At 63.7% G+C, this 57,671-nt stretch carries 53 protein-coding genes and 3 pseudogenes (2 of these 56 running past the window's edge); 41 read left to right on the top strand and 15 right to left on the bottom strand.

Annotated features, from left to right (window positions below; genetic code table 11):
* The 3 genes from SCLO_RS13700 to istB (SCLO_RS13710) form a co-directional block, all read left to right on the top strand.
* Window positions 1-369, top strand: the final stretch of a protein-coding gene (locus SCLO_RS13700) for a ParB/RepB/Spo0J family partition protein (RefSeq protein ID WP_066521294.1). Its footprint begins 1,530 nt before the window's first position; the window shows 369 of its 1,899 coding nt (coding positions 1,531-1,899); its start codon lies beyond the left edge, outside the window; the stop codon is at window positions 367-369.
* Between the two features lie 112 nt (window positions 370-481).
* Window positions 482-1,996, top strand: a complete 1,515-nt coding sequence (istA, locus tag SCLO_RS13705) for an IS21 family transposase (RefSeq protein WP_096362065.1) — start codon at window positions 482-484, stop codon at window positions 1,994-1,996.
* Window positions 1,983-2,711, top strand: coding sequence for an IS21-like element helper ATPase IstB (gene istB, locus SCLO_RS13710; protein WP_096362194.1), 729 nt, complete (start codon window positions 1,983-1,985; stop codon window positions 2,709-2,711). The genes istA (SCLO_RS13705) and istB (SCLO_RS13710) overlap by 14 nt, the downstream gene beginning before the upstream one ends.
* Before the next feature lie 110 nt (window positions 2,712-2,821).
* On the opposite strand, the gene SCLO_RS13715 is transcribed toward istB (SCLO_RS13710), so the two are convergent.
* Window positions 2,822-4,015 (bottom strand): recombinase family protein, encoded by a 1,194-nt coding sequence (locus tag SCLO_RS13715; protein WP_322788827.1) that lies wholly within the window; start codon window positions 4,013-4,015, stop codon window positions 2,822-2,824.
* A 119-nt stretch (window positions 4,016-4,134) separates the two neighbouring features.
* Between SCLO_RS13715 and SCLO_RS13720 the strand changes: the two genes are divergently transcribed.
* Window positions 4,135-4,752 carry a Fic family protein gene (locus SCLO_RS13720; RefSeq protein ID WP_083949261.1) on the top strand — a complete coding sequence of 206 codons (618 nt, stop codon included), beginning with the start codon at window positions 4,135-4,137 and terminating at the stop codon, window positions 4,750-4,752.
* 17 nt (window positions 4,753-4,769) lie between these two features.
* Here SCLO_RS13720 and SCLO_RS13725 read toward each other — a convergent pair whose 3' ends face one another.
* From SCLO_RS13725 to SCLO_RS13735, 3 genes are all read right to left on the bottom strand, one after another.
* A complete protein-coding gene (locus SCLO_RS13725; protein WP_066522276.1) occupies window positions 4,770-5,258 on the bottom strand; it encodes a type II toxin-antitoxin system MqsA family antitoxin in 489 nt (162 codons plus the stop codon).
* 2 nt (window positions 5,259-5,260) lie between these two features.
* Window positions 5,261-5,575 (bottom strand): type II toxin-antitoxin system MqsR family toxin, encoded by a 315-nt coding sequence (locus SCLO_RS13730; RefSeq protein WP_066522275.1) that lies wholly within the window; start codon window positions 5,573-5,575, stop codon window positions 5,261-5,263.
* Window positions 5,576-5,661: 86 nt separating this feature from the next.
* Window positions 5,662-6,930 (bottom strand): tyrosine-type recombinase/integrase, encoded by a 1,269-nt coding sequence (locus SCLO_RS13735; protein WP_066522272.1) that lies wholly within the window; start codon window positions 6,928-6,930, stop codon window positions 5,662-5,664.
* A gap of 676 nt (window positions 6,931-7,606) precedes the next feature.
* Here SCLO_RS13735 and SCLO_RS13740 point away from each other — a divergent pair.
* The 8 genes from SCLO_RS13740 to SCLO_RS13775 all read left to right on the top strand — a co-directional run bounded on the left by SCLO_RS13740 (window position 7,607) and on the right by SCLO_RS13775 (window position 18,740).
* On the top strand, window positions 7,607-8,557 hold the full coding sequence (locus SCLO_RS13740) for an ArdC family protein (protein WP_066522269.1): 951 nt from the start codon (window positions 7,607-7,609) through the stop codon (window positions 8,555-8,557).
* 163 nt (window positions 8,558-8,720) lie between these two features.
* On the top strand, window positions 8,721-10,859 hold the full coding sequence (locus SCLO_RS13745; RefSeq protein WP_066522329.1) for a ParB/RepB/Spo0J family partition protein: 2,139 nt from the start codon (window positions 8,721-8,723) through the stop codon (window positions 10,857-10,859).
* A gap of 130 nt (window positions 10,860-10,989) precedes the next feature.
* Window positions 10,990-11,406, top strand: a complete 417-nt coding sequence (locus SCLO_RS13750) for a hypothetical protein (RefSeq protein WP_066522328.1) — start codon at window positions 10,990-10,992, stop codon at window positions 11,404-11,406.
* On the top strand, window positions 11,403-11,666 hold the full coding sequence (locus SCLO_RS13755) for a DUF6117 family protein (RefSeq protein WP_066522327.1): 264 nt from the start codon (window positions 11,403-11,405) through the stop codon (window positions 11,664-11,666). Before SCLO_RS13750 ends, SCLO_RS13755 begins: the two co-directional genes overlap by 4 nt.
* Complete coding sequence (locus SCLO_RS13760; RefSeq protein ID WP_066522325.1) at window positions 11,663-11,959, top strand: hypothetical protein; 297 nt, start codon at window positions 11,663-11,665, stop codon at window positions 11,957-11,959. Before SCLO_RS13755 ends, SCLO_RS13760 begins: the two co-directional genes overlap by 4 nt.
* Window positions 11,960-12,120: 161 nt before the next feature.
* Window positions 12,121-16,428, top strand: coding sequence for a strawberry notch family protein (locus SCLO_RS13765; protein ID WP_096362146.1), 4,308 nt, complete (start codon window positions 12,121-12,123; stop codon window positions 16,426-16,428).
* The gene (locus SCLO_RS13770; RefSeq protein WP_066522394.1) at window positions 16,428-17,465 is read left to right on the top strand and encodes a DUF7146 domain-containing protein; all 1,038 of its coding nucleotides are present in this window, start codon (window positions 16,428-16,430) and stop codon (window positions 17,463-17,465) included. The genes SCLO_RS13765 and SCLO_RS13770 overlap by 1 nt, the downstream gene beginning before the upstream one ends.
* A gap of 348 nt (window positions 17,466-17,813) precedes the next feature.
* A complete protein-coding gene (locus SCLO_RS13775) occupies window positions 17,814-18,740 on the top strand; it encodes a DUF2493 domain-containing protein (RefSeq protein WP_096362147.1) in 927 nt (308 codons plus the stop codon).
* A gap of 9 nt (window positions 18,741-18,749) precedes the next feature.
* On the opposite strand, the gene SCLO_RS13780 is transcribed toward SCLO_RS13775, so the two are convergent.
* A complete protein-coding gene (locus SCLO_RS13780; RefSeq protein ID WP_066522464.1) occupies window positions 18,750-19,070 on the bottom strand; it encodes a hypothetical protein in 321 nt (106 codons plus the stop codon).
* 364 nt (window positions 19,071-19,434) lie between these two features.
* Between SCLO_RS13780 and SCLO_RS23410 the strand changes: the two genes are divergently transcribed.
* The 29 genes and pseudogenes from SCLO_RS23410 to SCLO_RS13915 all read left to right on the top strand — a co-directional run bounded on the left by SCLO_RS23410 (window position 19,435) and on the right by SCLO_RS13915 (window position 41,863).
* On the top strand, window positions 19,435-19,602 hold the full coding sequence (locus tag SCLO_RS23410; RefSeq protein WP_169800607.1) for a hypothetical protein: 168 nt from the start codon (window positions 19,435-19,437) through the stop codon (window positions 19,600-19,602).
* A gap of 84 nt (window positions 19,603-19,686) precedes the next feature.
* Window positions 19,687-20,175 carry a hypothetical protein gene (locus SCLO_RS13785; RefSeq protein WP_456154405.1) on the top strand — a complete coding sequence of 163 codons (489 nt, stop codon included), beginning with the start codon at window positions 19,687-19,689 and terminating at the stop codon, window positions 20,173-20,175.
* 574 nt (window positions 20,176-20,749) lie between these two features.
* Window positions 20,750-21,076: a DUF736 domain-containing protein gene (locus SCLO_RS13790; RefSeq protein ID WP_096362148.1), complete on the top strand. Its 327-nt coding sequence runs from the start codon at window positions 20,750-20,752 to the stop codon at window positions 21,074-21,076.
* Between the two features lie 320 nt (window positions 21,077-21,396).
* Complete coding sequence (locus tag SCLO_RS13795) at window positions 21,397-21,663, top strand: helix-turn-helix domain-containing protein (protein ID WP_066520673.1); 267 nt, start codon at window positions 21,397-21,399, stop codon at window positions 21,661-21,663.
* A gap of 92 nt (window positions 21,664-21,755) precedes the next feature.
* Entirely contained in the window at window positions 21,756-22,016 is a 261-nt protein-coding gene (locus SCLO_RS13800; protein ID WP_066520670.1) for a DNA -binding domain-containing protein, read from the top strand.
* Between the two features lie 126 nt (window positions 22,017-22,142).
* Window positions 22,143-22,454 (top strand): transcriptional regulator domain-containing protein, encoded by a 312-nt coding sequence (locus tag SCLO_RS24400; RefSeq protein ID WP_083949178.1) that lies wholly within the window; start codon window positions 22,143-22,145, stop codon window positions 22,452-22,454.
* Window positions 22,363-22,905 (top strand): DUF2285 domain-containing protein, encoded by a 543-nt coding sequence (locus SCLO_RS13805; RefSeq protein ID WP_169800574.1) that lies wholly within the window; start codon window positions 22,363-22,365, stop codon window positions 22,903-22,905. Before SCLO_RS24400 ends, SCLO_RS13805 begins: the two co-directional genes overlap by 92 nt.
* A 134-nt stretch (window positions 22,906-23,039) precedes the next feature.
* Window positions 23,040-23,321, top strand: coding sequence for a helix-turn-helix transcriptional regulator (locus tag SCLO_RS13810; RefSeq protein WP_066520661.1), 282 nt, complete (start codon window positions 23,040-23,042; stop codon window positions 23,319-23,321).
* 17 nt (window positions 23,322-23,338) lie between these two features.
* Window positions 23,339-24,154: pseudogene (locus SCLO_RS13815) on the top strand (replication initiator protein A); the annotation flags it as partial.
* A gap of 338 nt (window positions 24,155-24,492) precedes the next feature.
* A complete protein-coding gene (gene parA / locus SCLO_RS13820; protein WP_066520657.1) occupies window positions 24,493-25,146 on the top strand; it encodes a ParA family partition ATPase in 654 nt (217 codons plus the stop codon).
* Window positions 25,143-25,394, top strand: coding sequence for a hypothetical protein (locus SCLO_RS13825; RefSeq protein ID WP_066520654.1), 252 nt, complete (start codon window positions 25,143-25,145; stop codon window positions 25,392-25,394). The genes parA and SCLO_RS13825 overlap by 4 nt, the downstream gene beginning before the upstream one ends.
* Entirely contained in the window at window positions 25,391-25,912 is a 522-nt protein-coding gene (locus SCLO_RS13830; protein WP_066520653.1) for a DUF2840 domain-containing protein, read from the top strand. Before SCLO_RS13825 ends, SCLO_RS13830 begins: the two co-directional genes overlap by 4 nt.
* On the top strand, window positions 25,909-26,454 hold the full coding sequence (locus SCLO_RS13835) for a S26 family signal peptidase (protein WP_066520648.1): 546 nt from the start codon (window positions 25,909-25,911) through the stop codon (window positions 26,452-26,454). Before SCLO_RS13830 ends, SCLO_RS13835 begins: the two co-directional genes overlap by 4 nt.
* A gap of 68 nt (window positions 26,455-26,522) precedes the next feature.
* Window positions 26,523-26,858 carry a DUF736 domain-containing protein gene (locus SCLO_RS13840; protein WP_066520646.1) on the top strand — a complete coding sequence of 112 codons (336 nt, stop codon included), beginning with the start codon at window positions 26,523-26,525 and terminating at the stop codon, window positions 26,856-26,858.
* Window positions 26,859-26,927: 69 nt separating this feature from the next.
* Window positions 26,928-27,638, top strand: coding sequence for a lytic transglycosylase domain-containing protein (locus SCLO_RS13845; protein ID WP_066520643.1), 711 nt, complete (start codon window positions 26,928-26,930; stop codon window positions 27,636-27,638).
* A gap of 246 nt (window positions 27,639-27,884) precedes the next feature.
* The gene (locus SCLO_RS13850; protein ID WP_066520641.1) at window positions 27,885-29,624 is read left to right on the top strand and encodes a relaxase/mobilization nuclease domain-containing protein; all 1,740 of its coding nucleotides are present in this window, start codon (window positions 27,885-27,887) and stop codon (window positions 29,622-29,624) included.
* A gap of 26 nt (window positions 29,625-29,650) precedes the next feature.
* A complete protein-coding gene (locus tag SCLO_RS13855) occupies window positions 29,651-31,636 on the top strand; it encodes a conjugal transfer protein TraG (RefSeq protein WP_066520638.1) in 1,986 nt (661 codons plus the stop codon).
* 4 nt (window positions 31,637-31,640) lie between these two features.
* Complete coding sequence (locus SCLO_RS13860; protein ID WP_066520636.1) at window positions 31,641-32,090, top strand: CopG family transcriptional regulator; 450 nt, start codon at window positions 31,641-31,643, stop codon at window positions 32,088-32,090.
* A 167-nt stretch (window positions 32,091-32,257) separates the two neighbouring features.
* Window positions 32,258-33,241, top strand: a complete 984-nt coding sequence (trbB, locus tag SCLO_RS13865; protein WP_066520633.1) for a P-type conjugative transfer ATPase TrbB — start codon at window positions 32,258-32,260, stop codon at window positions 33,239-33,241.
* Window positions 33,238-33,570, top strand: a complete 333-nt coding sequence (locus SCLO_RS13870; RefSeq protein ID WP_066520632.1) for a TrbC/VirB2 family protein — start codon at window positions 33,238-33,240, stop codon at window positions 33,568-33,570. Before trbB ends, SCLO_RS13870 begins: the two co-directional genes overlap by 4 nt.
* Window positions 33,570-33,851 carry a VirB3 family type IV secretion system protein gene (locus SCLO_RS13875; protein ID WP_066520631.1) on the top strand — a complete coding sequence of 94 codons (282 nt, stop codon included), beginning with the start codon at window positions 33,570-33,572 and terminating at the stop codon, window positions 33,849-33,851. The genes SCLO_RS13870 and SCLO_RS13875 overlap by 1 nt, the downstream gene beginning before the upstream one ends.
* A 14-nt stretch (window positions 33,852-33,865) precedes the next feature.
* The gene (trbE, locus tag SCLO_RS13880; RefSeq protein ID WP_066520626.1) at window positions 33,866-36,316 is read left to right on the top strand and encodes a conjugal transfer protein TrbE; all 2,451 of its coding nucleotides are present in this window, start codon (window positions 33,866-33,868) and stop codon (window positions 36,314-36,316) included.
* Window positions 36,317-36,320: 4 nt separating this feature from the next.
* Window positions 36,321-37,118 (top strand): P-type conjugative transfer protein TrbJ, encoded by a 798-nt coding sequence (trbJ, locus tag SCLO_RS13885; RefSeq protein ID WP_066520625.1) that lies wholly within the window; start codon window positions 36,321-36,323, stop codon window positions 37,116-37,118.
* A 10-nt stretch (window positions 37,119-37,128) separates the two neighbouring features.
* Entirely contained in the window at window positions 37,129-37,413 is a 285-nt protein-coding gene (gene trbK-alt, locus SCLO_RS13890; protein ID WP_066520624.1) for a putative entry exclusion protein TrbK-alt, read from the top strand.
* A 3-nt stretch (window positions 37,414-37,416) separates the two neighbouring features.
* Window positions 37,417-38,775 carry a P-type conjugative transfer protein TrbL gene (gene trbL, locus SCLO_RS13895; protein ID WP_066520622.1) on the top strand — a complete coding sequence of 453 codons (1,359 nt, stop codon included), beginning with the start codon at window positions 37,417-37,419 and terminating at the stop codon, window positions 38,773-38,775.
* Window positions 38,772-39,461, top strand: a complete 690-nt coding sequence (gene trbF, locus SCLO_RS13900) for a conjugal transfer protein TrbF (RefSeq protein ID WP_066520620.1) — start codon at window positions 38,772-38,774, stop codon at window positions 39,459-39,461. Before trbL ends, trbF begins: the two co-directional genes overlap by 4 nt.
* Window positions 39,458-40,438, top strand: coding sequence for a P-type conjugative transfer protein TrbG (gene trbG / locus SCLO_RS13905; RefSeq protein ID WP_066520617.1), 981 nt, complete (start codon window positions 39,458-39,460; stop codon window positions 40,436-40,438). Before trbF ends, trbG begins: the two co-directional genes overlap by 4 nt.
* On the top strand, window positions 40,435-41,622 hold the full coding sequence (locus SCLO_RS13910) for a TrbI/VirB10 family protein (protein WP_066520611.1): 1,188 nt from the start codon (window positions 40,435-40,437) through the stop codon (window positions 41,620-41,622). The genes trbG and SCLO_RS13910 overlap by 4 nt, the downstream gene beginning before the upstream one ends.
* A gap of 1 nt (window position 41,623) precedes the next feature.
* Window positions 41,624-41,863 carry a DUF2274 domain-containing protein gene (locus SCLO_RS13915; RefSeq protein WP_066520609.1) on the top strand — a complete coding sequence of 80 codons (240 nt, stop codon included), beginning with the start codon at window positions 41,624-41,626 and terminating at the stop codon, window positions 41,861-41,863.
* Here SCLO_RS13915 and SCLO_RS13920 read toward each other — a convergent pair.
* From SCLO_RS13920 to SCLO_RS13965, 10 genes and pseudogenes are all read right to left on the bottom strand, one after another.
* Window positions 41,858-42,751, bottom strand: coding sequence for a LysR family transcriptional regulator (locus SCLO_RS13920; protein ID WP_066520606.1), 894 nt, complete (start codon window positions 42,749-42,751; stop codon window positions 41,858-41,860). The two genes, SCLO_RS13915 and SCLO_RS13920, sit on opposite strands and share 6 nt — an antisense overlap.
* 144 nt (window positions 42,752-42,895) lie before the next feature.
* A complete protein-coding gene (locus SCLO_RS13925; RefSeq protein ID WP_066520604.1) occupies window positions 42,896-46,192 on the bottom strand; it encodes a DUF499 domain-containing protein in 3,297 nt (1,098 codons plus the stop codon).
* Between the two features lie 13 nt (window positions 46,193-46,205).
* Window positions 46,206-49,004, bottom strand: a complete 2,799-nt coding sequence (locus SCLO_RS13930) for a DUF1156 domain-containing protein (RefSeq protein ID WP_066520603.1) — start codon at window positions 49,002-49,004, stop codon at window positions 46,206-46,208.
* Window positions 49,001-49,996, bottom strand: a complete 996-nt coding sequence (locus SCLO_RS13935; protein WP_066520602.1) for a DUF4917 family protein — start codon at window positions 49,994-49,996, stop codon at window positions 49,001-49,003. Before SCLO_RS13935 ends, SCLO_RS13930 begins: the two co-directional genes overlap by 4 nt.
* Window positions 49,993-50,973: an ASCH domain-containing protein gene (locus SCLO_RS13940; protein WP_066520600.1), complete on the bottom strand. Its 981-nt coding sequence runs from the start codon at window positions 50,971-50,973 to the stop codon at window positions 49,993-49,995. The genes SCLO_RS13935 and SCLO_RS13940 overlap by 4 nt, the downstream gene beginning before the upstream one ends.
* Window positions 50,970-52,802, bottom strand: a pseudogene (locus SCLO_RS13945) (protein NO VEIN domain-containing protein); the annotation flags it as partial. The pseudogene SCLO_RS13945 and the gene SCLO_RS13940, both read right to left, overlap by 4 nt.
* A gap of 75 nt (window positions 52,803-52,877) precedes the next feature.
* Window positions 52,878-53,738 carry an IS21-like element helper ATPase IstB gene (istB, locus tag SCLO_RS13950; protein ID WP_066522470.1) on the bottom strand — a complete coding sequence of 287 codons (861 nt, stop codon included), beginning with the start codon at window positions 53,736-53,738 and terminating at the stop codon, window positions 52,878-52,880.
* Window positions 53,735-54,997 carry an IS21 family transposase gene (istA, locus tag SCLO_RS13955; protein ID WP_096362064.1) on the bottom strand — a complete coding sequence of 421 codons (1,263 nt, stop codon included), beginning with the start codon at window positions 54,995-54,997 and terminating at the stop codon, window positions 53,735-53,737. Before istA (SCLO_RS13955) ends, istB (SCLO_RS13950) begins: the two co-directional genes overlap by 4 nt.
* A 136-nt stretch (window positions 54,998-55,133) precedes the next feature.
* A pseudogene (locus SCLO_RS13960) lies at window positions 55,134-56,825 on the bottom strand (SNF2-related protein); the annotation flags it as partial.
* A gap of 22 nt (window positions 56,826-56,847) precedes the next feature.
* Window positions 56,848-57,671: the 3' portion of a WYL domain-containing protein gene (locus tag SCLO_RS13965; RefSeq protein ID WP_066519888.1), read on the bottom strand. Its footprint extends 61 nt past the window's final position; only the last 824 of its 885 coding nucleotides appear in the window; the start codon falls outside the window, past its right edge; its stop codon occupies window positions 56,848-56,850.

A 57,671-nucleotide genomic window follows, 5' to 3' on the forward strand; every position in this document is an offset into this window, starting at 1 on the left:
CCACCTGCAGGTCTGCGCGACAGTGCTCCCGCGCGGGCCATCGCCGAGCGCATGAATCGCTGGGAGGATCGACTGCCGGAGTCCGACAAGGAACTTTGGGACGCGCTTCTGGCCTTCGACGCCGATGAGCAGGCCAGTCTGTTTGCCCATTGCACATCGCTGGCGGTGAACGCGCAGGCCGAGATCGTCCCCAAATACGACAATGGCAGGGTGTCGACGCATAGCGTTGCACGCCGCATCGCTCACAGCCACGTGCTGGCGCATGCCGTTGGTCTTGATGTCGTGGCGGCAGGCTGGAAGCCCACTGTCGATGGCTATTTCCGCAGCGTGACCAAGCCGCGCATCCTTGCCGATGTGACCGAAGCGTGAGGATCAGCGTGCAATAGGCACCCCCTTCGTGGGGTGATCGGCGTGCAAAAAGGACCCCTTCATCCCGGGGATTTAGTCGGCCGACTGGTTTTGATCAGTTGGCGAGAACGGGATGTTGATCGTGGAGACAGTGGTTCGGATTCGGCGTGAGCATGCAGGGGGGAAGGCGATCAAGGCGATCGCGCGCGACCTTCGTTTGTCGCGGAAGGTAGTCCGCAAGGCGATCCGGTCGCCGGAGGCGGCGTTCAACTATCAGCGCAAAGTCCAGCCGCTGCCGCGGATCGGTCCTTATCAGGATCGTCTCGATGCGCTGCTTGAGGAGAACGAGGGGCGCGGCCGCCGCGATCGGCTACGGATGACGCGTATCCATGACCTGCTGGTGCGCGAGGGGTTCGATGGATCCTATGATGCGGTGCGCCGCTATGCGGCGCGCTGGCGTGCTGCGCGGCGGAAGGATGCTGGCGAAGGCGCACCGGCGTTCATCCCGATGACCTTCCAGCCGGGTGAGGCCTACCAGTTCGACTGGAGCCACGAGGATGTGGAGATCGCCGGCAAGCCGATGCGGGTGAAGGTGGCGCATATGCGTCTCTGCGACTCGCGCGCACCCTATGTCCGGGCCTATCCGCGCGAGGGCCAGGAGATGCTGTTCGATGCCCATGCCCGGGCGTTCGCGTTCTTCGGCGGTGTGCCGCGACGCGGTATCTACGATAATATGAAGACGGCGGTGACGGCCGTGTTCACCGGCAAGGAGCGTGTGTTCAACCGCCGCTTCCTGATCATGACCGATCATTACATGGTCGAGCCGACCGCCTGCTCGCCGGCGGCGGGATGGGAGAAGGGCCAGGTCGAGCAGCAGGTCCAGACGATCCGAGGCCGCTTCTTCCAGCCGCGACTCCGGTTCGCCAGCCTGGCCGAGCTCAACGGGTGGCTGGAGGCCGAGTGCCGGCGCTGGGCCGAGCATCATGCCCATCCCGAACGCGGGGATATTACCGTCGCCGAGGCGCTGGATATGGAGCGACCGGCCCTGCAGCCGATCCTGGCACCGTTCGACGGCTTCCATGAGAGCGAGCATGCCGTCACCGGCACCTGCCTCATCAGCTTCGATCGCAACCGCTACTCGGTCATGTCGACGGCCGCACGCCGGACCGTTCAGGTGCGCTCCTATGCCGATCGCATCGTCATACGCTGCGGCGATGCGATCGTCGGGGAGCATGAGCGCCACTTCGGTCGGAACCGCACGATATACGATCCCTGGCATTATCTGCCGGTCCTCGCGCACAAGCCCGGCGCGCTGCGTAACGGCGCACCGTTCCAGGACTGGGATCTGCCGCCCGCCCTGCACCGATTACGGCGAAGGCTCGGCACCGGGGACGAGGCCGATCGCAGGTTCGTGCGGGTCCTCTCGGCGGTGCTCACCGATGGCCTGGAGCCGGTAGAGGCTGCCGTGCGCGAAGCGTTGGCGAACGGAACGGCCAGCGACGAGCTGATCCTCAACATCCTCTCCCGGCGCCGCGAGCCGGCGACACCCCACAGCATCGTCACTTCGGAAGACCGGATGCTGCAGCATCCTCCGCTCGCCGACTGTGCCCGCTATGATCTGCTGCGAGGCTATGATGCAGCGGCATGATATGATCGACACGATGCGCGGCCTCGGACTCAAGGGCATGGCGGCGGCGTTCGACGAGGCGGTCACCACCGGCCTCCAGCGCAAGCGCACCACCATGGAGATACTGACCGACCTGCTCCGTGCTGAGGCGACCCACCGGGATGCAGCCTCCATCCGCTATCGGATGACGGCTGCGAGGCTGCCCGTGGTGAAGGACCTGGAGCGGTTCAGCTTCGAGGGCACACCGATCAATGAGGAGATGATCCGCTCCCTTCACGATGGCTCCTTCCTCCCGCCTCGCCGCAATATCGTGCTGGTCGGCGGCACGGGGACAGGCAAGACCCACCTCGCCATCGCGATCACCGCCAATGTCGTGCGAAGGGGCGCTCGCGCCCGCTACTTCAACACCGTCGATCTGGTGACACGCCTCGAAGAGGAGACCCGGATCGGCAAAGGCGGGACCCTGGCGGCGCAGCTGTCGCGGCTCGATCTGATCGTGCTCGACGAGCTTGGATATCTGCCGTTCGCACGCTCGGGAGGGCAGTTGCTGTTCCACCTCATCAGCAAGCTTTATGAGCGCACCAGCGTCATCATCACCACCAACCTTGCCTTCGGCGAGTGGCCTACCGTCTTCGGGGATCCCAAGATGACTACGGCGCTGCTCGACCGCGTCACCCACCACTGCGATATCATCGAGACGGGCAACGACAGCTGGCGCTTCAAAAACCGCAGCTGACCGCTACCTTCGGCGCCTTCAAAAATCTATCTTGCGCTGCGCGCGCCTCCGGTCGGGCTACGCCCGCCCTCCGCCGCACGCAGCGCAAGGCCATCTTCAACAAACCAACATCATATCCGAAAAAGGGGGTCCCTCTTCGACGCCGATCGGGGGTCCCTTTTGAACGCCGTTTGACAGACGAGACTGTAGGCCCGGAGCAAGCTGCCAAACCGAGAAGAGTAAGCGCTGCTCGACGGCAGCCCTTCACACTCGTCGATGATGATGCCGGATAGAATGCCCTTGGTCTGATAGACCTCCCGAAGCGCCTCGATCATGTCGGCATCTGACAGCCTGAATGAGCGTGCGCCGATGATGGCCTGCGCGGCGTCGAACAGGTCGTGCTCGACAATCGCCTCGAACGCGCCGGGGCTGCGGATCCACATTTCCGGGTCATTGCGAACCCGCTTCTTCTTCAGCTTGAAGGACTGCCGATTCCATACATTGTCGCCGACATACTTCCCGTTGATGAGCATCTGATGGACCGTCCCGCGTGTCCACGCACGCCCCAGATCAGTCAGGATCCCTCGACTGTTAAGGTCATCGGCGATTTCGCGCTCGCTGAGTTCGTCATGGACAAACGCGGCGTACACGCTGCGAACCACCGCGATCTCGTCGTCGGGACCAGGCGTAAGAATTACCCGGTCTGTCTGAATGCTCTTATGCTCGCCGCGGGTCAGCACGCCCTTGGTCGTGCCGCTTTCGTCAATCAACGTTCGCCGCAGGCCAAAGCCAGCTGGCCCTCCCTGTCGGTATCCCTTTTCAATTAGCCGACCCTGGCCCGCAAAAACCTTTGTCGAAAGCTCCCGGCTGTATTCGCCGGCCATCGCGCGCTTCACGCCCTTTACGATGGTCGAGACCGGGCTGCCGTCATTTTCGAACTGCTCCGCGCAGTACAGCACTGCGATCCCGGCGCGCTTGCAGATGTATTCGTAGTAGGCGCTTTCATCAGCGTCCTGGAAACGGCCCCAGCGGCTGATGTCGTACACCAGGATCATCGTGAAGTCGGCGGCACCGGTTTGAACGTCGTCGATCAACCGCTTGAGAGCGTCGCGTCCTTCGATCTTGAGCCCGCTTTTCCCCGCGTCAGCATAGGTTCGCACGATCTCGATTCCACGAGTGGCAGCATAGTGCCGGATCGCATCTGCCTGATTCTCGGTCGAGTATTTCTGATGGTCCGTCGACATGCGGACATATTCAGCCGCGCGCACGAGCCTTGGGCCATGCTCGTTCTTGCTGTCGCTGTCGTCGTAACCCCGGTCCTGCAATTTGCGCCCTTTCGATCACCATGCTGCCGTGGCCAGGGCGACCAACCGCTGCAGCGCGAACTACGGACAACTCCGGCATTCCCGCACCTTGACCAGTATATGTGGGAAAGGAGCGGAAGATGTTGCCGAAAAGGGGCAGGAGGTTGCCGACCTGGAAGGGGGCACTGGCTGGACGCCAAGACTATGCCGAAACCATCGCGGATCTACTGAGGCGTGAACACGGAGGCAGCCATCGCGCCGTGAAACAAATTATGAGCATGACGGACGCAAGCGAGCGCACCGTTAAGCATTGGATGGCTGGACAACATGGACCGGATACTGTTTTCTTCCTTCGCCTATTAACAAACTCCCCTGTGATCAGGGCATTTGTCCTTGGCTTGATCGAAAGCGCACAAACAGCAGAATTAGCGCATCAGCGAGCTGCTCAGCTTCGCACGTTTGGCGCTCCTGTCATGCAGGTACCGCAAACACCCCGGCAGGATTGGCCTGAAAATGGCCGTATAAATGACCCTGAATCTGTCCCAATAAATGACCCAATAAACGAAGCGCTGAACGAGAGGCAGCGCTGGTTTCTTGCCCGAGTCGGCGCTGGCCATTTTTGCCGTGCAGACGACATTTCGGCCGACTGGAAGGTAAGCCTCAAAACTGCACGACGTGACATTGCCGGGCTTTGCTCTTCGGGTCGCGTTCGGTTCGTGGGCGCGCGCCGCAACGGACGCTATCGTATCATCGCCTGAGCTAAACTAACACAGACTCAGGCCGCGACAGCGGGGCTACGAACGCCCTTCGCGGAAGCCCCTTTCTTGCCGACAGGCGTTGAAGGTTGCCGAATGCTATCCCGCGAGGAGAGCCTGCGGAGGTGTCGGAGAGTCTCCAATTCCTCGGGGTGGCGATCAAGGATTTCGATCAATCCGACAGCAGCCTCGCTCGGCGGTGTCGTACCGCTCTCGTATTTCTGAAAAGCGCGACGTCCGCCACCGATAATCCGGCCTGCCTCTTCCTGGGTGAGGCCGAGCTTCTTTCGCACTGCCTTGACGCGCGCGGCATATGCCGCGCGCAGCTCAAGATAGGCCCGATCCAGAGCTTGCAGCTCGGCACCTGAATGAATGGAATCACCATCGTCTTCAGGATACCAGCCCGGCACCTCGACCTCGCGCGACATCGACCCAACACTGACCGTTTGCACACGGGCGTCGCGGCGGAGGACCTGGCCGGTCTCGGGATGAATCCGTGTCTGCGTCACCTTCAAACCTCCTTGAACGACGTCAGCACGACATCGATCAGCGTCTCGCCGGCAAACTTCAGATAGAGATACAGACCGTCGCACGGGATCCGGTAGCTGTCGTGCCAGACCTTCGAGTTCACCGGATTGTGAGCCGTCTCCGACTTCACAAAGTCCCGAGGTTCAAGGGCCTGTACAACCACCACCACATCTCCGAGCGAGTAGCCCAAGGCTTGAGCACTACGCGTTGCCGTCCGCGTGATCTCCAAGCTTGCCACATCACAAAACTTCGCCTGCACGGCGGAGAGATTGTGGTGCGGGACTCTCTTTCTCGCCATTCAATATACACCTTGAAGGTTAATTTTCAACAGTGGGATTGCGGACACAATTCCACTCGGCATAACCCAGGCAGGTAGATCAAAGGTCACGCGGCTTGCTGCATCGTTTGCAGTCGCGCCGCTCCGACCTCCAACAACCGAGCGATCTCATCCGAAGTCCGTTGGACCGCCAGCTTCAGCGCCTCATCGATATGGATGTAATCCTGCGTCACGTTCTGGGAGGCGTGCCCGAGCATGGCGCGGATCGTAAGTTCCGAAAAACCGAGTTCGCCAGCGATGCTCCCGAACGTGTGCCGCAGGGTGTGGGGTGTAACCCCCGAAATCCCCGCGAGTTTGCAAACACGGTCCAGACAGGAGCTTACAGCGGTGTAGGGGCCGGGCCCAGCTTCAGACGGGAAAACGTGAGGGTTTCCGACGATTTCAGCCTGACTCTGGACTACTTTGAGCGCTGCCGGCCCAATTGCACGCACCTGCGCGCCGCCCTTGGTGTCAGGGAAACTGACAAATCCGCCCCTAGCATTGACCCAAGCCCTCTGCATGGCTTGCGCCTCTTCCCGGCGATAACCGGTCAGAAGGAGTGTTTGCAGGACGCCCAGCGCAACAGGATTCTCATGATTTTGCTCGGCATAGGCAAGCGCCTTCCCGAGCATCTCGATCTCGGCAACACTCAATCGTCGGGTTCGCTTCTTGCTGGCCAGTTTCTTGGCGCCTTGAGTGGGGTGGTTGGTCAGCAATCCCTTGTGCTTAGCGTGGCCGATGATTGCCTGAATTGTGCCAAGGCATCGCGAGGCGACACCGGCTCCGCCGGTCGCCTTTCCACCTCGTCCACCAGTGCGGGCTTTGGCCGTTTTCCCATTTTTCACGTCGGATTGCATCTGCTCGACATCGGCGATGCTCAACTGCGTGACCACGCGCTTGCCAAGGAGGGGGATGATGTGCGTCTTGATCCGGCTTTCATCCATATCAAGCGATGACGCCTTTATCGGGCGGTTCAGCCTTCCGAGGATGTTCCCGGCACGCGCCTCGATGAGATACCAATCGCACATCTCAGCGACCGTCATACCTTTGCGTGCCCGGCGATTCTCGTCGGCGGGATCTTCGCCTTGGATAACAGAAGCGAGGTGCAGCTTCGCCTGATCGCGAGCCTGATCAACCGTCAGTATACCATATCGGCCAATATTGATTCGGCGCTGGATGCCCTCTGGATTCCGATATTGCAGGATAAAGGTCTTTGTACCCGAAGGCAGGATGCGTGCGCCGAAGCCCCGGACTTCCGTATCCCAGAGCACGGCTTGCCCCTTGGCGGGAGGGAGCAGCCCATCTACGCTGCGTTTGGTTAGCTTGACCGTGGGCATGAACTTCCCCCGTTTGGTGACAAAATCTCTTGCCGAGCATATTGTCACCAGATTGTCACCAGAGGCAAGCCCATTTTAGGCTACGCGATCGGGCTTAGGAAAAGATGAGTTGCACTATATCACTGGATTTGCGTACTTTATCCAAGTCAGGCGTACTCAGGAAAAGCCAGTCGGTCTTCTTGCCAAGGTTGGGGTCGAGGGTTCGAATCCCTTCGCCCGCTCCAGTTTTCCTAGGGAAATCAGCGAATTAGAGAGCCTCCCTCGGGAGGCTCTTTGCTTACGCGCACATTCGTACCTCATCGTGTAAGCACTATGTAAGCAGCTCAACGCGCAAGTTCGGATAGCGTAGCGACGGTTTGGCGCTTTCAAATGCCTCCACAAGCCCCTCAGTCAGCGCGCGATAGTGCGGATGCCCTCGCCATAGTTTCGATGCGCAACCGGGACGCTGCTTTCTGGCATATGCCAGATCGAAGCTACGGGGCTGGTTGATCACATTATGATTCGAATGTCAGGAGGGGGGAATGCCTTCCCCTGCGGTCGAGCCCAAGGTCTCGCCCGACCTCTTCTGCGGGGAGATCCCCGCAACGCCGCCAATAGAGTGAGAGTGCAGACGGGTTTTCCGTGACGGGTTGAGGGCTGGGAGAGAGGCTCCCGGCGCCCGTCGCGGAGATCCGCGATGTCCAGAAAAACCGCACCCGCTCGCGCCAGTCAGAATCGGGCGAGCCTCTATGATGAAGTCACCGACACGATCATCGCCGAGCTGGAGGCCGGCCGGTTCCCCTGGGTCCAGCCTTGGGGATCAGCCTCGGTGAAGGCCCCTCTCACCATGCCGAAGAACGCCGCGACCGGTCGGCAGTATTCGGGGATCAATGTGCTAATCCTCTGGGGTGCGGTCATCCAGCACGGCTTTCCCAGTCAGAGCTGGCTCACCTTCCGCCAGGCCCTGTCACTGGGCGGCAATGTCCGCCGCGGGGAGCACGGCATCACCGTCGTCTATGCCGACCGTTTCACGCCGGAAGACGAGAAGCGCCGCGCCCGCGAGACCGGCGAGGACGCCGCGGTGATCCCGTTCCTCAAGCGCTTCACGGTGTTCAACGCTGCGCAATGCGACGGCCTGCCTGAAGGTGTCGCCACCGTCGCACCACCGCCTCCTCGCGGCCTCATCGAACCGCAGGTCGAAGCCCTGATCCGGGCGACGGGCATCGATTTCCGCATCGGCGGTGATCGAGCCTTCTACGTCCCGACGTCCGACTATGTGCAGGTGCCGCCGCCGCAGGCCTATTTCGAGCCGATCAACTGGCACAGGACGGCCCTGCACGAGCTGGGGCACGCCACGGGCCACCCCTCACGCCTGAACCGTAATTTCTCGGGTTCATTCGGCTCGAAAAAATACGCCTTCGAGGAACTGATCGCGGAGATTAACGCCGCCTTCTGCTGCGCCTCGCTCGGCATCACGCCCACCGTGCGCCACGCCGATTATCTCGGCTCCTGGCTCGAGGTGCTGCGCGAGGACAACCGCGCCATCGTTCGCGCCGCCTCACAGGCGAGCAAGGCGGCGGACTGGTTGCTCGGATTCCTGCCGGACACCGCTGCCGGCTGCGCCGATGACGAACGGCGGGCGGCGTGACGATCCTGAAAACTGGCCTGAAAACCGGAAAGACGAAGACGCGGCTTTGCGCCTTTCCGCCTGCGTGGCGCTGCCCTCTTAGAGTGAGAGGGCGGCGCTTCGCTTCGTGACGGGTTGGAGGTCGAGAGAGAGTCTCCCGGCCGCCCGTCGCGGAGTAAAGATCATGGCGACCGCCATTCAAAAAATCACCCTGTCGTCGGCCCGCGACATCCCCTTCAACAAGCTCGTGCTGAGCCAGGCCAACGTCCGGCGCATCAAGGCCGGCGTCTCGATCGACGAGATGGCGGAATCGATCGCCCGGTGCGGCCTCATCCAGAGCCTGCATGTCCGGCCCGTCCTCGACGCCGATGGCCATGAGACCGGAATGTTCGAAGTGCCCGCCGGCGGCCGCCGCTATCGCGCGCTCGAGTTGCTGGTGAAGCAGAAGCGCCTGGCCAGGACCGCGCCGGTGCCCTGCGTCGTCGGCGACGCCAACAGCGACATCCTCATCGATGAGGTCTCGCTGGTCGAAAACATGGAGCGCGCGCCGCTGCATCCGCTCGACCAGTTCCGCGCCTTCCAGGCCATGCGCGACAAGGGCATGACCGAGGAAGCCATTGCCGCCGCCTTCTTCGTCGGCGTCACGATCGTGAAACAGCGTCTGCGGCTCGCCGCTGTCGCCCCCGCGCTGCTGGAGATTTACGCCGAAGACGGCATGACGCTCGAACAGCTGATGGCCTTCACCGTCAGCTCCGACCATGACCGCCAGCAACAGGTCTGGGACGCGATCAAGGAAGGCTGGCAGAAGGAGCCCTACCACATCCGCCGGATGCTCACCGAAACCACGGTGCGGGCGTCCGATCGGCGGGCCATCTTCGTGGGCGTCGAAGCCTATGAAGCGGCGGGCGGCCTGATGCTGCGCGATCTGTTCCAGTCCGACGATGGCGGCTGGCTGCAAGATCCGGCCCTGCTCGACCGTCTCGTGGCCGAAAAGCTCAAGCTCGCCGCCGACGAGATTGCCAGCGAGGGCTGGAAGTGGGTCGATGCTGCCCTGAGCTTTCCCTATGGCCACGAGCAGGGCTTGCGCGAACTTGTCGGGACTGCGGTCGATCTGACCGACGAGGAGCGCGCGACCCGCGAGGCGCTGCGCGACGAATATGACCGGCTCGAGGCCGAATATTCCGAAGCCGACGAACTGCCCGACGACATCGACGCGCGTCTCGGCGAGATCGAACAGGCGCTCGAGGCCTTCGAGCAGCGTCCGACGGTCTATGATCCGGCCGACATCGCCATCGCCGGCGTCTTCGTCAGTCTGGACTCCGATGGTTCGCTGTCGGTGGATCGCGGCTATGTCCGTCCCGAGGACGAGCGTCCGGTCGATGCCGAAGGGGACGACACCCCCGAGTTCGACGGCGGCGACGGTCCTGCGGCTACGCCTGCCGTGCAACGCGCCGTCATCACCATCGGCGGCCAGGCTGCGGAGCCCGAAGACGACGAGGAGGACGGCGTAAAGCCGTTGCCCGAACGTCTCGTGATCGAACTGACCGCGCATCGCACCCTGGCGCTGCGCAATACCGTCGCCGAGCATCCCGACGTCGCCATGACCCTCTTGCTGCACAAGCTGGTCAGCGACACCTTCCGGCACACCGCGCCCCCCGGCTGCCTCGAAGCCAGTGTCCGCCACATCTTCTTCTCCGCCCAATCGGAGGAGCTGAAAGACAGCCCGGCGGCGCACGAGATCGCCGACCGGCACGCCAGCTGGGGCGATCACGTTCCGGCCGACGACCAGGCGCTGTGGGACTGGCTCACCCATCTCGATCCCGGCACACGGCTCGATCTGCTCGCCCACTGCGTCAGCTTCGGCATCAACGCGCTGTTCGAGCGGCCGAACCCCTATGGATCGGGGGTCAGCCAGCATGGTCTGGATGTCCGTTTCTCGCAGGCCGACCGGCTCGCGCGCGCGACCGGCCTCGACATGGTGACGGCGGGCTGGCGACCGACCGTCGGCAATTATCTCGGCCGCGTCACCAAGCCCCGCATCCTCGAAGCCGTCCGGGAGGGCGCGGGCGAACGGGCCGCCCAGCTCATCGACCATCTGAAGAAGGGCGACATGGCCAAGGAGGCCGAGCGCCTACTCGCCGACACCGGTTGGCTGCCGGAGCCGCTGCGCCTGACATCCCTTGATGGCGATCAGCCCATCCCGAACGATCAGACCGACGCCGGCGAAGATAGCGCCCTGCCGGATTTCCTCACCGATGACGGCGAGGACGAAGACTCGGTCGATGACGAGGACGAAATCCAGCACGCGGTCGCCGCCGAATAGCGCGAGCAACGCGGGGCGGCTCCGTTCGTCCCGCGCGCGCCATCCCGATCTTCCTTCTGCCCGGTCCCACGGTCGACAGTCTGCATGGCTGTGCCGTGCGGTCCGGGCTTTCTCGTTTCAGGAGCCTGTCATGGCCGATTATTTCACCCATTTCTCGTGCCTGTTCGACGTCGGCACGCCCGACAACGCCGCCCGTGCGCTCGACCTCTACAACACGCTCTCCGAGGATGGCGCATCGGAGGAACCGCCCTCCGATGGCTTCCTCCTTTCGATCCAGCCCGAGCACGGCGGCAGCCAGCTCTGGATGCGCGACGACGTGACCGGCGACCCTGAGCGCCTCATCCGGTTCGTGCAACGCTGCGCCTCCGAGTTCGGGCTCACCGGCAGATGGGGTTTCCAATACGCCAACACCTGCTCAAAGCCCCGGCTCGACGGCTTCGGCGGCGGCGCCCATGTCCTCGACCTCGCCACCGGCGAGACCGTGGACTGGATCTATACCGATGGCTGGCTCGACCAGACCATGTCCGGCGAGGGAGGCCCGCTATGAGCATCCCCGCCCATGCCCGGAGCAATTTCCAGACCCTGCTGCGCGCGGCAGGCGACGGCAATCTCGCGCTCATGGAGTGCCTCGACGCGGTGACGGGTAGTCCACGCTACGTCATCTGCGCGGTGGGACGCGACGAGGGCGATTACGTCTTCACGCCCTTCGGCCATCTCGCCGACGGCAATCCTTACGACGCTTATCTGCCGCCCGACCCCAACGATCCTGACGGCTTCGTGCGGCCGGAAACGGGAGAGGCGCCATGATGGACATCGACGCCATCTTCGCGGCGGATCACGAGCGCCCGCCCGCCGAACGGTCGCTCCCTTGGCCAGAGACCAGGGACGGCCTTACCGTCATCATAGAACCCAAGCCCCATTGGGCCAGCGACATGCGGGCATTCCGAACCAAGACCCGTGAATATTGCGCCTATGCCGATTGGACCGCGAACGGCGCCCGCGCGCGGTTCTTCGGGCACATCGACACCAGCGGCGATGACCTGATCCGCAAGGCGCGCAGGCTCATCGCCAGCGAGATCGCGGACGGACACTGGAACTGATCTCTTGGAAAGCACCCCGCCGCACGGCCGGGGTGCTTTTTTCATGCCGGCCGCGAAGGGCATTTCGAGAGTGAGAGGGCTGCCGGGACGGGTCGAGTCCGGGCGGTCGAGAGAGAGCGCCGTTCGGGCGTCCCTTTCCCGCTCTCCCGAGGTTCCCGACTATGAACATTCTATCGCCCGTGGCCATGCCGGCTGCGCCCATCGTCCGTGCGTCCGCCATCATCGCCGCCGCCCATCAGCTTCTCGCCATGCTCGAACGCGGGCAGCGGATCGACAACGCCGGCCTTCGCACCGCCATGGAGATCGCCTTCGAGGCTTCCGACGCGAGCGGCGTCTGGGACTGGAAGACGGCCTACGAAGCCTGCGAATGCGCGACCGTCCTGTTCCTGCGCAAATACGGACGTGCGCTTTTCTGTAAAGCCGACACTCCGGCTGCACGTCTTTCCGCTTTGTCGAAAGTCTCCGGCCTTCTGCCGACGCACACCCGCCGTTCCGAGGAGAGCCAGGCGCTTCAGCAATTCTCGACGCCGATCCCGCTCGGCCTTGCCGCCATTACCGCAGCCGCGATCACCCCGCGCGACATCGTGCTGGAGCCCTCGGCCGGCACGGGCCTGCTCGCCATCCTCGCCGAGATCAGCGGCGGCTCGCTGCTCCTCAACGAGCTGGCGGAAACCCGCGCCGATCTGCTCGGCCAGCTCTTTCTGGCCCTGGCCGTCACGCGCGTCGACGCCGCCCAGATCGACGATCATCTTCCTGCGAGCGCCGTTCCCTCCGTCATCGTGATGAACCCGCCCTTCTCGGTGATGGCGAACGTCTCCGGCCGCATGGCAGACGCCGCTGCGCGCCATGTCGCCTCGGCCTTGGCGCGGCTCGCCGACGGCGGGCGCCTGGTGACGATCACCGGTGCGAATTTCGGCCCCGAGCAACCGGCTTGGCGCGATGCTTTCGTCCGGCTTCAGGAGCGCGGCCGAGTCGTCTTCACCGCTGCGATCGACGGCTCGATCTATGCCAGGCACGGCACGACCATTGAGACTAGGCTCACGGTCATCGACAAGCTGCCCGCCGAAGATCCGGCCGTGTTTCCGGCATCATCGGGTCTTGCGCCCGATGTCGCCACGCTGCTCGCTTGGATCGAGGCGCAGGTTCCACCGCGCCTGCCGGTCGCTCTTCCCGATAACGCGCGCGCCGTGACGGGCTCCGCGCCTCCCACCGTGCGCGGCTATCTTGCACGAGCCGCAACCGCACGTCCGACCACGTCATCGTCCATCGACCCGGGGGGCATCGGACTCGCCTACGATCCTGTGGACTGGACGCCGCCGGAGAGCGCCAACCTCACGGACGCGATCTATGAAGAATATGGCTTGCAGTCGATCCGTATTCCCGGTTGTCAGGCGCACCCCACCAAGCTCGTGCAATCGGCGGCCATGGCGAGCATCGCGCCGCCCAAGCCCGCCTATCGGCCGATGCTTCCGGCAAATATCACCGATCTTCTGTCGGACGCCCAGCTTGAAACCGTCATCTATGCCGGCGAGGCCCATTCGGATTTCCTTGCCGGTTCGTGGACCGTCGATGCGACTTTCGATCTCGTCCAGGCGGCTCCGGCTGAGGCTGAGAACGCCGTGCGCTTCCGCCGTGGCTTCATGCTCGGCGACGGCACCGGGGCCGGCAAAGGCCGCCAGTCTGCCGGCATCATCCTCGACAACTGGCTGCGCGGACGCCGCAAGGCGGTCTGGATCTCCAAATCCGACAAGCTGATCGAGGATGCGCAGCGCGACTGGTCTGCGCTCGGCATGGAGCGTCTGCTGGTCACGCCGCTGTCGCGTTTTGCACAGGGCAAGCCGATCACCCTGTCGGAAGGCGTCCTATTTGCAACCTACGCCACGCTGCGCTCCGACGACCGTGGTGAAAAGGTTTCGCGCGTCCGGCAGATCGTCGATTGGTTGGGCTGCGATTTCGACGGAGTGATCATTTTCGACGAGAGCCACGCCATGGCCAATGCCGCAGGCGGCAAGGGAGAACGCGGCGACGTCGCCGCTTCGCAGCAGGGACGCGCAGGCCTGCGGCTCCAGCACGCGCTGCCCCATGCCCGCGTCGTCTATGTCTCCGCCACCGGCGCGACCACCGTCCACAATCTCGCCTATGCCCAGCGGCTCGGCCTGTGGGGCGGCGAGGATTTCCCCTTCGCCACCCGCGCCGAATTCGTCGAAGCGATCGAGGATGGCGGCGTTGCGGCCATGGAAGTGCTTGCCCGCGATCTGCGTGCGCTCGGCCTCTATACTGCCCGTTCGCTATCCTATGATGGCGTCGAATATGAACTGGTCGAGCACGCCCTGACCGACGAGCAGCGCCGTATCTACGACGCCTATGCCGGCGCGTTCGCCGTCATCCACAATCATCTCGACGCCGCGATGCAGGCCGCCAACATCACCGGCGACGACGGGACGCTGAACCGGCAGGCCAAGTCCGCCGCCCGCTCGGCGTTCGAGAGCGCGAAGCAGCGTTTCTTCGGCCACCTGCTCACGTCGATGAAAACGCCGACTCTGATCCGTTCCATCGAACGCGATCTCGATGATGGCCACGCCGCCGTCATCCAGATCGTCTCGACCGGCGAAGCGCTGATGGAACGCCGACTGGCGGAAATCCCGACCGAGGAATGGAACGATGTTCGCGTCGACATCACGCCGAGGGAGTATGTTCTGGACTACCTCGCCCATTCCTTCCCGGTGCAGCTCTACGAGCCGTTCACGGATGGCGAGGGCAATCTGTCCTCGCGTCCGGTCTATCGTGACGGCCAGCCCGTCGAGAGCCGTGAAGCCGTCGCGCGGCGCGACGAGCTGATCGAACGGCTCGCGTCCCTGTCGCCCGTTCCCGGCGCGCTCGACCAGATCGTGCAGCGGTTTGGCGCCGACATGGTTGCCGAGGTGACGGGCCGCTCGCGGCGCATCGTCCGCAAGGGCGAGCGTTGCGCCGTGGAGAACCGGGCGCCCTCCGCCAACCTCGCGGAAACGGCGGCCTTCATGGACGACCTGAAGCGCATCCTCGTGTTCAGCGACGCCGGCGGCACCGGCCGCAGCTATCACGCCGAGCTGTCGGCGAAGAACCAGCGCCTGCGTGTCCACTACCTCCTGGAGCCCGGATGGAAGGCCGACGCCGCCATCCAGGGCCTGGGCCGCACCAATCGCACCAATCAGGCGCAGCCGCCGCTGTTCCGCCCGATCGCCACGAACGTGAGGGCCGAAAAGCGCTTCCTGTCCACGATCGCACGGCGGCTCGACACGCTGGGTGCGATCACGCGCGGTCAGCGCCAGACCGGCGGTCAGGGCCTGTTCCGGCCCGAGGATAATCTGGAATCGAGCTACGCCCGCGATGCGCTGCGCCAGCTCTACCTCCTGATCGTCCGCGGCAAGGTCGAGGGGTGCTCGCTGGGGCGTTTCGAGGCCGCGACTGGTCTGAAGCTGATGGACGACAATGGCATCAAGGACGACTTGCCACCGATCACCACATTCCTGAACCGCCTGCTGGCGCTCACCATCGAGCTTCAGGGCATCCTCTTCACCGCCTTCGAGCAACTGCTCGACGCCAAGGTGGCGGGAGCCATCGCCAGCGGCGTCTATGATGTCGGGCTGGAGACACTGACGGCGGAGAGCTTCGTCGTCACCGAACGCACGACCATCTACACGCACCCAGCGACAGCTGCGCAGACGCGGCTGCTTACAATCACGGAACGTCGCCGGAATCGGCCGACCACACTCGATGCGGCGCTCGGCTGGCTCGACGATCCGCAGGCCAGGCTGCTCGTCAACGTGCGCTCGGGCCGCGCCGCTGTTCAGCTATCCGCGCCGTCCATCATGCTCGACGATGGCGAGATCGAGCGCCGCGTCCGGCTGATCCGGCCGATGGAACAGCATCATGCGACCCTCGACATGATGGCGGACAGCCATTGGCAGGAGGCCGAGCGCGACACCTTCGCCGCCGTCTGGCAGCGCGAGGTCGACGAGGTGCCCGCGTTCACCGACGGTACGATCCACATGGTCAGCGGTTTGCTACTGCCCGTGTGGAAGCGCCTGCCCAACGAGTCGACGCGCGTCTATCGGCTTCAGACCGATGATGGCGAACGCATCATCGGACGGCGGGTTTCGCCCGCCTGGGCCGCCAACGCCGCCTCGACCGGAACCACCAATCTCAGCAGCGACGACGCCTATGCGGCGTTGGTGGACGGCCGCACCATCCTCGACCTGGCTGACGGGCTCCAGCTTCGCCGCGCGCGCGTCATGGGCGCGAACCGCATCGAGTTGTCGGGGTTCAGCGACACAATGCGGGATCGCCTGCGCGCCTACGGTCTCTTCAGCGAGATCATTTCGTGGAAGCTGCGCTTCTTCGTGCCGGTCGGCGCCTCCGGTCCCGCCGTCCTCGGCAAGCTGCTCGACACCTACGCCATCGAGCGCATCAGCGAGCGCGAGGCGGCGTGATGGCACGGCAGGACGCTTCCGATCTGGCGCACCGTCTCGGCCGGCAGGCCGAGGCGGTTTGCCGCCACTATCTTTCGAATGGGCAGCGCCAAGGCAACTATTGGCAGGTTGGCGATGTCCGCAACACCAAGGGCCGCTCGATGTTCGTCCGGCTGAAGGACAGCCCCAAGGGCCGCGCGGGCAAATGGACCGACGCCGCCACCGGCGAACATGGCGATCTTCTCGACCTCATCCGTGAATCGCTCGGCCTCACCGACTTTCCCGATGTCACCGATGAGGCCCGCAGCTTTCTCAGCCTGCCGCACCCCGAACCGGAACCCGCGGCGCCAAGGCGCGGCGTTGCCCCGGCTCCTTCGGGATCGGCCGAGGCCGCACGGCGACTGTTCGCGATGTCGCAGCCGATCGCAGGCACTGTCGTGGAGACGTATCTGCGCCGACGCGGCATTACGCTTCTGCACGGAACCGGCAGCCTGCGCTTCCATCCGCGCTGCTATTACAGACCCGACGATGGCCCGACCGAGACCTGGCCCGCCATGGTCGCCGCCGTGACCGACCTCAATGGCAAGATCACCGGCGCACACCGCACCTGGCTCGCGCCCGACGGCTCGGACAAGGCGCCGATCGACACTCCGCGCAAGGCAATGGGCGATCTGCTTGGGGCGGCCGTCCGCCTCGGTGTGCCCGGCAGCGTGATGGCGGCAGGCGAAGGTATCGAGACCATGCTGTCGCTCCGGCAGGTCTTGCCCGAAATGGCCATGGCCCCGGCGCTCTCGGCGGCGCATCTGGCGGCCATCCTGTTCCCATCGACTCTGCGGCGGCTCTATATCGTCCGCGATGACGATCCAGCCGGTGACGGCGCGCGCGACGTGCTGATCGAACGCACGAACGCCGAGGGCATCGAGGCCATTCCATTGTCGCCGGCGCTCGGGGACTTCAACGAGGATCTCCAGCGTCTCGGCATTGATGCGCTCCGCGCTGGTATCCGGGTGCAACTCGCACCGGAGGACGTTGCCCGCTTCATTACCCGGGCAGCGTAGCCGGAAAGGGCTGAAGGGCTGCGCGCAGCGGTCATGTCCGAGTGGATGCGCAGCGACGGAAAGAGGACCGCGCCTCGGCCTTCGAGAGGGCGATCGGCCGTCAGCCGGGCCGGACAAGGCAATGGCTGCGGCCGACGATTTTCCGGCGGCCCAGGCCCACCCCATGCGGCAAGCCGCCTGGGGACCCCGAACCCGCGCCTTTCCATCGCGAAACAAAATCGCCTGCCTTCGCCATCCTACGCTGACGCTTCGGCCCTTCGCTGCGCTCCGGGTGCAGGTCTGTCCCGCCCGACGGCTTCGTCGCCATGAAGGCCGCGACGGTCGCGGTCCAATCCGACGGAGCATTCCATGAGCGAGCACGACGACTACGAACCGCACCACGAATCATCCCCGACCGACCAGCTGATCCAGGACTTGCAACTCCACGGCTATCGTCCTTCCGAAGACGAACTCGACCAACGCCCGCCACCGGAAGACCGCACCATCGAAGGCGCCGTCGCCGACATATTCGACGCCCTCGTCGCCACGATCACGGACACGAGCCTCGATTTCGATCTCCCCGATCTGCTCTGGTCGACCGTCAACATCTTCCACCGCGCGGTGGACCGGATCGAACAGAAGCTCGACGACAACGAGCAAGCGCAAAAGCAGCTTCAGCGCGAACAGGACGGCTCCGAGGTGAAATCCCTCCAGCTCGAGCGCCTCATCGACATCGGCATGAACCTGATCGACCGCCGCGACGGCATGGAAACCTTCCGCGAGGCTGCCGCCGAGCGCTATCGCGTCGCCACCGGCTCACCCTGGTCGCAACGCACCGGATCGCGGGTCAACCATCGCCACCTCACCGCGTCGCTGATCGACAGCCGCGATTTCCTCGCCGCCAGGAGGCGCGCAGATAGCGAGGTGCTCGTGCCAGCCGGGCCGAAGATCGCCTTCTCGGGTGGCGACACCGCCGACCATAAGCATATCTGGGCCAAGCTCGATCAGATCCATGCCAAGCACCCGGACATGGTGCTGTTGCACGGCGGCTCGCCGAAAGGCGCCGAAAAGATCGCTTCGCGCTGGGCCGATAGCCGCAAGGTGCCGCAGGTCGCCTTCAAGCCCGACTGGACCAGGCACGCCAAGGCGGCACCTTTCAAACGCAACGACCAGATGCTCAGCATCGTGCCGATCGGGGTCGTGATCTTCCCAGGTACGGGCATTCAGGATAATCTCGCCGACAAAGCCCGCAAGATGGGCATCCCGGTCTATCGGTTCGGCTCGGGCGGCGCGTAAGCGCCGCCGTCAACCCAAGAGTAGCTGAGGTTGCGTGCCCAGCACGATCCATTCGACGATGTTGCCGGCTCTGATAGTGAAACCACGATTGCGCAGGGCGTCGGCATCGGCATCGCTCAGCCGGCATTGCGTGCCATGGCTCGATGAACCGTCAATATTTACAACGCCGATCTCATCTCCTTTCCGCCCGTATACATGCGCATGGGTCTGCCCAACACCGTGAGTTGGCTGATCGATGCGAATGTTCTTATCGAAACGACCGTTAACCCATTTGCCTTCGTCCAGGCGTTCAAAGCGGTCATTGTCTTCGGACACAAGGATTTCGGTCAAAGTTGGAAGGTTCGCGAACTCACTGAATCTCAAAATTTTCCTCCAATTCGAACATTGAGTACTAACTACGTGACGCACCACTCAGAGAAAACTACCAACTCCAAGTCTGGAGAACCCACCGCAGGATGCTCCAGTTCGGAAGAGGCATACACCCATCCCGTAGGCCGTCTGCCCACCCCCGCTTCAAGACGCTGACCCTTTGGTTCTGCCGATGGCCTGACGCCATCAACCCGTAAAGGGTCGGACTACGCATGCGCGTGCCGCCGCTCCTGCTGCGCCTTGCGCGGTGATTGCGGCCAACGGCCGAACTCTTCGGGCGCCTGTCAGCGGGGGATGGACCTCCGCTCAAACAGGAGCCAGGTCGATGTCCTTCCAAACCGCTCACGCCTTCGCCTTCAGCCTCGCCACCACCCTGATGGCCGCCATTGTCATCTACCGCGCCGGCGACGGCACGCTCTCCGTCACCCCGGCTACCGAATATGACGGCGACGACGACGCCATCATCGGTGAAATCGACCCCTTCGCCTCATGAGGCGAACGGGGTCGCACGAACGGCGGACGCGGTGCGCTTGCGCTCCCCCGGCGACAGAATTTCTGCTAATCTCGCTGTCGCGCCATGGTGGTGGTGGAGGCGCATCCGTCTGACATTTGCGGAGACACCACCATGATCTTCATCGGCATTCTTCTCAGCATCGCCGCCATCGGCTTCCTTTGCTGGCTGCTGTTCACGCTTGCGGTATTCGCACTTCCGTTCTTCGCGGGCGTGACCGCAGGCACATGGGCCTATGGCACTGGCGCCGGATGGCTAGGCGCGATCCTTGTCGGTTTTGTCGCCGCAGGTCTTACCTTCGGCCTCGGCCAATTGCTGCTCGCGACCGTCCGTCCGACCTGGGCGCGGCTGCTCATCGCCGCGGCCTTCGTCGCCCCGGCTGTGGTCGCCGGTTTCCATGCCACTCATGGTATCGTGAAACACACCATGCCGTCGGAGACATGGCAGACCGCATTCTCGATCATCGGAGCCATCGCGGTCGGCATCGTGGCATTCGCCCGTATCACCGGAATGGCGGCGCCCAGCCCTGTGGCGGGGCATGTGTCCCACACCTAACCCCCGACACCCATTTGGAGCGGGATCAGGCGGCGCATGGCATTATCGCGCACGCCATCAGGCTAGCCCGATAGGAAGCGGAATTGCGGGACATCGGCTGTGCCCGCCTGTAGTGCAGCGGTGGAGCGCGCCGTAAGCGGCAGCGACGTCGTGGCCGGAGGAACCTCAGTGTCGAAGCGTTCCGTCAGGGCTAACGGAATGGCAAATGCGTAGCGCAGGCCTGTTCAAGGGATGTTTCCACCTGTGATCATTGATCGGGTCTCTGGGGCCAATGCGAGGGCCGCCACTGTCTCCGCCAACGATCCCGTCCAGCACCCGCTCCAAAACGGCCTCTTCAATGGCCTGATCTGGCCGAAGGTCAGCTTCGCCTCGAGCGCCTAAGCCACAACGGCTGGTCCCGACTTTCTTCCCCTGCCGGCTGCGCCGTCATTCCTCGCGAAACAACAAAATCGCGCCTGCGCCATCCTCCGCTCTCGCTGCGGTCGCAAGCGATGTGTCGGCGCTCGCCTCCGGCCGGTCGATCGCCATCGAGGCCGCAATGGTGCGGGCTCGAAACGGAAAACGGAGACTTACAATGGCGACCATCGGCACCTTCAAGAAGACCGGATCGAACGAATTCACCGGCGAAATCGTCACCCTCAGCGTCCAGGCCAAGGGCGTGCGCATCGTTCCCGACCTGCGCGCCAACGGCGAGAACGCCCCCAGCCACCGGGTCCTGGTCGGCCGCGCCGAGATTGGCGCAGCCTGGTCCAAGCGCTCCAACGAGGGCCGCGACTATCTGGGCCTCAAGCTCGACGATCCGAGCTTCAACGCTCCGATCTATGCCAACCTCTTCGACGACGACGATGGCGAAGGCTTCTCCCTCATCTGGTCCCGCCCCAACGGTCGCCGCAGCGACTGAGGCGGACACAGCAAGGCCCCGGCCGCAAGGCCGGGGCCGCCTTACGGTTCAAAGCGGATCGGCTGCCACTGGTGCGGTCCGCGGATAGGTGCGCCGCAACCGAATGCGAACGGTTCGGCTTTACTGGTGAAATCCGAAAAACCGGGCAGAAGAACCCTCGGCCTCACCAATAACATCAAGACAAATAGGCGAATCGACCGGTCAAGATCATCGCGATGCCGGTCCCGACTCGGGCCTATAAGCTAGCCGGAAGGGGCGAGGGCGACTAAAATAGTCGTAGTTCTGGAACGCGCGTGGGTTGCGATGGGAGGTGATCATGCATGATCACCGCCCGACAATCCCGGGCCGCACGCGCGTTGCTGGGTTGGACGCAGGAGACGCTCGCTGACAAGGCCCGCATATCGCTGACAGCACTCAAGCGCCTTGAATCCGAAAGCGGGCTCGAGGTATACGAGACAACACGCGATCAGGCACGCAGGGCCCTGGAAGCCGCCGGCATCGTTTTCCTGTCGACCGACCGAGGGCAAGGAGTGCTGCTGGTCGACGATCGCGGAAACAAGCCGAACCGATCCACCGTCGCGCACTGACCTCCCGCGTAATTGCCCATTGCATACGCTGCCGATGCGCTCGATCGAACTTGGTTAACGGGCAAGCTTCGTTTACCAATCGCGTTTGTACCATGACCAAAGCATTCGACGATATCGCTCCGTCCGGGCAGGAACTCACCGAGTACGACAGGTCGCATGTCAAACTCTACATGCGCTTGTTGGATGCGGCCGCTGACGGTGCGCATTGGGAAGAAGCCGTCCAGGTCCTGTTCGGCCTCGACCCCGCCAGCGAACCAGAGCGCTGCCAGCGCATCCATGATAGCCATCTCGCCCGCGCCCGCTGGATGACGCACACGGGTTATCAGCATCTCCTTCGGCAGGCCCACGGCTGACATGCTTGCAGCCCGTGTGATGCCCTTTCAACATCACGCGATGCCCCGCTTCAGGGTTCCGGCATCCACCCCATGCCACGAACAATGGGCATTCGACTTACGCGCACCACGCGGGGAGTTGATGCAATGAAGCCTGATACATCGGACTGGCGGAATGAGGGGGGCTACGACTTCCTCGATACTCTTGCGATCGAAGGACTCGCATGGGAATGCCTTCGCAGATCCCGCCTGTATCAGGACCATTACGCACGTCTGGCCGCCGCCAGCACCGAAACCTTGCCGCTGCCTCACGAAGCGCAGCAGCGCTGGGGGTTGCGATTTCGCCGCAAGACCCAGTCTTTCAGCGATGCAGCAGCAAGTGGTGTGGTCGCCATCAAACAATCCGGCCCTCATAGTGCTGACGCAGCGGCCAGACTTCCTGCCCCAGGCCGACAATAGTCTCGCCGATCGCTTCATTGCGGAGCGTGACGGCCCAGAAGGGGCCTACTCCGTTCTCCGCGAGCATGACCTCCAGATCCTTTTTCGCCCCGGCGTATCGCCCACTGATCAACTCGCGGCAGTCATACCAATCGATGACGACATCCTCGACCGCATCGATGCGCTTACCCGGTTGTCGCGAGCCTGGCTCGAACGCCCGCCCCTGCGCGACACACGCCTGACCGTCGACCAGCGCCGCCGTTTTCGTTTGAGGCTCCGCGCAGCCGATGGGCGCATGAACGGCGCCACCTATCGCGAGATCGCCATCGCAATTTACGGGGCGGCGCGCGTCGAAACCGACCCCTGGAAGACATCCCCGTTGCGCGACGCGGTGATCGGGTTCGTCGAGGCAGGCATGGCGCTCATCGGCGGCGGCTATCTGAAACTGCTCCGGCACCGCCGCCGCGCTTAGCCGGGTCGATGACTGGGGTGTGAAATTCAGCCACCCCAACTTCCCCATCCCACCCGCCGATGGTCCTCCGCCACCGTGGTCGCTGTCAGCCGCTGATCGCCAGCGGCCCCCAGCAACCTCACGGAGGCCCGCTCATGCGACCCGATACCGCCGCGCTCCCGCCACGCTACCTGCGGACCAAGGAAGCCGCCGAGTTTCTCAGCCTCTCGGCACGCACGCTCGAAAAGCACCGCACCTATGGCACCGGCCCGGCCTACCGCAAACTCGGCGGGCGGGTCGTCTATTCCGTCGACGACCTCGAAAGCTGGGCGGCGCGCGGCGCCGTCACCTCGACTTCCGATCCGCGCGGATCGGTCCTTCCCGCCAAACGCCACGCGCTGCCGATCGGCCAGATCGCCGGCCGCTACGCACGCTGAGCGCGCCGGTCCCCTGCATGGCGGCGCGTCGTGACCTTTCGGAGCGCGGGCAGCTCGATCTGTTTCGCGCGCTCCCTGGCGACTTCGCGCCGCGAGACGCGCAGGATCTGATGGCCTATCCCTTTTTCTCCCTCTCCAAATCCCGTCGCATCGCTCCGATCGATTTTGCCGCCGGCAACGTCACGATCCGGGTCGAAGCCGTGCCCGATCACGGCATGGCCACGATCTGGGACGCGGACATCCTGATCTGGGCGGCCAGTCAGATCGTCGAAGCGCGCGATGCCGGTCTTCGCACCTCGCGCCTGATGGCAGCGACGCCCTATGAAATCCTCAACTACGTTGGTCGCGGCACGTCCTTGCGCGACTATCAACGCCTCAAGGCGGCGCTGGACCGCCTGCAATCCACCACGGTGTCGACATCCATCCGGCAACCGGTCGAGGGTCGCCGCCATCGCTTCTCCTGGATCAACGAGTGGCAGGAGCGCACCAATCGTCAAGGGCGGCCTGACGGCATCGAACTGATCGTCCCGGACTGGTTCTACAAGGCCGTTCTCGATGACGCTCTCATCCTCACCATCGACCCGGCCTATTTTGATCTCACCGGCGGCCTCGATCGCTGGCTCTACCGCCTCGTGCGCAAACATGGCGGCCGTCAGCGCGCCGGCTGGCGTTTCGACCTGCGCCATCTCCATCTCAAATCCGGCAGCCTGTCGCCGTTCAAGCGCTTCGCCTTCGAGCTACGCGACATCGTGCGGCGCCAGCCGCTGCCCGGCTACCGCCTCTCTCTCGAGGTGGAGATTGGTGGGCGCACGCTGCTCGCCTTCGAGCCGCTCGCAGCCTGTGGAAAAGCTGTGGACGGCCTCGTGCTATCGGGAACCCGGACTATCGTGCCATCAGGAACCCGAGGCTCGTGCCATCGGGAACCCAAGTCAGCCATAAGCTCTGGAAAACACAGGTGGAATCGCACCCTTAACTTAGAGTCTAACCCAGAATCTAACTTTGAAGAGCGCGCGCGCGATGTGGGAAACCTTATCCGCACCGCCGCGAACAACCTCCGCGCCAACGGCAAAACGCCAGCTCGCGGCACCTCCGCCACCCAGCCAGGCCGGCAGGAAGGCGAACCGCTTGCTACCGATCCGCGTCCGTTCGGGAACCGGCCCGGAGGTGCGCGATGATCGTCGCGCTGCTCAATCAGAAAGGCGGTGTCGGCAAGACGACGCTGGCGCTCAACCTCGCTGGCGAACTCGCCGGACGCGGCAAGCGCGTCACCCTGATCGATGCGGACCCGCAAGGCTCCGCGCTCGACTGGTCCGAGCAGCGCAGCCGTTGCGGCCTGCCGCGCCGCTTCGGCGTCGTCGGCCTGGCCCGTGACACGCTCCACCGCGAAGCGCCGGAACTGGCGAAGAGCGTCGATAACATCATCATCGACGGCCCGCCGCGCGTCGCGGGCCTGATGCGCTCGGCGCTCCTCGCCGCCGACCTCGTGCTGATCCCCGTGCAGCCGTCACCGCTCGATGGCTGGGCGTCGGCGGAGATGCTGGTGCTTCTGGGCGAGGCGCGCATCTACCGCCCCGAGCTTGTCGCCCGCTTCGTGCTGAACCGCTGCGACGCGCGCACCATCCTTGCCCGCGAGACGGCCGAGATGCTGGCGGAGCACGACCCGCCGCTCCTCGCCGCCACCATCGGCCAGCGTGTCGCCTTTGCCGCCGCGGCGCAGACGGGCCGTCTGGTCGCCGAACGCGACGATGCGACATTGGCCGCGCGCGAAATCGCGGCGCTCGCCGACGAACTGCTGCGTCTTCCCATCGGCAGGAGCGCTCCATGACCGAGCGATCCACCCGTCGCGGCTTCGCAGCGCGCCCTGCCGATCCCGATCGATGGATCAAGGGTGCCGACACCGCGCCGCACACGATCGATGCAAGCGCGTTCACCGCCCGGCTAACCATCGACGTGACACCCGAGTTGCGCGGCAGGATCAAGATCGCCGCCTTCGGTCGCGGCGTCACCGTCGCCGACATGCTGCGCGCGATGCTCGCGCGCGAGTTCCCGCCAACCGAAGGAGATTCCTCATGACCGGCATCGCGGCTCCCCACGCGAGCGGCGGCGCGATGCCGTCAGCACGTCCTCGCGACGACTTGACCCATGTCGAGCTGACATGGGTCGAGCAAAAGATCGAATACTGGATCAGGTTCGGCCGTGAGGCGCACGAACAGATCATCGACCGCCGGCGGCGTGTCGTCTCGTTCCTGCCCAATACCGTATTCGCCTTCGTCCGATGGACGGCCAACGACTTCGGAACGGTCAGTTCTCACATCGACATCGTGCGCGCGATCGAGCCGGGCGAACCGCACCAGACGCTGCCTTTCGTGCGCCCGGGCGGTGAAATCCTGCTGAAGATCGAAGGCTGGCCGAAGGTCGAAAGCGTCCTCCGGCATATCGATGGCATCGAGGCGATCGGGATCGACGCGGACACGGCTGCGCCGGACCATTGGCGTCATGTCCACAACCGCCTGGCGGCAGGTCATCAACCTCAGACCTACACGCCCGCGCAGCATCGCGCCTTCCTGCTGCGCACCAGGGTCATGCTGTGAAGCGGCCCGGCCTCATCCTCACGATGGCGCTCGCCACGATGGGCGTTGCGTATCCGGCGCTCACGCCGATGCCGATCAAGCTCCTATGGAACGCATCGGCCAGCGCGCCGGTCGGCCTCTACATGATCGACTCCGACGGCCCATTCGAAGTCACCGACCTCGTCGCCGTCGATGCGCCCGAGCCGCTCGCCGCCTTCCTCGCCGAACGCGGCTATCTGCCCAAAGGCGTACCGCTATTGAAGCACATCCTCGGCGCCGCCGGGCAGACGGTTTGCCGCGCGAACCTCACCATCACCGTCGATGGCGTCGAGATGGGTGAAGCGCGGGAACGTGATCGCGCGGGCCGCGACCTGCCCGTCTGGCAGGGCTGCCGCCGCATTCCGACCGGCGAAGTCTTCCTCATGAACTGGCAGGTCCCCGACAGCCTCGATGGCCGCTACTTCGGCCTGACCTCCACCAAGCAGATCATCGGCCGCGCGGCCCCGCTGTGGACCGACGAGGAAGGCAACGACCGCTTCGAATGGGGCGCGCCGACGCGGTGAGCGCGCGACCAGCGGCATTCCCACCGCCGCCGATTTCATCACCGCAGCACAATCGACAGGAGTCTCGCATGACACAGATCGGAGAGTTCACGAAGCTGAAGACTGGCTATGACGGGCGCATTCGCACCCTCAGCCTCGACATCGCGGTCGCCATCGTAGCGGCCGAGCCGAGCGATACCGAGAATGCGCCGGACTATCGCGTTCATGCCGAGGGCGAGGACGGCCCGGAAATCGGTGCTGGCTGGAAACGCTCCAGCGACAAGGCCGGCGCGTTCGTCTCGATCCAGCTCGACGATCCCACACTCCCGCAGCCGATCCGCGCCAACCTCTTCCAGAACGGTGACGACAAAACGTCCTGGTCGCTGCACTGGTCGCGCCCGCGCGATCGCGCCGAGAAGGACTGATCGATGTCTGCTCGCCGATCATCGACGAGCCGGCAGAGTGCGCCCGGGCGGCCTCGATCCGCCCGGCGCATGGCTCTCCTTCTCCTTTCCGGCCTGATCGTCGCCACCAGCGCGGCCGGCACCGCTGTCGCGCAGAGCTCACCCGCCCCGAGCACGACATCAGCCGAACCGCACGCCGCCTTCGTCGCGGAAGCTTCGCGGCGCTTCGGCATTCCCGAACTCTGGATCGGCACCGTCAAACGCGCCGAAAGCGCGGGTGATGTTCGGGCCATATCATCGGCCGGGGCGATGGGACTGATGCAGATCATGCCCGACACCTGGGCGGATTTGCGCACCCGCTATGGCCTCGGTCGTGACCCCTACGATCCGCGCGACAATATCCTCGCAGGCACCGCCTATCTGCGCGAAATGTTCGACCGTTACGGCAATGTCCCGGCGATGCTGGGGGCCTATAATGCCGGTCCTGCCCGCTACGATGCCTATCTGCGAACAGGCCGCGCACTGCCTGCCGAAACGCGCGCCTACATCGCATTCCTCGCTCCGCAACTCGGCGCGGCATCGCCATCCGGCCCACCGTCCGTCACGCCGCCACCCGCGCCAGATTGGCGTGAGGCCCCGCTGTTCGTCGTGCGGTCCATTGACGCGCGTTCCGTCGTTTCACGACCGGGTAACGCACATACGGACGATCGCCGGCCCCCGGTCACGGCGCGCGCATCCGATCCAGCCGAACCGCTGGACACGCCCCTCGTCGTCGCTCGCTCCGACCCGGGAACACCGTGATGAGCCCGTCCGGCAACCGTCGCAGCCTGTCGCACCCTCGCGTAACATGGAGGGCGCAAGGGAGAGAGGCAGGCACAACAACCGAACGATGGCAGGATAAAAGGGCGCACATTGTGCGGCGGTCGGGCGGTTGTTTTTGCAGGAATTTCTGGCGCGCCGCGCACATTGTCATGCTATTGGGCAATGTGCGCCACAGGCCCAGTGCATTGTCTTTACGCACTTTTTTGCACATTGCGGGCTCGCCTCATGGCCGATGACCATGAGTTCCGCGTTCGGCCTGGGCGCATCCGCTCGACCCGCGCCCAGTCGGCCCGGCCCTTCATTGCCCAGGCCCTCGCCGCAGCGAAGAAAGCGGGCGGCGGCATCTCGCGTTCCGGGCGCATCGTCTCCGCCAATCGCTCCCGCTTCGGCCGTGGCCAGCGCGCCAGCATCCAGGCGAACCGCTTCATCACCGCGCGCACGCGCGGCGCGGTCATCAAGGCCCGCGTCGTTCGGCATAGCGCCCGCGCAGCCCCCCTCGGCACCCATCTCGACTATCTCCGCCGCGACGGCGTCACCCGTGACGGAGAAAAGGCGCGGCTGTTCGGATCGGGGAACGAGGATGCTGACGGCCGGGTCTTCGCCGAACGGTGCGAGGAGGACCGCCATCACTTCCGTTTCATCGTCTCGCCCGACGACGCTGCGGAGATGTCGGACCTGAAGTCCTTCGCCCGCGATCTGGTCGGCCAAATGGAGAAGGATCTGGACACGCAGCTCGACTGGGTCGGGGTCGATCACTGGAACACCGCTCATCCGCACGTCCACCTGATCGTGCGCGGCGTCCGCGACGACGGCCAGGATCTCGTGATCTCCCGCGACTACATCAAGGAAGGGATGCGCGACCGGGCGCGCGACCTCATCACGCGGGAACTGGGACCGCGCAGCGATCTCGACATCCGCCGGACCCTCGAAAGCCAGATCGGGGCAGAACGCTGGACGCAGCTCGACCGGCAGCTTGTCCGCGATGCTGGAAAATCGGGCGTCATTGATCTTGCCCCGGACGCCGACCGCCAGCCCGACGAGTTCCATGCACTGAAAGTCGGGCGGCTGCGCAGGCTGGAGGTGCTCGGCGTCGCCGAACAGGTCGGCCCAGGGCAATGGATCATCAAGTCCGAGGCCGAGACGGTGCTGCGCGAACTTGGGCTACGCGGTGACATCATCAAGCGCATGCACCGCGCATTGGTCGAGCACGGCATCGAGCGCGGATCAACGAACTATGTCCTGGCCGGCGAAAGTCTCGACGTGCCGGTCATCGGCCGACTGGTCGCGCGCGGCCTCGACGACGAGCTGAAGGGGACGGCCTACGCCATCGTCGACGGCGTCGACGGCAGGACGCATCACATCAGGCTGCCGCATCTCGACGCCGCCGGTGACAGCCGAGCGGGATCAATCGTCGAACTGCGCGCCTATGAGGATACGCGCGGTGATCGCCGCGTCGCGATCGCCATCCGATCCGACCTCGATCTCAAGCAGCAGGTAAGCGCGATCGGCGCGACGTGGCTCGACCGGCAGGCCATCGCCCGCGAGCCGGTCGCCATGTCGGAGGGGGGATTCGGTGCCGAGGTCCGGGAGGCGATGCAGCGCCGCGCCGACCATCTGGTTGGCGAAGGTCTTGCCGATCGCCAGGGGCAGCGCATCACCTTCGCCCGCAATCTGATCGACACGCTCCGCCGCCGCGAACTGGACGCCGTGGCCGACAAACTCAGCTCCGAAACCGGCCAGCCGTTCAAGCCAGCGGGAAACGGCGAATATGTCGCCGGCGCCTATCGCCAGCGCCTTGCGCTCGCATCCGGCCGCTTCGCCATGATCGATGACGGCCTCGGTTTCCAGCTCGTGCCCTGGTCGCCGTCCCTCGACAAGCATCTCGGCAAACACGTCTCCGGCGTCGCACGCGCCGACGGCGGCGTCGACTGGAGCTTCGGTCGCAAGCGCGGCCTCGGCCTCTAACCACCCAACAAGAAAGGAACGCTGCGATGTCCGCGACCAAAATCCTCTGGGGGCAGATTACCGTCGTCTTTCTGATCATCCTGATCACCACCTGGGCGGCAACCCAATATGTCGCGTGGAGCCTTGGCTTCCAGGCTCAGCTCGGTTCGCCCTGGTTCGTTCTGGCGGGGGTGCCGATCTACTATCCGCCTGCGCTCTTCTGGTGGTGGTACTTCTACGAAGCCTACGCCCCGGACATCTTCGCCGAGGGCGGGATGATCGCGGCATCGGGCGGCTTCATCGCCATAGCCGTCGCGATCGGCATGTCGGTCTGGCGCGCTCGCGAGGCGAAGAACGCCGAGACCTACGGCTCGGCGCGGTGGGCCGAGAAGGGAGAAGTGAAGGCGGCCGGGCTGCTCGGCGCTGACGGGGTGGTGCTGGGCCGCTACGAACGCGCATACCTCCGCCACGATGGGCCGGAGCATGTGCTGTGCTTTGCACCGACACGATCGGGCAAGGGCGTCGGTCTGGTCGTGCCCTCTCTCCTGACCTGGCCAGGCTCGGCCATCGTCCACGACATCAAGGGAGAGAACTGGCAGCTTACCGCAGGCTTTCGCGCCCGGCATGGCCGCGTCCTGCTGTTCGATCCGACCAATCCGAAATCCTCGGCCTACAATCCCTTGCTCGAGGTGCGCCGCGGCGAATGGGAGGTCCGCGACGTCCAGAATATCGCCGACATCCTCGTCGATCCCGAGGGCAGCCTCGAAAAGCGCAATCACTGGGAAAAAACCAGCCACGCTCTGCTGGTCGGCGCGATCCTGCACGTCCTCTACGCCGAGGACGACAAGACGCTCGCCGGCGTCGCGGCCTTCCTCTCCGATCCGAAGCGGCCGATCGAGTCGACCCTCGCGGCGATGATGAAGACCAGCCATCTCGGCGACGCGGGGCCGCACCCTGTCATCGCCAGCGCTGCGCGCGAACTCCTCAACAAGTCGGACAACGAGCGCTCCGGTGTGCTCAGCACCGCCATGTCATTTCTCGGCCTCTACCGCGATCCCGTCGTCGCCGAGGTGACGCGGCGCTGCGACTGGCGGATCACCGATATGGTGGGTGGCAAGCGCCCGGCCACACTCTACCTTGTCGTCCCGCCGTCCGACATCAACCGCACCAAGCCACTGATCCGCTTGATCCTCAACCAGGTCGGGCGGCGCCTGACCGAGGATCTACAGGCCAAGGCCGGGCGTCATCGGCTGCTGCTCATGCTCGACGAATTTCCCGCGCTCGGCCGGCTCGACTTCTTCGAATCCGCCCTGGCCTTCATGGCGGGCTACGGCCTCAAGGGTTTCCTGATCGCCCAGTCGCTGAACCAGATCGAGAAGGCCTACGGGCCGAACAACTCCATCCTCGACAACTGCCATGTGCGCGTTTCCTTCGCCACCAACGACGAACGCACCGCCAAACGCGTTTCCGATGCACTCGGCACCGCCACCGAAATGAAGGCGATGAAGAACTATGCCGGCCACCGGCTCTCGCCCTGGCTCGGCCACCTGATGGTATCGCGCTCGGAAACCGCGCGTCAGCTCCTGACCCCGGGCGAAATCATGCAGCTTCCACCCACCGATGAGATCGTCATGGTCGCCGGCACGCCGCCCATTCGTGCAAAGAAGGCGCGCTACTACGAAGACATCCGCTTCAAGGAGCGCATCCTGCCACCCCCCAAACTGGAACGACCCGCCGAAGGTCGGCCAGACGATTGGAGCAAGCTGCCGACGCCAGCGCGCCCCGAGGCGAGCGATGCTGCGGCCCCACCGATCGGCCCCGATGACGATCCGACCGAGTCCGAGCGGCGTCACCAGCCCGAACTCAACCGGGTGACGCCCATCGAGAAGAAGACGCCGATCGACAATGAGTTCGAGATCGAACTGCCCGACGATACCCAAGACGAAGCAACCCGCAATCAGCGGCTGACCCGCGTCATGCGGGGCGTCGCTCGCCAGGTTTCGCTCGATCCCAACGACGGCATGGAGCTGTAGTGCCATGACCGGACGCAAGAAGAAGGCGCAGATCTCGGTCTATCTCGATCCCGATGTCATGGCGATGCTCTCGGACTTCGCCGCGCGCCGCGAGCAATCGCTCTCCCTGATAGCCGAAGCCGCCATCGCCTCCTTTCTGTCGCCGGACGACGCGCAGCGGCGGGAGGCGGTGGTCGCCAAACGGCTCGACCAGATCGATCGCCGCCTGACGCGCATCGAGCGCGATGTCGGCATCAGTGTCGAAGCCATGGCCGTGTTCGTCCGGTTCTGGCTGACGACGACGCCGGCGCTTCCCGAACCTGCCGCTCAGGCGGCGCGGGCAATGGCCGGAAAGCGCTATGAGGCTTTCATCACCGCGCTCGGACGCCGTTTGGCGCAGGGGCCGAAGTTCAGACAGGAGATCGTCGAAGATGTCGGCGAGGCGCCGGCGGGCGAGGAGAAGGCCGCTTCATAGAAGCTGGTCTCGCCGGATCAAGATCAGCGCGCCGCCGCCGTTCTCCTGTATTTGCACGCTACACCACTACGACGAGCGATACTTGTTGAACTGGCCTGATTCAGGGCTCTTTTAATCGTCCCCGATCCGGGGACCGCCTTTTCGGCCCCGCGAGAAAGTGGGGCGAGATGACCACGATCAACCAGAAACCGGAGGCATTCGCACGCGGGGCGCGTATGCTGCGCACCGCACTCGGGTCGACCATCGCCCATCTGCTCGAAGATCCCGCCGTCGTCGAGATCATGCTGAACCCGGATGGGCGCCTGTGGGTGGACCGGCTGTCCGAGGGGCTCTCCGATACAGGAGAGCGGATGTCGGCCGCCGATGGCGAACGCATCGTGCGTCTGGTCGCCCACCATGTCGGGGTCGAGGTGCATCCGCGCAGTCCGCGTGTCTCCGCCGAGCTGCCGGAAACCGGCGAGCGCTTCGAAGGCTTGCTGCCACCCGTCGTCGCCGCACCCGCCTTCGCGATCCGCAAGCCGGCCGTCGCGGTTTTCACGCTCGAGGCATATGTCGCCGCGGGCATCATGTCCGCCGACCAGGCCGCGATTCTCCGCAGCGCCGTCGCCTCACGCGCCAACATCCTCGTCGCCGGCGGAACGTCGACAGGCAAGACCACGCTCACCAACGCGCTCCTCGCCGAGGTGGCGAAGTCTACGGATCGGGTCGTCATCATCGAGGATACGCGCGAACTTCAATGCGCCGCGCCCAACCTCGTCGCCATGCGGACGAAAGATGGCGTCGCAACACTCTCCGAACTGGTCCGCTCCTCACTGCGCCTGCGCCCCGATCGCATCCCCATCGGCGAGGTGCGCGGCGCCGAGGCGCTCGATCTCCTCAAGGCCTGGGGCACCGGCCACCCTGGCGGCATCGGCACCATCCATGCCGGCACCGGCATCGGGGCGCTGCGCCGCCTCGAACAACTCATCCAGGAAGCCGTCGTCACGGTCCCGCGCGCGCTGATCGCGGAGACCATCGACCTCGTCGCTGTCCTCTCCGGCCGCGGCTCCGCGCGCCGCCTTGCCGAACTTACCCGCGTCGAAGGGCTCGGCCCCGACGGCGACTACAGCATCCGTCCGGCCACCCCCAACCCAACAGGAGACCTGTCATGATCCGCACTCTCTCGCGCGGCTGTCGCACTATGGCCAACGCGGCCGCCGCCGTTTCCCTGAGCCTGATGTTCACCTCGGCCGCGCATGCCTCCGGCTCCTCGATGCCGTGGGAAGCGCCGCTCCAGTCGATCCTGGAATCGATCGAAGGCCCGGTCGCCAAGATCATCGCCGTCATCATCATCATCGTTACCGGGCTGACGCTCGCCTTCGGCGACACGTCCGGCGGCTTCCGCAGGCTCGTCCAGATCGTCTTCGGCCTGTCGATCGCCTTTGCCGCCAGTTCGTTCTTCCTGTCGTTCTTCTCGTTCGGCGGCGGAGCGCTCGTCTGATGACCGCGACGCTCGAACAGCTTGGCGAAGTGCCGGGCTTCACCGTCCCGGTTCACAGGGCGCTGACCGAGCACATCCTGCTCGGCGGCGCACCGCGTGCGCTGGCCATCATGAACGGCACGCTCGCCGGCGCGATCGGCCTTGGCCTGCGCCTCTGGCTGGTCGGTCTGGCGATCTGGGCCATCGGCCATATCGCAGCGGTGTGGGCAGCCAAGCGTGATCCGCTCTTCGTCGAAGTCGGCCGCCGCCATCTGCGCATCCCCGCTCACCTGTCCGTCTGAGGAGGTGCGCTGCTATGATGAACCTTGCCGAATATCGCCGCACGGCAACCCGCCTCGCGGACTTTTTGCCTTGGGTCGCGCTCGTCGCCGAAGGGGTCGTCCTCAACAAGGATGGTTCGTTCCAGCGGACGGCGCGTTTCCGTGGCCCAGATCTCGACTCGGCGGTCGCGGCCGAACTGGTCGCTGTCGCCGGGCGGCTCAACAACGCCTTCCGCCGTCTCGGGTCGGGCTGGGCCATCTTCGTCGAAGCGCAGCGCCACGAGGCGTCGACCTACCCCTCGGACCGGTTTCCCGACGCCGCCTCCGCGCTCCTCGATGCCGAGCGCAAGGCCGATTTCGAGGAGGCCGGCGCGCATTATGTCTCCGGCTATTTCCTTACGCTCACCTATCTGCCGCCGGCCGAGGATGCCGCGCGCACCGAATCCTGGCTCTACGAGGGGCGCGAACGCACCGGCATCGATCCGAACGAAACCCTCAAGGTCTTCGTTGACCGGACCGATCGGGTGCTGGCGCTGTTCGACGGCTTCATGCCCGAATGCGCCTGGCTCGATAGCGGCGAGACGCTGACCTATCTCCACTCGACGGTATCGACCAAACGGCATCGCGTTCGGGTGCCGGAAACCCCGGTCTATCTCGACGCACTCCTGGCCGATCAGCCGCTGACAGGAGGCCTCGAACCCCGCCTCGGCGCCGCTAACTTGCGCATTCTCACCATCGTCGGCTTCCCGACCGCGACCACGCCTGGCATTCTCGATGATCTCAATCGGCTGGCCTTTCCCTATCGCTGGTCGACGCGCGCGATCCTGCTCGACAAGACCGACGCCACCAAGCTGCTGACCAAGATCCGCCGCCAGTGGTTCGCGAAGCGCAAAAGCATCGCCGCAATCCTCAAGGAGGTGATGACCAACGAGGCGTCCGCGCTGGTCGACACCGACGCCGCCAACAAGGCGGCGGACGCGGACCTCGCGCTTCAGGAACTCGGCGCCGACTACGCCGGCCAGACCTATGTAACCGCCACGATCACGGTCTGGGACGATGATCCGCGTATCGCGGACGAGAAACTTCGTCTCGTCGAGAAGGTCGTCCAGGGCCGCGACTTCACCGCGATGACCGAAACCATCAACGCCGTCGATGCCTGGCTGGGTTCATTGCCGGGCCACGTCTATGCCAACGTGCGCCAGCCCCCCATCTCGACGCTGAATCTCGCCCACATGATCCCGCTGTCAGCGGTGTGGGCGGGGCCGGAACGGGACGAGCATTTCGGGTCGCCCCCCTTGCTGTTCGGCAAGACCGAGGGCTCGACCCCGTTCCGGTTGTCCCTGCACGTCGGCGACGTCGGTCATACCCTGGTGGTCGGCCCGACGGGCGCCGGCAAATCTGTTCTGCTCGCCGTTATGGCGTTGCAGTTCCGGCGCTATGAAGGCTCCCAGGTCTTCGCTTTCGATTTCGGCGGTTCGATCCGCGCTGCCGCGCTCGCCATGGGCGGCGACTGGCACGATCTCGGCGGCGACCTGACAGACGGCGCGGCGTCCTCGGTCTCACTGCAACCGCTCGCCCGTGTCCACGATACCTCCGAACGCGCATGGGCGGCCGACTGGATCGCCGCCATCCTGATCCGCGAGGGCATCGCCATCACGCCTGACGTGAAGGAGCATCTCTGGTCGGCACTTTCCTCGCTGGCCTCGGCGCCCGTCGAAGAACGCACCATCACCGGTTTCACGGTCCTGCTCCAATCCAACGACCTGAAGCAGGCGTTGCGGCCCTACTGCGTCGGCGGCCCCTACGGACGGCTGCTCGACGCCGAAACCGAGCATCTCGGATCGGCGTCGGTCCAGGCGTTCGAGATTGAGGGGCTGGTCGGGACCGGCTCGGCGCCAGCCGTGCTCGCCTACCTGTTCCACCGGATCGGTGACCGGCTCGATGGCGCCCCGACCTTGCTCGTCATCGACGAGGGCTGGCTCGCGCTCGACGACGACGCCTTCGCCGGGCAATTGCGCGAATGGCTGAAAACGCTGCGCAAGAAGAACGCCAGCGTCATCTTCGCCACGCAATCGCTGTCCGACATCGACAACAGCAGCATCGCGCCCGCCATCATCGAGAGCTGCCCGACACGGCTGCTGCTGCCAAACGAGCGGGCGATCGAGCCGCAGATTACGGAGATCTATCGCCGGTTTGGGCTCAACGACCGACAGATCGAGATCCTCGCCCGCGCGACACCGAAGCGCGACTACTACTGCCAGAGCCGCAAGGGCAATCGCCTCTTCGAGCTGGGCCTGTCGGAAGTCGGCCTCGCACTCGTCGCGGCATCCGCCAAGACCGACCAATCCGCGATCGCGCGCACCCTCGCTGAACATGGCCGCGAGGGCTTCCTCGCCGCGTGGCTGCGCCAGCGCGGCGCTGAATGGGCCGCGGACCTCATCCCCGACCTGACGAACCTCATCCCCCCGCAGCCCGAGAAGGAGTAATCACATGAAGGCCACCCAAGGTTCACGGCCCAAAGGCTCACGCCAGCGCGCATTGCCGTTCGCGGCATTGCTGTTTGCGATGCCGATCGCCGTCTCGCCGATCCTGACGGCGCCGGCGCATGCGCAGTTCGGCTTTGGCGGCATCGTCTATGATCCGACCAACTATGCGCAAAATGTCCTGACGGCGGCGCGCTCGCTCGAGCAGATCAACAACCAGATCCGCTCGCTACAGAACGAGGCGCAGGGCCTCATCAACCAGGCCAGGAATCTGGCGAACCTGCCCTATTCGGCACTCCAGCAGATTCAGCAGAACGTCCAGCGCACCCAGCAGCTCCTCCAGCAGGCGCAGAACATCGCCTTCGACGTCCAGACCGTCGATCGAATGTTCCAGCAACAATATGGCCGCGTCTCCCTCTCGGCGAGCGACACCAAGCTCGTGACCGATGCCCGCACGCGCTGGCAGAACACCGTGGGCGGTTTGCAGGACGCCATGCGCGTCCAGGCGGGCGTCGTTACCAATATCGACGCCAACCGCGCCGAAATGTCGGCGCTCGTCTCCCAGAGCCAGGGCGCGCAAGGCGCGTTGCAGGCGACCCAGGCCGGCAATCAGCTTCTCGCGTTGCAATCGCAGCAGCTCTCCGACCTGATCGCACTGATCTCGGCAAATGGCCGCGCCGCCGCACTGACGGAAGCGGACCGTGCGACGGCCGCCGACCAGGGCCGGGAACAACGTCGCCGCTTCCTCACACCCGGTTCGGGCTATCAGCCGGGCAACGCACAGATGTTCGGCAACGACAACTGAGGGCTCGGCCATGGATGGCAAGATGTTGGCCCGGCTCGGTGCGGTGGTCTTCGTATCGCTCGCGATCACGGCGACGGCAATCGAGATGACCCGGACGGAAACGCCCCCGGACAGGGAGCCCGCCCGTGCTGCCGAATCCGCGCGCGATCCGCTCCGCGAGGACCAACGCCGGTGCCAGCAGCTTGGCCAGGCCGCGGCCAGTGATGCGCATTGCATGCGTATCTGGGCCGAAAGCCGCGACCGCTTTCTCGGCCGCGCCCCGGCATCCGCCAAACAGCCGTCGGAAGGTCAGTGAGCCATGGGCGGCGCAGGCGTCATCGACAATTTCCTGGGGGTCTTCACCTCCTACATCAATAGCGGGTTCGGGCTGCTCGGCGGCGACGTCGCGTTCATCGCCACGACGCTCATCGTCATCGACGTGACGCTCGCCGCCCTGTTCTGGAGCTGGGGCGCGGATGACGACATCATCGCCCGACTGGTCAAGAAGACGATGTTCGTCGGCGTCTTCGCCTATCTGATCGGCAACTGGAACAACCTCGCCAGGATCGTCTTCGACTCGTTCGCCGGGCTGGGCCTCAAAGCCTCCGGCACGGGCTTTACCGCACAGGATCTGATGCGTCCCGGCAAGGTCGCGCAAACCGGGCTCGACGCTGCGCGTCCCCTGCTCGAATCCATCTCCGATCTGATGGGATGGGTCGCCTTCTTCGAGAACTTCATCCAGATCGCCTGCCTGCTTTTTGCCTGGGCGCTGGTGCTGCTCGCCTTCTTCATCCTGGCCATCCAGCTCTTCGTCACCCTGATCGAATTCAAACTGACGACGCTCGCCGGCTTCGTGCTCATCCCGTTCGGACTGTTCGGAAAGACCGCCTTCATGGCCGAGCGCGTGCTCGGCAATGTCGTCTCTTCGGGCATCAAGGTGCTGGTTCTCGCCGTCATCATCGGCATCGGCTCGACCCTCTTCAGCCAGTTCACCGCAGGGTTCGGCGGCGCGACGCCCACCGTCGACGACGCCATGGCGATCGTGCTTGCGGCCCTTTCGCTGCTCGGACTTGGTATCTTCGGCCCCGGAATCGCAGCCGGTCTCGTCAGCGGCGGGCCTCAGCTCGGCGCGGGCGCGGCCGTCGGCACCGGCCTTGCGGTAGGCGGCGCAGCACTCGCCGCCGGTGGCGCCACTGGCCTTGCCCTGAAGGGCGGAGCGGCTGCGATGTCCGGGGGTGCGGCCGCTGTGCGCGGTGGTGCGGCTGCCGCAGGGGGCGCCGCCTCCGCCTACAGTCTCGGCTCTCTCGGTCAGTCCGGCGTCGCGGGCGTCGCATCCGGTCTCGGCGGTGTCGCCCGCGCGGCGGGAGCGGCCACCGTGTCACCGCTGAAACGCGCGGCTTCGCGCGCTGCCGAGAGCGTCAAATCCAGCTTCTCCGCAGGCGCCAAGGCCGGCTTCGGCGCAACGGGCGGTTCCTCGACCATGGATGCGATTGCCGGTTCGCAGACCGCGGGCCAGTCCGCAACCACGCCCCGCGAAGGGCCGCCCGACTGGGCCAAGCGCATGAAGCGGAGCCAGTCCCTCGGCCACGGGACCACGCTTGCGGCCCACGCCGTCCGTTCCGGCGACAGCCATGGCGGCGGTTCCTCCGTCAACCTTTCCGAAAGTGACCGCTCATGAGCCTCTTCAAGCGACCCGCTGCCCACTATGGGAAATCTCCTGAACCCCAAACGCCCTATCAAAGGGCGGCCCAGGTATGGGACGAGCGTATCGGTTCGGCCCGCGTCCAGGCCAGGAACTGGCGCATCATGGCGTTCGGTTCGCTGTTCCTGTCTGCTGGCTTTGCTGCCGCACTCGTCTGGCAATCGGCGCGCGGGACCGTCGTGCCCTGGGTGGTCCAGGTCGATCGCCTCGGGCAGGCGCAATCGGTGGCGCCGGCGACGGCTGACTATCGGCCGACCGACCCGCAGATCGCCTGGCATCTCGCCCGCTTCATCGAGCAGGTGCGCTCGATTCCGGCCGACCCCATCATCGTGCGCCAGAACTGGCTGCGCGCCTATGAATGGACGACAGACCGTGGCGCGGCGTCTCTCAATGACTATGCCCGGGCCAACGATCCCTTCACCAAGGTCGGCCGCCAGCAGATCGCGGTCGAGGTTTCCAGCGTCCTGCGCGCCTCGCCTGATTCCTTCCGCGTGGCCTGGATCGAAAAGCGTTACGAGAACGGCCAGCTAGCCGGTTCCGAACGCTGGACCGCGATCCTCACCATCGTCATCCAGACGCCTCGCGACGCCGAACGGCTGCGCGCGAACCCGCTCGGGATCTATGTCAACGCCATCTCCTGGTCGCGGGAGATGGCCCAATGAGCATGTCTATCCGCAGGTCCGGCCCGCCGGCTTTCCGCAAAGCCACCTTGGCGATGGTGCTGATTTCCGCAACGACGTTGGCGGGATGCGCGACGTTCAAGCCTCCCACCATCAGTTACGACAACGATGTGCCGCCCTTGCCGGCCGTACCGGCACCCGTCGCGGAACAACCGCCACGTCCACTCCATACGCCGCCCGCCTGGACCGTCGCGCATGGCGGAACCGCCGCGGGCACGCCGATCGGTCGGGTCGGGAACGCCAATGCCGCCGCGCGCGTCGAGCCCCGGCGCGAAGGCTACTACAATTCCATCCAGATCTACCCCTGGAGCGAAGGAGCGCTCTATCAGGTGTATGCGTCGCCCGGACAGGTCACCAACATCGCGCTCGAGCCCGGTGAAAGCCTGACAGGCGCGGGTCCGATCGCCGCCGGTGATACCGCCCGCTGGATCATCGGCGACACCGAGAGCGGGTCCGGGCTCGCACGCCGCGTCCATATTCTCGTCAAACCGACGCGCCCCGACATCACGACGAACTTGGTCATCACGACGGATCGGCGCATCTACATGCTCGAACTGCGGGCGGGCCAGAACCCCTATATGCCGGCGGTCGCCTGGGCCTATCCCGCGCCCCCAGCGTCGCAGCGCGCCAGCATGCCGGCAACGCCGATCATTCCTGCGGCCGCAGCGCGTCACTACCGATACGGCATTGCCGGCGACACACCCCCCTGGCGGCCAATCACGGCCTATGATGATGGCAGGCGTGTCTATGTCGAGTTTCCGCGCGGCATCGCTCAGGGCGAGATGCCGCCGATCTTCGTGCTCGGCTCCGATGGCGAGCCGCAGATCGTCAACAGCCGTGTCCACCAGAACATCCTGATCGTCGACCGCATCTTCGGCGCCGCCGAGCTGCGTCTCGGCAGTGGCGATCGCCAGCAGACGGTCAGGATCGTGCGAACCGATGGGAAGCCCGCATCATGAGCGACACTGACAACGACAGCGCAGAACAGGAACATCCGACGACTCCTGCTGCCGATGCAGCCGCTCCCATGCGGCTGCGCGCCGAACCGCCGCGCGTGACCCGCCTGTCGCGCAAAGTTCTCGCGAGCATCGGCCTCGTCGTCAGCCTCAGCATCGGCGGCGCGCTCGTCTACGCACTCCAGACCCGCGATACCGGCAAAGCCAGCGAAGAACTCTATTCGACCGACAATCGCGCGACGGCCGATGGCCTGGCTGGCTTGCCGCGCGACTATACCGGGCCAGTCCTGGGTCCGGCGCTGCCCGGAGATCTCGGTCGGCCGATCCTCAATGCGCAGAACCGCGGCCAGCCCGTCATGCCGCCCGCCATGGCGACGCCCCAGGCCGATCCCGAGGAGCAGCGTCGTTTGGCCGAACTCGAAGCCGCTCGCACCAGTCGCGTCTTCTTCCAGAGCGGCCCCGGCTCCACGCCGGCAATGCCGGCGAGCATGGGCGTCGGTCCGCTCGCCGGCCTGGCGCAGGGGCAGCAACCGGGCGCACCCAGCGCGCAGGATCGCCAGCTCGCCTTCCTGGGCGCCCCCGTTGACCGACGCACGGCGGCGGCCGATCGCGTCATGGCGCCAGCATCACCCTATATTCTCCAGGCGGGCGCAGTCATTTCGGCCGCGCTCATCACCGGCATCCGCTCCGACCTGCCGGGCCAGATCACCGCGCAGGTGACGGAGAGCATCTATGACAGCCCGACTGGCCGCATCCTCGTCGTTCCCCAGGGCACGCGGATCATCGGCGAGTACAGCAACGATGTCGGCTACGGGCAACGCCGCGTCCTGCTCGTGTGGAGCCGCCTGATTTTCCCGAATGGCCGCTCGATCGTGCTGGAACGCCAGCCTGGCGCCGATCCGATAGGCCATGCGGGTCTGGAGGATGGCGTGGACTATCACTGGTGGGATCTCGCCAAGGCCGCCGGTCTCTCCACGCTGCTATCGGTCGGCGCGGAACTCGCCGTCGATGACGACGACCGGCTTTTGCGCGCCATCCGCAATGGCGGACAGGACACCATCAATGACGCCGGCCAGCAAATCATCCGCCGCCAGCTCCAGGTCGCGCCGACCCTGACCATTCGGCCGGGCTTTCCTGTCCGCGTCGTCGTCACCCGCGATCTCATCCTCGAACCCTACGGAGGCTGACATGACGAAATTGAAGCTCGGTCCAATCATGGCGGAAAAGCCCGTCAAGGCCGCACTGGAGCTGCCGGCCTCGCTTCACCGCGATCTCACCGCCTATGCCGAGGTGCTGGGCCGGCAGACCGGCCAGCCTGTACGCGATCCCGTCCAACTGATCGTGCCGATGCTGGAGCGCTTCATCGCCACCGATCGCGGGTTCGCCAAGGCTCGCCGGGCGAAACCCATGGGCGATGCCGGTTCATAAATCCACGCCCTGACGCCACGCCATCGTCTTCGCCATGCTGACGAAGCGCCTGAGCGCCGGGTTGTCATTCTCTGGCGACCAAACGCCGTTGAAGGGAAGAACCTCGCCAATGATCGGCCGATAGCAGATGCCCGGCACATGGGCTGCTGTTGCAGCCTCGCTCATGACTGTGAGCCCGCTGCCGATCGCGACGAGCGTCAACAAATTGTCGCGCCCGACAAACTGCGCATGAATCTTCGGATGGTGGCCTAGATCGGCGACCCGCTGCACCAGATAGTCATGGATTTCCTGGCCCGGCGGCACATCGCTGACGATGAAGGTCTCGTGCGCGAGATCCTGCCAATTCACTTCCTCCTTCACGGCGAGAGCATGTGTCTCCGGCAGCACCACGAAAACACGCTCCGACCAGAGGTAGGTGGTCTCGCATCGGGGCCACTCCAGCGTCCCTGTGAGAAAGGCGATGTCCAAGCGAAACTGCCGGATCGCGGCGACATGCTCCGCGGGATTGCCGTCGGCAACCTCGACATGGATACTGGGGTGCTCTGCCGCGAAGGTCCGGAGAAGATCCTGGAGGAAACCCGATGCCAGGGACGAGAAGATTCCCACGCGCAATTGACCTTCCGCGCCACGTCCTACCGCGTCCACGATCTCCGCGCCTTCATTGATGTATCGAAGAACCTTTTGCGCTTTCGACAAAAGCCGCTGTCCAGCAACGGTCAGGCATACACCGCCACTGTGACGGTGAAACAGGGCCGAGCCAAGCCCGTCTTCCATGTCGCGAATCCGGCGGCTGATGGTGGACTCCTGTACGCCCAGAGCCGCGCCCGCCTTGCGGAAACTCCCATGCTCGGAAGCCGCCACGAAATAGCGCAGATGTCGAAAGTTCATACTCACACCTGGAAATCGTCCGGGCAGCCCCCTTATCCCGAATGCTTGACTGAGACGCTGGGAGGCCTGCCAAAGCATCTTCCCAGCGTGGCGACATAGTTCGGTCGGCGCTACCCCGCACACCGGAGAACGCCGACCGAACTATTACTCTACGGATTTCTCTAGGAATCCAAGTGTGTTGGCATTCTCGACCAACGTCCGCACCTTGGCGCGCTCAAGACCATCAGGCACTTCCGCCTCGATTTCGAGCCTGAGCTTCACCTGACTTCCTGGCAGCGTCGTGAGCTGTTCGACAATAGCTTCGACGATCTGATGGATGTCTCGGGCAGGGCGCTCCGGCGAGATCATCACGGCGCCGGAGAAGCGTGTCGGCTTCTTTTCCGGGGGAGGCGTCGTTGTCGTGCCGTCCGTGGGTTGGCCATCGGGTGCCGGCGTGCCGTCGCTGGTTACGGGGGAAGTGCCGCCCGTCCCAGGCTGAGCCGGCACCGGACGGTGAGCTTCCGCCACCGCAGGCGTCACGATGACGCTGTCACTGTCGATCACGACCACGGCGTTGACCGCTCGTTCGATAGCCAGTCCCAGATAGGTGTCGGACTTTTCGTCCCATCGCTCGGCATAGGCGAACGGCCCCGGCAACATGCCGCTTACTGCCGCCTGTACGGCTTTGACCAGCACGTCCTGACCTTTGAGGCGCGGCAGATAGATGTAGCGGTTGAGATATTCCCGCAAATCCTTCAGCGACAAATGCGGCTTGTCGTTCCAGATATATTTCTGGAGATCGCGGTCGAGACGTGCAGGCCCGAGCTCGGTGAGCAAGCCTTCTTCCGCTACCAGCTTCTTGCTTGCGCGTGCTAACAACCCGTCCTGTGCCGGGATCTTACCCGAAACCCATTCCCAGTCGGCTTGGGCGCTCTCCTGTGCGGGATAATGCAGGTAGCACCACGCCTCTTTCAGGCGCGTCTTCATCGTCTCATTCGCTTCAGCCAACTTCGCCTTGGCCAGCGCGCTGTCGCTCTGGGTCAGGTTCAGCCGCTCCGTGTCGCGGACGATTTCGCCCCAGGCAAGAGAGGCACGCACGGCGTCTTTGAGATGATCAAGCTGGCGCGCCTCCGCGGCTATGAACACCAACGTATTGCGATAGACCCGCGGCGTGCTGCCGCGCTGAGTAAGAATGTCTTTCGCTTCGACGAGCGCATCCGACCCCTCGCGCCCATTGTGCGGATATTTGACGCCCAGCACCACAGCGCGCACGCCGCCGGCCTCATCTGGCACTTCGGCCGATGTCGCCGGCGCGACCTGCACGGCGTCGAAATGCCCGCGATCGGCGAGGCCATACACATATTTCCCAAGTTCGGCATCGATTGTCACGTCAACCAGCGCCGCCTCGATCTGTGCGGCCTTGTCAGCCGCGATCCTGTTGAGGCTCGCCGACATCGAGTACCAATACCGTCCAAGATCGGCATGCATGAACTTGGCCTGGTTGGTCAGGCGCCTCAGCGCATCACCGAAGATTGCAGGACGCTCGCCGGGCTGCACGACGCCGAGATTGATCTGCTTGTCGTCGAGACCGGTGTTCTGCTGCTGCGCCGTCGGAGCGGTCCCCATGAAGATCGCGCGGGCGACACGACGTGTCGCCGAATAGCGATTGAGATTGGGTGCCGACTGATCGACCTTGTACGGCGTGGATGTCGTGCCATCGACATCGCCGGCGATGATCGCCTGCCAGCTCACATCAAGATAATGGAGCAGTTCCGGTTCGACGCGAGGCGAACTGACCGCCACGCTGCCCGGCATGATCATTACCGACGGATCGCCGCTCATCCAAAGCTCATGGATTGCCTGCGCCATCAGGCGCAGCACACCGCGCGTGCGCTGGAATTTCTCGAGCGATCCCCAGCTCGTATAAAGCTGATCGAATAACTCGGGATGGATCGGATAAGCCTTCTCCAGCTTGCGCCGGTAGTCCTCATCCGCACAGCCTTGCGGGAAATCGTTGGCATTCTCCCGGTACATCTTGGCGAACTGCTTCAGCGTGTTGTCACGGTGATGGAACTTGTCGCCCGGAATTTCCTTGAACAGCCGTCGCCGCACGATCTCATAGCTTTCTTCCTGACTCGCCGGCCTCCACGAGGATTCCACGCGGCTGAAGGTCTGCTTGAGACGAGCGAGGGCTTCTTGCCCACCTTCGCCACCCACTTCGATCTGCGACGCAGGCAGGGAAGCCACGAGCAGCGTGCCGGGGCTGGCTTTCACCGCCTCCGTGAGCGACTGTACGAAGGACAGGTTCGCGTCGAACGACCCCGACGGCAGCCCCTCGACCTTGTAGATCTGGCGGAGATAAGCGACCCATTCGTCGATCAGGATCAGGCACGGCGCATATTTCTTGAACAGCGCCTCCAGCAGATTCGAGCCCGGCGCGATGCCACTAGCGTCATTTTCCGCAACCATGTCGAAGGCTTCGGCGCCGCCTAGCTGCCAAGCCAGATCACCCCAGGTCGTGCGGATCTTCCGGTCGCCCTCGGCGATGAGCACGTCCTGCGGCCCCCGCGACGTGCCGACCAGCACCGCGCGGCGGATATTCTTCGGAACCGTCAGCCCGTTGTTGTCGAACAATTGGTCGAGGCCCGACAGGTCCTGCACCGGCGTCTGGCCCGCCATATGATAGAGGGCGAGCATGGAGTGCGTCTTGCCGCCACCGAAGTTGGTTTGCAGTTCGACGACGGGATCGCCGCCGCTACCGGTCAGTCGCTTTGCGGCCCCGATCAACAGCGTACTCAAGCCCTCGGTCAGATAGGTGCGGCTGAAGAACTGACGCGGATCGCGATATTCTGACGGCGCGCTCCCCGAATGAACCTTGGCGAGATCGGCTGCAAACTCGGCCTGCTGGAACTCACCAGTGGCGACATCCTGATGCGGCTCGACCACTTCTCGCCACGGCAGCAGCCCCGCGACCGTTTCGACCGAGATTTCAAGGCGCTGGGTTTTGCGCCGCTCCTCATTGCGGGCCAGTTCGCTAAACTTCGTCCGAAGGATGGTGTCGCGCATCTTGCCAAGCTGCTCGGCGACATCACCCGCGCTAATTGCCTCCATCAAGCGACGCATGGAATCGAGCGCGCGCTCGGCATCATCGTAGGTAAAATTCTCGTTGTGCGAGAGCTTGTTACGTACATCGAGCAGTTCGGACACGTAGGACCGTTCCGGATGACCAAGGACGTTCGCGAATGCGTCCCTCCAGAAGGCCATCATGGTCTTCAACAACCCTTGCTGATCCCACCCCACTTCTCCAGCAGAATTCGGGCGGAGTCCTTGGACACGCTCGACCACCTCCAATTGCCAATGGCCCTTGAGCGAAGTCTCCAACCGCTTTTCAACGAAAGGGATCAGCGCCGACGGCAGCAGTTCCATGCCTTCAAAAACATACTGGCGGGTGCTTTTTGCCACGTCCCGTTCCCCCTCAAATATCCATGCGGGTCTGGCGATCCCCGCTCGTGTCGTGGATGGCTGCGGCTGCCTTCGTCAGCTCGGCCCAATCGGCGATCAGGGCGTTGTAAGCGGTGGCCTCCTTCGCATCCTTCCGCTTGTTGGCGCTAATGTCATAGAGGCAGTATGCGAGATCCTTTACGGTCTCGGCCTGGGCGTTGATCTTCTTCAGGAGGACGGCAGTGTCATGAGAGATACCGTCCTTCTCGTGCAAACGGACCAGATGCTGAAGGCATTCCCACACCGTCAGGTGGCTATCGCTTTCCGGCTCCCAATCCTCGTCGAGTTCGTCGCGGATCAGAATGCGAACCTTGCCAGCGGCACTTTCGACGATACCGGCATGCTTGACGCTCTCGACCGAGATGCCACGTGCGCGGGCAAGATTATCGGCAACGCCATAGTCGCCCTTACCATTGCCGTTCTGCTCGAACCAGGTGATGGCGAACCGCGTGTCGGCGTCGAACTCGCCCTGGATGCCGCCGAGATACTCATCGAGTTCCCGGTTAATGAGCTGAAGTGCTGTCTTTACGCTCATCGGACTGTCATCGGATTCCAATACGGCCTTGTAGCGAGAAAACACTCCCATGCCGGGTCCGATGGCTGATTGCGGCATGTCGGCAGGCGCAATGTTCGCGACCTGAAGCTCGGCGATGGCCGGTGGCAATTCGCGCTTCAACGCGCGAACGAACTCGGCGCGCGTAATGGCCTCAGCCGTGGCTTCCTTTTTCCGGCAAACAAGGACAACCGAGTTGGCGAGGGCGTTAGTGCCCGAGGCAATCATGCGGTTCGCCATCTCGGTACGCATGGGCCATGTGCCGACAACGGCATAGCCCGCTTCAACCACGGCTTGCAGGAAGGTCGCCCAACCGGTCGAACTAATCCCGTCCTGCGCGACTTCGCTTTGCTTGAAAGCGTAATAGATTGTTGCAGGGAACAGGTCTGACGATTGGGCCGCCATATTGGCGATCGCCCGGCTCATGCCATCGAGAAAGAAGGCTTCCGCAGCATCTTTCCCTCCATGACGGTATGGAGTTGCGACTAATTCCTCGGCCTTGGGTGTGGCAAGCACCCCGAAAATCTCGGGGTAAACCGGCCGCAGTGCAGGCTTCATCCAAGAAAAGAAAAAATCTGAAAGATCGGCATATCCAATGTTGTCGTAATATGGCGGATCAGACGAGATAACAGTCCTTTCTGGATAAGTGACCGACTGCGCATCATGCTGGATTTCTAATCCAGTATTTCTCGGCATCAGAGCGTCCAAGGTTTTCACACCCCATTCGATACAGTTGCGCCAATTTCCCGTAGATGCCGAAAAAATATTTGCTTCCGTGAAATCCCACGTCATCGGAAGAGCTTGCCGCCCAAAGGTATTCCGAATGATTTCTCTGCTACTGTGCCAAGTAGTTATCGACGAATGATAATCCGTCGCTTTGGAGACGCCAAAAGTCAGATAAACACTCACCGCTTCGGCATATGCCTTGGCCCCACTGCCACCGTCGCACAGCGAGGTCAGATCAGATGAAAGGCCAGCGGCGCGAGCATCAACCTCAACCTGCGCCCGCGCCTCATGCACCAGATCGCTGAACGTATTCAGCGCAAGAAGCTGGCGGTCGGTGAACAGGTCGCCAAAAGTTTCCATACCGTAGGCTGGTGGCGAGAACCAACGGGGGTTGTTCGGCTGGCGCTGTTCAGGCTTCCACGCCGGCTTGCCTGATTTTGCAAGCGTATCATGCCTGTCGGTCGGCGCGACATAGGCCCTGCCGCCTTTACCTTCGGCCACGATGGCAATCAGGGTCTGCCCCATATGCCCGGCTTTGCCCGCTGACGTGATGTGCTTTGGCGTGATCGCGGTATCCGACATGATGCAGCGGAAATTCGCGCCACGCCCGGCCTTGGTACCTTCCTTCGCCACCTCAAGCTCGGCCTTCGTTCCGCCCTTCCGGATGCGATAGGTGATAGTCTTGGCCTTACGGTCCACGATGGGTTCAATCCATGCCTCTTTCCCGGCCTTGGAACTCAGCAGGAAACTCGACGCAATCGGCACCTGCACATCCGCAAACGCCGGGTCCGGGCTTGGCACGGTCCGAGCCCAGATCCAGGCAATCACCGTAGCCTTGCCTCCGCCATACTCCTGCGGCAAATCCACCTCTGGGTAGAGATGTCCGATGCGCTCCCACGCCTTTTCGCGCATCCACTCGCCGTAATATTTCACGTCCTCGGCGAGCCCCTCCGAATTGCGGTAGAACTGCCGGTCTTTGACGCCGGGATGGATAGGCTCCTTGTCTTTAAACTTCGGTGGGATCTCGATCATTGCCTTGCCGATCATTACCGCGACCGGGTTCAAGTCTGAGCCATAGGCGGGGAGGCCAAGGCGTTGCGCCTCTAGCGGGATCGACCCGCCACCCGAGAACGGATCATAGACCGGCGGCAGTTCTCCGCCGCAGCTCTTGCGGATTTCGGCGCGGGCGCGCTCCAGCACCTCCTCGTTGGTCGAGTTTTCCCACTTCACCAGTTCCTCGATGATCCCGAACAACCGCTTGCGCTCAGCCTCCTGCGCCTCGGGCGTGGGGAAGTTTTCGGGGTTGCTCGATGGATCATCTACGAGTTGGGCGAACAAGACCGCACGGCATGCGGCCAACGGCCGCCGCGCCCACCACAAGTGCAACGTGGACGGATGCCCATGCCGGATAGACTTCTCTCGTGCGGAAGCCGCGTTGATCGCTTCGAGCGGGATCGCGACTTCGATGAGCTTCTTTTTGTAGGGCTGGGTCATTGTGCAGGCTCTTCAATCGTAAGGGCAGCAGCACCCAGTGGGTGCGAGGCGGCGTCGTAGAAATGCAGGGTGGCTTCGGGCAGCGCTTCGATCAACGCAGCCTTCTTCTGGCGAATATTGCCGTTGGCGCGGAGCGAGACGGCAACCGCTCGGCCTTTGTGGTTTCCGATAGCGTCAATAAGGTGCTTGTCGCTGTCCCCGAGGCTGTGGCCGAAGACTACCAAGGGTTCGATGTCCTGCGCCAAGCGGGCAAATACAAAGGAAAGGTAATCGGACCGATAAATCGACGCGAGCTTCTCCTGAGCCGTCCCTTCCGAAATGAAGAGCGGCATAGCATCCTGATAAGCGGTTCCGAACAGGTCCAGCAGGTTCTGTCCCGCAGCAGCCGGCCTTTTCAATGTCTGGCCGTTCGGCCGCCGATAGAGGTGGAGGCCACCATGCAGGAAATGCACCTTGGTCTTTTTGCCCCAGATCTCCGTGTTTGTGACATCGAACTTTTCCGACCAGAAATAATCCCGGAAGCCGTTCAGATTCCGCATAAGCGCCCAGTAGAGCGTAAGATCATAGTTCGTGCAGTAGATCGACGCAAAAGCCGATAGTTCGGTCGCGATAGCGTCGAGATGGGCGTCAGGCACGGATTGCCATGGCACATGCACCGAATGGACCGCCCGGATCAGCGCCCCCCGAATGCTGGCCTCCCGCTCTGAAAACGAATCTAAAGGCAGGTCGAGCGCCGCAGACACCGTCTTGCTGGTCGCCAAGGCGCTCAAGACAACTTCGAAATTTCGTGTTTCCAGACGCTCAAAGAGCGAGATGTCTGCGGCGTTGAGCTGTGCTCCATCGCCTTGGGCTGCGGTCTCGAATAGCGAGCCATACCCGAAACGCTGCCACAAATTCTGGCTGAAACCGTTGCCGATGAGCAATCCGGACCAATCCTCCTGGTCTTTCAGATCGGTCCAATCCCGAAGCTGGTCATCCAATCCGTCGGTCATTGGGCCGCTCCCTCTCGAAACCCCTGTTTTCTGAGGCTGACACGATACCGATAGGCCGCGACCTCCTCGACCACGACGCGATCGCCAGCTTGGGCGCGATACAATTGATAGAAAGCGCCGATCCAGCCTCGCGCGCGGAAGAACTTCTTCTGACCGTCGAGGTCGGTTTCGACCGGTTCTGCGCCGCCCCAGTCGATCGTGAGATCACGCTTCGCCCGCGTCGCCCTGTTTGAACCGCCAATGGCGTCGGCGGGAAAGCGGTCGAAGAACGAGCGCAAATAAATGTGCTTGTTCGTGATGTTTCCATCGGTGATCTCCACCTCACCGATGACGCGCCCTGACACCTGCGACCGTGTTATGGCCATTACCGCTGAGGATTGCGCATTGTGGCTAGCGGCCGGTGATGGCTCCGCCCTTACGGGAGTGGGCATGCTCGGCGTGCCGTCATCCCATTCAATATCGATATGAAGCTTGCGACCGCGCTGCGCGACATCGACCGTTACGGTGTCTGCACTGCCGGACCGATTCCACCGCGAAGCGTCGGCCAGAGGCATCGCCACTTTAGGCTCAACCGTCGTGTCCACGGCTCCAAGCCGTCCCGCAACACCTTCGATGGCAGCGTCGTCCAGCTCGACCCAAGTCACGGCACCGCTCTTGTGTCGGTAAGCGACCGGCTGGTCGAAGCGACGCACGTCGACGAGCTTCCATGGGGTAGTCCATTTGGCGACTTCGCCCGAGCGGATCATATCCTCAGGAATACGGTGATGCTCGAAGGTGGCGATCATCTCGGCCGGAAGCAGCGGCGTGCCCGATTCGATCAGCTTGGCAACGCCGTAAATCGCCCCGGTGCCTTTGCGGATCAGGGCAAACCAGCCACGATGCGATGTCGCCGACGACCGCATCTCCCAGTCCTTCGTGCCATCGAGAATGTAGCCGATCCAGGGATCAGCGATGATCAGGCCTTTGGTGATCCTCATCGCGGCGCCTCCGCCCGCTCGAGGAGGCGCGGCAGGTGGAACTGGATCGCGGTTTCGAGGAAAGAAGGTTCACGTTCGACCAGCGGCCCGCGTACATATCGCGGCTCGTGCGCGAAGCCGGCGTTGACAGATACGATCGCCAGGATGAATTTTTCCGGCTCGTGCAAGGAAGTGATGACCTCCTGCCGCGTGACCATCACGCTATCGGCACCGTCGATGCGGCCCTTCACCTCGATGAAGCGCAGATGCCCCGACCTCGGATCATGCGAAGCGATGTCGTAGCCGATTTTCTGGTCAGAGACGTCGGCCGGCTCATTGCCCAAGGCCCGCTCCGCCGCCATGACAGCTTCCATCGCCGCCAATTCGATGGCCCGGCGTGCTGCGGAGTCCTCCGCGAAATGGTTCGGAATGCTCGGCGCCTGACGCGTTTCGAGCAGGCCACGCGGAATGACCACCATGCCGCCCCTCACACGCGGCGGCTGCGACGAGATGAACCTTTCGCGCTCTAACTGGTCCATTCGGCGCTTCTGGCGCTCCGCCAGGTCCTCGGCCCGGCGCTGGGCATTCTGCCAGTTCACACGCGTTTTCTTTCCGGCCCGTTCCTCTTCCTTCAGCTCAAAGGCGCGCGAGTCCCAGTAATTGATCTCCTTCTTGAGCCGCGCACGAACTTCCTGCTCGACCTTTTCAATTTCAGGCAAGCGACGTGCCTTGACCTCGGCGACATGACCTTGGGCCAGATCGACCGTAGCAAACCGGATCGCAGCTTTTTCCAGATCGGTGGTCAGCCAGCTTTCCTCCAAAAGGTCGCGCACACTGGCGACTTCTTCCGGTCTGGCGGGCCGCAAATTCAGATGCGGAGCAATGCCGGCATTGACGGTCGTGCCGGCCTTGTCGATCGCGGCAAACTGAAGGCGCTGAGAAATCACATGTGGTTTGCCGATGCTGGTGACGCGCCCGTCCTGGACCGTGTGCTCCAGCAGGAATATCGCCGACAGCGCATCACCGTCATCAGTGTCATCCACCAGGATCGCGCCCTGCCGCATGATCTGCTCATACTGTTCCCGGATCAGGCTGATCACCGCTTCGAGCAGCGGATGGCCGGGACAGACAAACGCGGCGACCGGCTGCTGGTTGATCTTGTCCTTCTCGAAACAGATCCGCTCATATTGCGTCTGGATTGGCGCGCCGGTCCCGATCTGACGATCGCGCTCGCGGATACGCACGGGGACATGTGTTATCTCCCAGCGCCCTTCCTCGCGGCGCTTGATCCGGCCACCAAGGTGCTGGAACGCCTCGACAAAGAAGCTCTGAATGTGATGCGGCTGTAAGCGCAGCGCCTCTGCCCGCTCCATTTCGAGGCGCAGTTCCTCGACTCTGGCCTCGGGCATGGTGTCGTTGGTCAGCGCGCGGCGGCGGAGCAATTCAAGCAGGTGCGCTTGGTCAACCGCGCCATCGACTTGCTGGAAGAGGCGGGCCTTGACGTCCTCCTGTTCGCCGTACTGGATTGCTTCGAACAAAAGGTCCTTGAGGGCCACGCCGTCGAACAATTCACCGAGCACATCGTAGACGCGGCCACCAAGCGCCTCACGCGCAGCTTCCAGCTTTTCGAGCAGGCGCGCGTAAACCTCACCTTCGCGCGTATCAGCCGCGACGAGATTCCACAGGTGGCAAACCTCGGTCTGTCCGATGCGGTGGATGCGGCCAAACCGCTGCTCGATCTTGTTCGGGTTCCACGGCAGGTCGTAGTTGACCATGAGATGACCCCGCTGAAGGTTCACACCTTCGCCCGCCGCATCGTTGGCGATCAGGACCAACATGTCCTTATCCTGTCAACGGGCACCGAAGATTCCGCAAAAGTGGGCATCTAAAATTCCCTAGTTTGGCGGGAGGGTTTGTGTCGGTGATCAGCCGTGATGGAGATCGGGCTTTTCCTTTGCTGGCGGGCGGCCGCGCCGTTTCGGCAAGGGCGGCGGGTTGATGGACGGTGCCATGCGCGCATGCTCGGGCAGGAGGTCGGCGTGCTGTCGCATGCGATAGCTGGAGCCCTCGATCTGGATGACCACAGCGTGGTGAAGAAGGCGGTCGAGCAGCGCGGTGGCCACCACCGGATCGCCAAAGACATCACCCCATTCGGCGAAGCCGCGGTTGGATGTCAGGATCATGGCACCCTTTTCGTATCGGGCGTTGACGAGCTGGAAGAAGAGATTGCCGCCGCCGGGCGTGACGGGAAGATACCCGATCTCGTCGACGACGAGCAGGGAGGATCGGCATAGGAAGCGGATCTTCTCGCGCAACGTGCCCTCGCGTTCAGCCTTGGTCAGTGAAGCGATCAGATCGGCGAGCGGGATGAAGTAGACGCTCTTGCCCGCCTTCACGGCCTCGACGGCAAGGGCCGTGGCGATATGGCTTTTCCCGGTACCGGGCGGGCCCAGCAGATGCACCACCTCGGCCCGGTTGATGAAGTCCAGGCCAGCGAGCGCCAGGATGCGGTTCCTGTCGAGCGATGGCTGGAAGGAGAAGTCATATCCGTCCAGCGTCTTGATGATCGGCAGCCTTGCCATGCGCAGGGCTGCCTTGATCCTGCGGTTCTCCCGGAGCGACAGTTCTTCGTTCAGCAATATGTCGATGGCCTCGATGCCATCGATTTTGCCCTGCTCTATGCCGCGCAGGGTGGCGTCGAGCATCTCCAGGGCGCGTGGCATTTTGAGATGGACGAGGCTGCGGCGGATATTATCGACGCGGGATGCGGCACCCCCATGGTTCATGGCCGGTCTCCCCGCGCCAGTTGGCTGCCGATCGCCTGATAGATGGCCAGGGAGCGCACGGCGACATGCTCGCCTACACGACCGATGGCGATTACCTCTTTGCCATGGATACGGCGCTTGGCGCCGCTGCTGCCTGTCCGATGCGCAGGATCGATCCTGTACTGCCGACGCCCCTCAAGAACCGGGTGCTCGGCAATGACCTGGCCCAGGTCTACGATCCGGATCTTGTCGGGTAACTGCTGGATTTCGACGACGCGCCGGGTGCGATCGGGAACGCTGTAGTAATTGCCGCCGACCGAGACCATCCCATCGTGGCTGACGCGGCGCTCCAGCTTCAGAACAGCGTCAAAGCGGCCCGCCGGGAGCAGCTGCAACTCAGGCTGCTCGGCGGCGAAGGCTTCAGCAATAATCCGCTGCGTCGTGCCGTGGACACGGACGTTGGCGACGGTATCGAGCCAGTCGATCAGCTGGACATTGAGATCGTCCAGATTGCGGAAGCTCCGGCCCAGGAAGAAGTCCTTGCGGATATAGCTGAATGGCCGCTCGACCTTTCCCTTGGTCTTGGCCCGATAGGGACGGCAGGCGCGCGGCACGAAGCGATAATGCCCGGCCAGAGCCAGCAATGATCGATTGTAGATGATGTGGCCCTGATCATCTTCCCCGGTCACAGCGGTTTTCATGCGATCGTAGAGGATCTCGATCGGGACGCCGCCGAGCGCTTCAAAGGCCTGCATATGACAGCGCAACAGGCTTTGGAGATCCTGATGCATGACGTAGCGCGCAAACAGGAAGCGCGAATGTCCCAGCACCAGGCTGAACAGCCAGACGATCCGGCTGACGCCGGGCTCATCGGTAAATTCGACGACGAACCGGGCAAAGTCGACCTGTGCCTGCACGCCAGGCGGCGTCTCGAACCGAACCTCAAAGGGCTTGGGGCCGTTTTCCGGCCGGATCGCTGCCAGGAACCGCTTTACCGCGGTATAGGCGCCCATATATCCCAGCTCACGGATTTCCCGCGTCAGGCGCGCCGCAGTCAGATCGGGAAAGGCCGTCACTCGCTCACGCAAAAATTCCAGATAGGGTGCCAGTTTGTTCGGTCGACCCAGCATGCGAGGGCCGTAAACCGGGGCCTCGATGCCCCGTTCGATATATTTTCGGATGGTCTTGGGATCGCGACCAGTGCGTCGGGCAATGGCGGATATCGATACGCCCTGCCGATGTAGTTCGAGGATCATCATCAATTCTCCAAGTCGGATCATCGGCCCCGTCTCCGCGTCTGCAAAGGAGATGAGGACAATGTCGGCTCATCTCATTCTGCCGGGGCTAGCCCCGGCAGAATGAGATGAAGGGGCCACCAACTAGGGAATTTTCAAAGCCCACTTTTGCGGAGAATTGCACGACCGATGACATATCCTGCATGAAGCGCTCGACGACCTTGCGCCGCTCCTCGCGCGACACGCCGCCATGGATCACCTCCACGGCCTCGGGATTGCCAAGCCGCGCCCTCACCTTGTCGAGCAGGTAATGCAGTGTGTCCTTGGGCTCGGTGAAGATGATCAGCTTGCGGCGGTTGCCCGCCGCGTCAACCATCAGATCGTCGTCGAGGATACGATTGAGCTGGCTCCACTTGGTGTCCACGCCCGAGCGCAGCACGCCGAGCGCCATGGTCTCGAGGCCCTTCAGTGTCTCGACTTCCAGGGCGAGCTGCTCAACCGTCTCGGCCGTCGTCGCGCCAGTGGAGATTAGATCCTCAAGTTCGTCGATCTCCTCCTGACCATATTCCTCGATGTTGCGTAGCATGTCGGCGTTGATCGCGGACTCGGACGCGCCAGATCGCCGGCCCTTGGCGGCAAGGCGGGCTTCACCCAGTTCGTTTTCCAGCCGTTCCCGACGCCGTTTGAGGGACTGGTAGATGGCGGCCGGTGACGAAGCGAGGCGCCGCTGGAGAATCTGCAAGGCGAAACCGACATTATTGCGCTTCTTTCCGTCCCCCTCGGCGAAGCGCTGCACCCGGTTCATCTCGGTGCGCACATACTCGGTGACGGCGGTATAGAGCGCGGCCTCGCCGTCCGAGAGCTGATATTTGACCGTGCGCGCTCGCCGCTCGGGGAACAGCGGTCGGCCATCGAACTTGAGGAGCTCTTCCTTGGTCAGTCTCCGCATCATGTCTTCGGTGTCAGCATAATGGACCCCGTCGCGGAACCGGCCTTCAAACCGGTCGCCGTCGAGCAAAGCCATGAAGAGCTGGAAATCCTCTTCCTTGCCGTTGTGCGGGGTCGCCGACATGAGCAGCAGGTGCCGGCAGACCTGGCCGAGCTTCTGGCCAACCTGATAGCGCCGCGTATATTTGACCTCGCCGCCGAAATAGGTGGCCGACATGCGGTGGGCCTCGTCGCAAATGATCAGGTCCCATTCGCGCGCGCTCATGAGCTTGTCCTGAAGCTCCTCATTGCGCGCCAGCACGTCGAGGCGGACAATCAGCCGATCGCGGTCGCTGAACGGATTACCCGAGCGCGAATTTTCGATCATGTCGCGGGAGAGGATATCGAACTCAAGATTGAACTTCTGGCCGAGCTCGTCCTGCCATTGCTCGACCAGACTGCCCGGCGCGACGACGAGGCAGCGTTCGAGATCGCTCCGTGCGATCAACTCCTTCATCAGCAATCCGGCCATGATGGTCTTGCCGGCACCCGGATCGTCGGCAAGCAGGAAGCGGAGCGGCTGACGCGGCAGCATTTCACCATAGACCGCCGAAATCTGGTGCGGCAGCGGATCGACCAGGCTGGTATGGATCGCCAGATACGGGTCAAAAAAATGGGCCAGCTTGATGCGGTTGGCTTCGGTCACCAGACGCAGCAGAGCGCCATCGGCATCAAACGACCAAGGCCGCCCATTCTGCTCGACTTCAAGGCGATGCTCGTCGTCCCGGTAAAGCACAGACTCGGCCACTGTGCCATTGTGATCGCGGAAAACGACACTGATCGCCTGATCGCCGATCCAGTCGACAGAAACGACATGTACAGCTTGCGCCGAGGCTACGCCTCGCACAGACGCGCCGTTCTTTATCTCCTCAAGCCTTGCCGCCATCAGTCAGCGCCCCCCGAATCATTCATAGCTGAAGCTCTGCCTTTTCAAGCGCAGCTTCAGTTTCCTTGCGGTTTATTGTTACGATATGCTGCGTGTACGCGCTTTGCTTTGCGGCATCGGCAAGCAAACCGAGGCGCTTCAAGACATAGAAGAGCATCGCATATCGAACCGTGAGCACGCCGTTACCGTGATCCAGCCCGTAATCCTTGGCGACAACCTGCTTCTGGCTGGCCGTAAGCGCGGGGTGCGGACCGATCTGTACGTCGAAATAATTGTTCCAGAGCCAGTCCCGTTCACCCGCTTCTCCCGGTTCGCCCTTTTCGCCAACTTCCAGAATGCGTGGCAGCAGGAAATCTTTGAACTTGTGCTCAAGGTGGCAATAGGCCCGCGCGTGCCAACGAAAGCCGTCATAGCCAAAGGCGTGAGGCGTGATGCGGCGCCAGATAGGCTCTGGGCGCACCTTGTTCATCGATTGATAGAAAACGTCGATTGAGACGCCTGCGCGGGTGGCATCGAGAATTTTGCGTAGGACTTCGATATCGATGTCGCGCCGGGGAGTCATTGCGACATCGGCGCTGGGCAGCTCAGCGATCCACGAATCGCTTGCAGGAATGGCCCCTTCGGCGACCGAGCGAAGCTGGGAGAGATAGATGTAGGGGTCCGGCTCAAGGAAGCGCAGAACGAACTTTGCGGCCGCGACATAGCGCTTGGCGCGAGTATCATACTCCATATTTCCTGGCGCGCGCTCTTGATAGAGCGTCAGATCTTTTGATGCTTGGGGCACCGACACGCCAAACGTCTCGACGAGATCGGCACGGTTGATTGACCCCTCCCAGAACAGCCGAA

This window comes from Sphingobium cloacae, from assembly GCF_002355855.1.
Taxonomy (GTDB): domain Bacteria; phylum Pseudomonadota; class Alphaproteobacteria; order Sphingomonadales; family Sphingomonadaceae; genus Sphingobium; species Sphingobium cloacae.

Coding starts and splice junctions, on each gene's coding strand:
- SCLO_RS13915 (WP_066520609.1), top strand. CDS start 41,624: ATGACGAAATTGAAGCTCGGTCCAATCATGGCGGAAAAGCCCGTCAAG.
- trbK-alt (WP_066520624.1), top strand. CDS start 37,129: ATGGATGGCAAGATGTTGGCCCGGCTCGGTGCGGTGGTCTTCGTATCG.
- SCLO_RS13940 (WP_066520600.1), bottom strand. CDS start 50,973: ATGAGGATCACCAAAGGCCTGATCATCGCTGATCCCTGGATCGGCTAC.
- SCLO_RS13875 (WP_066520631.1), top strand. CDS start 33,570: ATGACCGCGACGCTCGAACAGCTTGGCGAAGTGCCGGGCTTCACCGTC.
- SCLO_RS13855 (WP_066520638.1), top strand. CDS start 29,651: ATGTCCGCGACCAAAATCCTCTGGGGGCAGATTACCGTCGTCTTTCTG.
- SCLO_RS13755 (WP_066522327.1), top strand. CDS start 11,403: ATGAGCATCCCCGCCCATGCCCGGAGCAATTTCCAGACCCTGCTGCGC.
- trbB (WP_066520633.1), top strand. CDS start 32,258: ATGACCACGATCAACCAGAAACCGGAGGCATTCGCACGCGGGGCGCGT.
- SCLO_RS13830 (WP_066520653.1), top strand. CDS start 25,391: ATGACCGGCATCGCGGCTCCCCACGCGAGCGGCGGCGCGATGCCGTCA.
- SCLO_RS13720 (WP_083949261.1), top strand. CDS start 4,135: ATGTTGCCGAAAAGGGGCAGGAGGTTGCCGACCTGGAAGGGGGCACTG.
- SCLO_RS13850 (WP_066520641.1), top strand. CDS start 27,885: ATGGCCGATGACCATGAGTTCCGCGTTCGGCCTGGGCGCATCCGCTCG.
- SCLO_RS13735 (WP_066522272.1), bottom strand. CDS start 6,930: ATGCCCACGGTCAAGCTAACCAAACGCAGCGTAGATGGGCTGCTCCCT.
- SCLO_RS13775 (WP_096362147.1), top strand. CDS start 17,814: ATGAGCGAGCACGACGACTACGAACCGCACCACGAATCATCCCCGACC.
- parA (WP_066520657.1), top strand. CDS start 24,493: ATGATCGTCGCGCTGCTCAATCAGAAAGGCGGTGTCGGCAAGACGACG.
- SCLO_RS13740 (WP_066522269.1), top strand. CDS start 7,607: ATGTCCAGAAAAACCGCACCCGCTCGCGCCAGTCAGAATCGGGCGAGC.
- SCLO_RS13765 (WP_096362146.1), top strand. CDS start 12,121: ATGAACATTCTATCGCCCGTGGCCATGCCGGCTGCGCCCATCGTCCGT.
- SCLO_RS13845 (WP_066520643.1), top strand. CDS start 26,928: ATGGCTCTCCTTCTCCTTTCCGGCCTGATCGTCGCCACCAGCGCGGCC.
- SCLO_RS13745 (WP_066522329.1), top strand. CDS start 8,721: ATGGCGACCGCCATTCAAAAAATCACCCTGTCGTCGGCCCGCGACATC.
- SCLO_RS24400 (WP_083949178.1), top strand. CDS start 22,143: ATGAAGCCTGATACATCGGACTGGCGGAATGAGGGGGGCTACGACTTC.
- trbF (WP_066520620.1), top strand. CDS start 38,772: ATGAGCCTCTTCAAGCGACCCGCTGCCCACTATGGGAAATCTCCTGAA.
- SCLO_RS13805 (WP_169800574.1), top strand. CDS start 22,363: ATGCAGCAGCAAGTGGTGTGGTCGCCATCAAACAATCCGGCCCTCATA.
- istA (WP_096362064.1), bottom strand. CDS start 54,997: ATGATCCGACTTGGAGAATTGATGATGATCCTCGAACTACATCGGCAG.
- SCLO_RS13870 (WP_066520632.1), top strand. CDS start 33,238: ATGATCCGCACTCTCTCGCGCGGCTGTCGCACTATGGCCAACGCGGCC.
- SCLO_RS13860 (WP_066520636.1), top strand. CDS start 31,641: ATGACCGGACGCAAGAAGAAGGCGCAGATCTCGGTCTATCTCGATCCC.
- istA (WP_096362065.1), top strand. CDS start 482: ATGTTGATCGTGGAGACAGTGGTTCGGATTCGGCGTGAGCATGCAGGG.
- SCLO_RS13750 (WP_066522328.1), top strand. CDS start 10,990: ATGGCCGATTATTTCACCCATTTCTCGTGCCTGTTCGACGTCGGCACG.
- SCLO_RS13935 (WP_066520602.1), bottom strand. CDS start 49,996: ATGACCGACGGATTGGATGACCAGCTTCGGGATTGGACCGATCTGAAA.
- SCLO_RS13810 (WP_066520661.1), top strand. CDS start 23,040: ATGCGACCCGATACCGCCGCGCTCCCGCCACGCTACCTGCGGACCAAG.
- SCLO_RS13840 (WP_066520646.1), top strand. CDS start 26,523: ATGACACAGATCGGAGAGTTCACGAAGCTGAAGACTGGCTATGACGGG.
- SCLO_RS13910 (WP_066520611.1), top strand. CDS start 40,435: ATGAGCGACACTGACAACGACAGCGCAGAACAGGAACATCCGACGACT.
- istB (WP_096362194.1), top strand. CDS start 1,983: ATGCAGCGGCATGATATGATCGACACGATGCGCGGCCTCGGACTCAAG.
- SCLO_RS13825 (WP_066520654.1), top strand. CDS start 25,143: ATGACCGAGCGATCCACCCGTCGCGGCTTCGCAGCGCGCCCTGCCGAT.
- SCLO_RS13795 (WP_066520673.1), top strand. CDS start 21,397: ATGATCACCGCCCGACAATCCCGGGCCGCACGCGCGTTGCTGGGTTGG.
- trbE (WP_066520626.1), top strand. CDS start 33,866: ATGATGAACCTTGCCGAATATCGCCGCACGGCAACCCGCCTCGCGGAC.
- SCLO_RS13930 (WP_066520603.1), bottom strand. CDS start 49,004: ATGACCCAGCCCTACAAAAAGAAGCTCATCGAAGTCGCGATCCCGCTC.
- SCLO_RS13785 (WP_456154405.1), top strand. CDS start 19,687: ATGGTGGTGGTGGAGGCGCATCCGTCTGACATTTGCGGAGACACCACC.
- istB (WP_066522470.1), bottom strand. CDS start 53,738: ATGAACCATGGGGGTGCCGCATCCCGCGTCGATAATATCCGCCGCAGC.
- SCLO_RS13770 (WP_066522394.1), top strand. CDS start 16,428: ATGGCACGGCAGGACGCTTCCGATCTGGCGCACCGTCTCGGCCGGCAG.
- SCLO_RS13790 (WP_096362148.1), top strand. CDS start 20,750: ATGGCGACCATCGGCACCTTCAAGAAGACCGGATCGAACGAATTCACC.
- SCLO_RS23410 (WP_169800607.1), top strand. CDS start 19,435: ATGTCCTTCCAAACCGCTCACGCCTTCGCCTTCAGCCTCGCCACCACC.
- trbL (WP_066520622.1), top strand. CDS start 37,417: ATGGGCGGCGCAGGCGTCATCGACAATTTCCTGGGGGTCTTCACCTCC.
- SCLO_RS13920 (WP_066520606.1), bottom strand. CDS start 42,751: ATGAACTTTCGACATCTGCGCTATTTCGTGGCGGCTTCCGAGCATGGG.
- SCLO_RS13730 (WP_066522275.1), bottom strand. CDS start 5,575: ATGGCGAGAAAGAGAGTCCCGCACCACAATCTCTCCGCCGTGCAGGCG.
- trbG (WP_066520617.1), top strand. CDS start 39,458: ATGAGCATGTCTATCCGCAGGTCCGGCCCGCCGGCTTTCCGCAAAGCC.
- SCLO_RS13800 (WP_066520670.1), top strand. CDS start 21,756: ATGACCAAAGCATTCGACGATATCGCTCCGTCCGGGCAGGAACTCACC.
- SCLO_RS13760 (WP_066522325.1), top strand. CDS start 11,663: ATGATGGACATCGACGCCATCTTCGCGGCGGATCACGAGCGCCCGCCC.
- trbJ (WP_066520625.1), top strand. CDS start 36,321: ATGAAGGCCACCCAAGGTTCACGGCCCAAAGGCTCACGCCAGCGCGCA.